The organism is Aeromonas sp. sif0611 (genome assembly GCF_019218845.1).
Lineage (GTDB): Bacteria > Pseudomonadota > Gammaproteobacteria > Enterobacterales > Aeromonadaceae > Aeromonas > Aeromonas media.
Genome location: NZ_JAHUWU010000003.1, coordinates 228,071 through 285,078, shown reverse-complemented (window position 1 = coordinate 285,078; position 57,008 = coordinate 228,071). Strand labels below are relative to the sequence as shown.

56 protein-coding genes and 1 pseudogene (2 of these 57 running past the window's edge) are annotated in these 57,008 nt (G+C 59.5%); 24 read left to right on the top strand and 33 right to left on the bottom strand.

Features of this window, described 5'->3' with window-relative positions; translation table 11 throughout:
• On the top strand, positions 1-307 hold the 3' portion of the coding sequence (locus tag KW824_RS10540) for a DUF3461 family protein (protein WP_005330793.1). Its footprint begins 77 nt before the window's first position; the window shows 307 of its 384 coding nt (coding positions 78-384); its start codon lies off the left edge, out of view; the stop codon is at positions 305-307.
• A 181-nt stretch (positions 308-488) separates the two neighbouring features.
• Here the strand turns inward: KW824_RS10540 and ptsG are convergent, their stop codons facing one another.
• From ptsG to KW824_RS10510, 6 genes are all read right to left on the bottom strand, one after another.
• Entirely contained in the window at positions 489-1,919 is a 1,431-nt protein-coding gene (gene ptsG, locus KW824_RS10535; protein WP_042649531.1) for a PTS glucose transporter subunit IIBC, read from the bottom strand.
• Positions 1,920-2,348: 429 nt separating this feature from the next.
• On the bottom strand, positions 2,349-3,323 hold the full coding sequence (locus tag KW824_RS10530; RefSeq protein ID WP_043130958.1) for a MalM family protein: 975 nt from the start codon (positions 3,321-3,323) through the stop codon (positions 2,349-2,351).
• A gap of 90 nt (positions 3,324-3,413) precedes the next feature.
• The gene (locus KW824_RS10525; RefSeq protein WP_305730016.1) at positions 3,414-4,736 is read right to left on the bottom strand and encodes a maltoporin; all 1,323 of its coding nucleotides are present in this window, start codon (positions 4,734-4,736) and stop codon (positions 3,414-3,416) included.
• A 520-nt stretch (positions 4,737-5,256) separates the two neighbouring features.
• Positions 5,257-5,697, bottom strand: a complete 441-nt coding sequence (locus KW824_RS10520) for a flavodoxin (RefSeq protein WP_218409745.1) — start codon at positions 5,695-5,697, stop codon at positions 5,257-5,259.
• A 185-nt stretch (positions 5,698-5,882) separates the two neighbouring features.
• Positions 5,883-6,629, bottom strand: a complete 747-nt coding sequence (gene truC, locus KW824_RS10515; protein ID WP_041206262.1) for a tRNA pseudouridine(65) synthase TruC — start codon at positions 6,627-6,629, stop codon at positions 5,883-5,885.
• A gap of 70 nt (positions 6,630-6,699) precedes the next feature.
• Complete coding sequence (locus KW824_RS10510; protein WP_139436577.1) at positions 6,700-7,035, bottom strand: YqcC family protein; 336 nt, start codon at positions 7,033-7,035, stop codon at positions 6,700-6,702.
• A gap of 211 nt (positions 7,036-7,246) precedes the next feature.
• Here KW824_RS10510 and KW824_RS10505 point away from each other — a divergent pair, with 211 nt between their 5' ends.
• The 5 genes from KW824_RS10505 (at position 7,247) to KW824_RS10485 (ending at position 10,228) form a co-directional block, all read left to right on the top strand.
• Positions 7,247-8,275 carry a DUF3549 family protein gene (locus KW824_RS10505; RefSeq protein ID WP_218409744.1) on the top strand — a complete coding sequence of 343 codons (1,029 nt, stop codon included), beginning with the start codon at positions 7,247-7,249 and terminating at the stop codon, positions 8,273-8,275.
• Between the two features lie 71 nt (positions 8,276-8,346).
• Positions 8,347-8,643 (top strand): DUF3301 domain-containing protein, encoded by a 297-nt coding sequence (locus KW824_RS10500; RefSeq protein WP_041206263.1) that lies wholly within the window; start codon positions 8,347-8,349, stop codon positions 8,641-8,643.
• A 65-nt stretch (positions 8,644-8,708) separates the two neighbouring features.
• Entirely contained in the window at positions 8,709-8,945 is a 237-nt protein-coding gene (locus KW824_RS10495; protein ID WP_218409743.1) for a DUF2789 domain-containing protein, read from the top strand.
• A gap of 191 nt (positions 8,946-9,136) precedes the next feature.
• Entirely contained in the window at positions 9,137-9,433 is a 297-nt protein-coding gene (locus KW824_RS10490; protein ID WP_218409742.1) for a hypothetical protein, read from the top strand.
• A 9-nt stretch (positions 9,434-9,442) separates the two neighbouring features.
• Complete coding sequence (locus KW824_RS10485; protein WP_218409741.1) at positions 9,443-10,228, top strand: Zn-ribbon-containing protein; 786 nt, start codon at positions 9,443-9,445, stop codon at positions 10,226-10,228.
• 91 nt (positions 10,229-10,319) lie between these two features.
• Here the strand turns inward: KW824_RS10485 and syd are convergent, their stop codons facing one another.
• On the bottom strand, positions 10,320-10,868 hold the full coding sequence (gene syd, locus KW824_RS10480) for a SecY-interacting protein (RefSeq protein WP_218409740.1): 549 nt from the start codon (positions 10,866-10,868) through the stop codon (positions 10,320-10,322).
• 105 nt (positions 10,869-10,973) lie between these two features.
• Here syd and queF point away from each other — a divergent pair, with 105 nt between their 5' ends.
• The 7 genes from queF (at position 10,974) to KW824_RS10445 (ending at position 20,057) form a co-directional block, all read left to right on the top strand.
• Positions 10,974-11,822: an NADPH-dependent 7-cyano-7-deazaguanine reductase QueF gene (queF, locus tag KW824_RS10475; protein WP_218409739.1), complete on the top strand. Its 849-nt coding sequence runs from the start codon at positions 10,974-10,976 to the stop codon at positions 11,820-11,822.
• 114 nt (positions 11,823-11,936) lie between these two features.
• Complete coding sequence (locus tag KW824_RS10470) at positions 11,937-14,207, top strand: hypothetical protein (protein ID WP_043130939.1); 2,271 nt, start codon at positions 11,937-11,939, stop codon at positions 14,205-14,207.
• Between the two features lie 85 nt (positions 14,208-14,292).
• A complete protein-coding gene (locus tag KW824_RS10465) occupies positions 14,293-15,888 on the top strand; it encodes a diguanylate cyclase (protein ID WP_005330743.1) in 1,596 nt (531 codons plus the stop codon).
• Between the two features lie 158 nt (positions 15,889-16,046).
• Positions 16,047-17,402, top strand: coding sequence for a nucleotide 5'-monophosphate nucleosidase PpnN (gene ppnN / locus KW824_RS10460; protein WP_041206266.1), 1,356 nt, complete (start codon positions 16,047-16,049; stop codon positions 17,400-17,402).
• 132 nt (positions 17,403-17,534) lie between these two features.
• Positions 17,535-18,344: a flap endonuclease Xni gene (xni, locus tag KW824_RS10455; RefSeq protein ID WP_218409738.1), complete on the top strand. Its 810-nt coding sequence runs from the start codon at positions 17,535-17,537 to the stop codon at positions 18,342-18,344.
• A 142-nt stretch (positions 18,345-18,486) separates the two neighbouring features.
• The gene (locus KW824_RS10450; RefSeq protein WP_005330735.1) at positions 18,487-19,494 is read left to right on the top strand and encodes an isocitrate dehydrogenase; all 1,008 of its coding nucleotides are present in this window, start codon (positions 18,487-18,489) and stop codon (positions 19,492-19,494) included.
• Between the two features lie 119 nt (positions 19,495-19,613).
• On the top strand, positions 19,614-20,057 hold the full coding sequence (locus KW824_RS10445) for a hypothetical protein (RefSeq protein ID WP_043130933.1): 444 nt from the start codon (positions 19,614-19,616) through the stop codon (positions 20,055-20,057).
• Between the two features lie 81 nt (positions 20,058-20,138).
• On the opposite strand, the gene rlmM is transcribed toward KW824_RS10445, so the two are convergent.
• The 6 genes from rlmM to dinB all read right to left on the bottom strand — a co-directional run bounded on the left by rlmM (position 20,139) and on the right by dinB (position 26,747).
• Complete coding sequence (gene rlmM, locus KW824_RS10440) at positions 20,139-21,233, bottom strand: 23S rRNA (cytidine(2498)-2'-O)-methyltransferase RlmM (RefSeq protein WP_025327941.1); 1,095 nt, start codon at positions 21,231-21,233, stop codon at positions 20,139-20,141.
• Entirely contained in the window at positions 21,226-21,612 is a 387-nt protein-coding gene (locus KW824_RS10435) for a DUF423 domain-containing protein (RefSeq protein ID WP_218409737.1), read from the bottom strand. The genes rlmM and KW824_RS10435 overlap by 8 nt, the downstream gene beginning before the upstream one ends.
• A 34-nt stretch (positions 21,613-21,646) precedes the next feature.
• On the bottom strand, positions 21,647-22,285 hold the full coding sequence (locus KW824_RS10430) for an alpha/beta family hydrolase (RefSeq protein WP_371316615.1): 639 nt from the start codon (positions 22,283-22,285) through the stop codon (positions 21,647-21,649).
• A 4-nt stretch (positions 22,286-22,289) separates the two neighbouring features.
• Positions 22,290-23,210, bottom strand: coding sequence for a transcriptional regulator GcvA (locus KW824_RS10425; RefSeq protein WP_042649544.1), 921 nt, complete (start codon positions 23,208-23,210; stop codon positions 22,290-22,292).
• A 282-nt stretch (positions 23,211-23,492) separates the two neighbouring features.
• The gene (locus KW824_RS10420; RefSeq protein ID WP_218409735.1) at positions 23,493-25,628 is read right to left on the bottom strand and encodes a methyl-accepting chemotaxis protein; all 2,136 of its coding nucleotides are present in this window, start codon (positions 25,626-25,628) and stop codon (positions 23,493-23,495) included.
• 66 nt (positions 25,629-25,694) lie between these two features.
• Positions 25,695-26,747, bottom strand: coding sequence for a DNA polymerase IV (dinB, locus tag KW824_RS10415; RefSeq protein ID WP_043130924.1), 1,053 nt, complete (start codon positions 26,745-26,747; stop codon positions 25,695-25,697).
• A gap of 287 nt (positions 26,748-27,034) precedes the next feature.
• Between dinB and KW824_RS10410 the strand changes: the two genes are divergently transcribed.
• A complete protein-coding gene (locus tag KW824_RS10410; protein WP_042649547.1) occupies positions 27,035-27,244 on the top strand; it encodes a hypothetical protein in 210 nt (69 codons plus the stop codon).
• Between the two features lie 73 nt (positions 27,245-27,317).
• On the opposite strand, the gene nqrM is transcribed toward KW824_RS10410, so the two are convergent.
• The 9 genes from nqrM to KW824_RS10365 all read right to left on the bottom strand — a co-directional run bounded on the left by nqrM (position 27,318) and on the right by KW824_RS10365 (position 35,259).
• Positions 27,318-27,542 carry a (Na+)-NQR maturation NqrM gene (gene nqrM / locus KW824_RS10405; protein WP_005330718.1) on the bottom strand — a complete coding sequence of 75 codons (225 nt, stop codon included), beginning with the start codon at positions 27,540-27,542 and terminating at the stop codon, positions 27,318-27,320.
• 101 nt (positions 27,543-27,643) lie between these two features.
• Positions 27,644-28,687 (bottom strand): FAD:protein FMN transferase, encoded by a 1,044-nt coding sequence (locus tag KW824_RS10400; protein WP_042649548.1) that lies wholly within the window; start codon positions 28,685-28,687, stop codon positions 27,644-27,646.
• Between the two features lie 3 nt (positions 28,688-28,690).
• Positions 28,691-29,914: an NADH:ubiquinone reductase (Na(+)-transporting) subunit F gene (nqrF, locus tag KW824_RS10395; protein ID WP_005330715.1), complete on the bottom strand. Its 1,224-nt coding sequence runs from the start codon at positions 29,912-29,914 to the stop codon at positions 28,691-28,693.
• Positions 29,915-29,931: 17 nt separating this feature from the next.
• Positions 29,932-30,528 (bottom strand): NADH:ubiquinone reductase (Na(+)-transporting) subunit E, encoded by a 597-nt coding sequence (gene nqrE / locus KW824_RS10390; protein ID WP_005330713.1) that lies wholly within the window; start codon positions 30,526-30,528, stop codon positions 29,932-29,934.
• A 3-nt stretch (positions 30,529-30,531) separates the two neighbouring features.
• Positions 30,532-31,164 (bottom strand): NADH:ubiquinone reductase (Na(+)-transporting) subunit D, encoded by a 633-nt coding sequence (locus tag KW824_RS10385; RefSeq protein WP_005330711.1) that lies wholly within the window; start codon positions 31,162-31,164, stop codon positions 30,532-30,534.
• Positions 31,157-31,945: a Na(+)-translocating NADH-quinone reductase subunit C gene (locus tag KW824_RS10380; RefSeq protein WP_025327949.1), complete on the bottom strand. Its 789-nt coding sequence runs from the start codon at positions 31,943-31,945 to the stop codon at positions 31,157-31,159. Before KW824_RS10380 ends, KW824_RS10385 begins: the two co-directional genes overlap by 8 nt.
• The gene (locus KW824_RS10375; RefSeq protein ID WP_042649549.1) at positions 31,935-33,164 is read right to left on the bottom strand and encodes an NADH:ubiquinone reductase (Na(+)-transporting) subunit B; all 1,230 of its coding nucleotides are present in this window, start codon (positions 33,162-33,164) and stop codon (positions 31,935-31,937) included. Before KW824_RS10375 ends, KW824_RS10380 begins: the two co-directional genes overlap by 11 nt.
• Positions 33,165-33,167: 3 nt before the next feature.
• Positions 33,168-34,511, bottom strand: a complete 1,344-nt coding sequence (locus tag KW824_RS10370; protein WP_218409734.1) for a Na(+)-translocating NADH-quinone reductase subunit A — start codon at positions 34,509-34,511, stop codon at positions 33,168-33,170.
• Positions 34,512-34,950: 439 nt separating this feature from the next.
• Positions 34,951-35,259 (bottom strand): BolA family transcriptional regulator, encoded by a 309-nt coding sequence (locus KW824_RS10365; protein ID WP_041204526.1) that lies wholly within the window; start codon positions 35,257-35,259, stop codon positions 34,951-34,953.
• A 219-nt stretch (positions 35,260-35,478) separates the two neighbouring features.
• Here KW824_RS10365 and KW824_RS10360 point away from each other — a divergent pair, with 219 nt between their 5' ends.
• From KW824_RS10360 to KW824_RS10335, 6 genes are all read left to right on the top strand, one after another.
• Entirely contained in the window at positions 35,479-36,612 is a 1,134-nt protein-coding gene (locus tag KW824_RS10360) for a methyltransferase (protein WP_218409733.1), read from the top strand.
• Between the two features lie 28 nt (positions 36,613-36,640).
• Complete coding sequence (locus KW824_RS10355) at positions 36,641-37,213, top strand: YajG family lipoprotein (protein WP_041206274.1); 573 nt, start codon at positions 36,641-36,643, stop codon at positions 37,211-37,213.
• Positions 37,214-37,228: 15 nt separating this feature from the next.
• Positions 37,229-37,780: a peptidylprolyl isomerase gene (locus KW824_RS10350; RefSeq protein ID WP_005330697.1), complete on the top strand. Its 552-nt coding sequence runs from the start codon at positions 37,229-37,231 to the stop codon at positions 37,778-37,780.
• A 115-nt stretch (positions 37,781-37,895) separates the two neighbouring features.
• Positions 37,896-38,225 (top strand): hypothetical protein, encoded by a 330-nt coding sequence (locus tag KW824_RS10345; protein ID WP_218409732.1) that lies wholly within the window; start codon positions 37,896-37,898, stop codon positions 38,223-38,225.
• A 187-nt stretch (positions 38,226-38,412) separates the two neighbouring features.
• Entirely contained in the window at positions 38,413-39,714 is a 1,302-nt protein-coding gene (locus KW824_RS10340; protein WP_043131200.1) for an MFS transporter, read from the top strand.
• A gap of 156 nt (positions 39,715-39,870) precedes the next feature.
• Positions 39,871-40,713, top strand: coding sequence for an outer membrane protein OmpK (locus KW824_RS10335; protein WP_139751339.1), 843 nt, complete (start codon positions 39,871-39,873; stop codon positions 40,711-40,713).
• A 101-nt stretch (positions 40,714-40,814) separates the two neighbouring features.
• Here the strand turns inward: KW824_RS10335 and KW824_RS10330 are convergent, their stop codons facing one another.
• Entirely contained in the window at positions 40,815-41,297 is a 483-nt protein-coding gene (locus KW824_RS10330; RefSeq protein WP_041206278.1) for a YajQ family cyclic di-GMP-binding protein, read from the bottom strand.
• Between the two features lie 214 nt (positions 41,298-41,511).
• On the opposite strand from KW824_RS10330, the gene KW824_RS10325 reads away from it, so the two are divergent.
• Positions 41,512-42,459, top strand: coding sequence for a ketopantoate reductase family protein (locus KW824_RS10325; protein ID WP_218409731.1), 948 nt, complete (start codon positions 41,512-41,514; stop codon positions 42,457-42,459).
• A 36-nt stretch (positions 42,460-42,495) separates the two neighbouring features.
• Positions 42,496-43,056, top strand: a complete 561-nt coding sequence (locus KW824_RS10320; RefSeq protein ID WP_218409730.1) for a DJ-1 family glyoxalase III — start codon at positions 42,496-42,498, stop codon at positions 43,054-43,056.
• 227 nt (positions 43,057-43,283) lie between these two features.
• On the opposite strand, the gene KW824_RS10315 is transcribed toward KW824_RS10320, so the two are convergent.
• The 7 genes and pseudogenes from KW824_RS10315 to KW824_RS10290 form a co-directional block, all read right to left on the bottom strand.
• Positions 43,284-43,982, bottom strand: coding sequence for a DUF2931 family protein (locus KW824_RS10315; RefSeq protein WP_218409729.1), 699 nt, complete (start codon positions 43,980-43,982; stop codon positions 43,284-43,286).
• The gene (locus KW824_RS10310) at positions 43,979-45,985 is read right to left on the bottom strand and encodes a DUF2235 domain-containing protein (protein ID WP_218409728.1); all 2,007 of its coding nucleotides are present in this window, start codon (positions 45,983-45,985) and stop codon (positions 43,979-43,981) included. The genes KW824_RS10315 and KW824_RS10310 overlap by 4 nt, the downstream gene beginning before the upstream one ends.
• Complete coding sequence (locus KW824_RS10305; RefSeq protein WP_042649292.1) at positions 45,985-46,785, bottom strand: DUF4123 domain-containing protein; 801 nt, start codon at positions 46,783-46,785, stop codon at positions 45,985-45,987. Before KW824_RS10305 ends, KW824_RS10310 begins: the two co-directional genes overlap by 1 nt.
• Positions 46,782-47,459, bottom strand: coding sequence for an ADP-ribosyltransferase (locus KW824_RS21110; RefSeq protein ID WP_305730017.1), 678 nt, complete (start codon positions 47,457-47,459; stop codon positions 46,782-46,784). The genes KW824_RS10305 and KW824_RS21110 overlap by 4 nt, the downstream gene beginning before the upstream one ends.
• 102 nt (positions 47,460-47,561) lie before the next feature.
• Positions 47,562-49,568, bottom strand: a pseudogene (locus tag KW824_RS10300) (type VI secretion system tip protein VgrG); the annotation flags it as partial.
• Between the two features lie 465 nt (positions 49,569-50,033).
• Positions 50,034-50,552, bottom strand: coding sequence for a type VI secretion system effector Hcp1 (gene hcp1, locus KW824_RS10295; protein WP_010634822.1), 519 nt, complete (start codon positions 50,550-50,552; stop codon positions 50,034-50,036).
• Positions 50,553-50,783: 231 nt separating this feature from the next.
• The gene (locus tag KW824_RS10290) at positions 50,784-51,551 is read right to left on the bottom strand and encodes a LuxR family transcriptional regulator (RefSeq protein ID WP_218409726.1); all 768 of its coding nucleotides are present in this window, start codon (positions 51,549-51,551) and stop codon (positions 50,784-50,786) included.
• Positions 51,552-52,126: 575 nt separating this feature from the next.
• Here KW824_RS10290 and KW824_RS10285 point away from each other — a divergent pair.
• Both KW824_RS10285 and KW824_RS21010 read left to right on the top strand, forming a co-directional pair.
• Positions 52,127-53,617 (top strand): SulP family inorganic anion transporter, encoded by a 1,491-nt coding sequence (locus KW824_RS10285; protein ID WP_218409725.1) that lies wholly within the window; start codon positions 52,127-52,129, stop codon positions 53,615-53,617.
• A 105-nt stretch (positions 53,618-53,722) separates the two neighbouring features.
• Positions 53,723-53,962: a hypothetical protein gene (locus tag KW824_RS21010; RefSeq protein WP_256351342.1), complete on the top strand. Its 240-nt coding sequence runs from the start codon at positions 53,723-53,725 to the stop codon at positions 53,960-53,962.
• A gap of 271 nt (positions 53,963-54,233) precedes the next feature.
• On the opposite strand, the gene KW824_RS10275 is transcribed toward KW824_RS21010, so the two are convergent.
• The 3 genes from KW824_RS10275 to KW824_RS10265 all read right to left on the bottom strand — a co-directional run.
• On the bottom strand, positions 54,234-54,467 hold the full coding sequence (locus KW824_RS10275) for a thioredoxin family protein (RefSeq protein ID WP_005332560.1): 234 nt from the start codon (positions 54,465-54,467) through the stop codon (positions 54,234-54,236).
• A 13-nt stretch (positions 54,468-54,480) separates the two neighbouring features.
• Complete coding sequence (locus KW824_RS10270) at positions 54,481-55,482, bottom strand: permease (RefSeq protein ID WP_042648703.1); 1,002 nt, start codon at positions 55,480-55,482, stop codon at positions 54,481-54,483.
• Between the two features lie 114 nt (positions 55,483-55,596).
• Positions 55,597-57,008: the 3' portion of a glutathione synthase gene (locus KW824_RS10265; RefSeq protein ID WP_218409724.1), read on the bottom strand. The gene runs 25 nt beyond the window's last position; 1,412 of the gene's 1,437 nt are visible here — the last part of the coding sequence; the start codon falls outside the window, past its right edge; its stop codon occupies positions 55,597-55,599.

Genomic DNA, 57,008 nt, shown 5'->3' with positions numbered 1-57,008 from the left:
CCACGACATCCTCAAGATCTATTTCAAGAAGCAGAAGGGAGAATTTTTCGCCAAGAGCGTCAAGTTCAAGTATCCCCGCCAGCGCAAGACCATGCTGATCGATTCGGGCACCCATGAGTACAAGGATGTCACCGAGATCAACGCCAACCTCAAGTACGTGGTGGATGAGCTGGATAACCTGACCCAGGGCGTGCACGTCGAGATCGATCAGGACATCAAGCAGAAAATCCTGCGTGACCTGCGCCATCTGGAAAAGGTGGTGCAGAACAAGATCAGCGAAATAGAGCGAGATCTGGAAAAACTCTAGGCAGCCCCTCACCCTGCACAAGGCGCCATCAGGCGCCTTTTTTAATACCTGTGCACAGGGCGGCTGCCAGCGCCCTCACCCCGGATCTGCTCGGCCCCTCGCCCAGCTGGCTGACAAGCGCCCAGCAAAAAGGGAGGCTTGCGCCTCCCTCTTCAAGAACTCTGATATGCAGGCAACAGGATTAGTTGCTCTTCATCCAGATATCCATGTCGGTTTTCAGGTTGTCGGACTTGGTACCGAAGATGGCTTGTACACCTGAGCCAGCAACCACCACACCGGCGGCGCCCAGCTTCTTCAGACCAGCCTGGTCAACCTTGGCCACGTCCTTCACGCCGACACGCAGACGGGTGATGCAGGCATCCAGGGAGGCGATGTTCTCTTTACCACCGAAGGCAGACACCAGGGCAGCAGACATCTCGTCTTTGCTTTGACCAACGGTCTCTTCGGCAGCTTCGTCTTCGCGACCCGGGGTTTTCAAGTTCATGGCACGGATCACCACGGTAAAGACCACGTAGTAGATGACGGCGTAGACCAGACCCAGACCGACCAGCAGCAGCATGTTGTCGGCACGGGGTGATTGCACCACGAAGTCGATGAAGCCGTTGGAGAAGGTGTGACCATGAACGACACCCAGCATGTTGGTCAGGACATAGGCCAGACCGGCCAGCAGCGCGTGAATCGCATACAGCACAGGCGCCACGAACAGGAAGGAGAATTCGATAGGCTCGGTGATACCGGTCAGGAAGGAGGTCAGGGCAGCGGAGGCCATGATACCAACAATCTTGGCGCGGTTTTCCGGCTTGGCAGCGTGAGCGATGGCAAACGCAGCAGCAGGCAGACCGAACATCTTGAACAGGTAACCACCGGCCAGTTGACCGAAGCCGTTACCGGCAGCACGGGAAGCGTCATCAGCAGTCAGGAAGCAGGTCATGATGCCGTGTACGGTTTCGCCAGCGGCGTTGACACAGGTACCCGCCTGATAGAAGAAGGGGACGTTCCAGATATGGTGCAGACCGAACGGGATCAGGGAGCGCTCAACCACGCCGTAGATACCGAAGGCCAGTACCGGGTTCTGGTTGGCAGCCCAGTCGGAGAAAGCACCGATGGCACCACCGATCGGCGGCCAGATGAAGGAGAGTACAACACCCAGGCCGATGGAGACGAAGCCGGTGATGATGGGCACGGCACGTTTACCGGCGAAGAAGCCAAGGTACTCGGGCAGCTGGATCTTGTAGAAGCGGTTGAACGCCCAGGCAGCGACACCACCGGCGAGGATACCCCCCAGCACACCGGTATCGATGCTCTCGACCCCCATCACAGGTGCCATGACCTTCAGGGTCGCGACCATGATGCCGTAGCCGACGATGGCAGACAGACCGGATACACCGTCGTTATTGGTAAAGCCGAGTGCCACGCCGACGGCGAACAGCAGCGCCATCTGGCCAAACACTGAACCACCGGCCTGCTCCATCAGCTGGGAGACAATTTCCGGCAACCAGCTGAAGTGAGCGGCGCCCACCCCCAGCAGAATACCTGCAACGGGCAAGACCGATACGGGCAGCATCAGCGCCTTACCGACCTTTTGCAGATTAGAGAAAGCATTTTTTAACATGTGTGCGCTCCTGAATGGATTTTTTTCCGACAACGACTCAGTGCAGTTTATTGATGACGGTGTACTTCATCCATGGCTGCATCGAATGCGTTTTCCGGGGTGTTTATTTTGACCTACAGAATATAACCCAGTAGGGTCGGAAATACCTCCATCGAGGCCAAGGGAATAATAAATTTGGAGGAGAGATCACAAGATAATAAATAAGCAGGAAGGGGGCTATCTTGAATATTATTTCGTATTGTTATAGCTTTGCCGCAAAAAGAAAAAAAACACTTCACGATAATTCAAAAGGAAACCAATAAATACCCAAGGAAACCAATTGTAACGATATGTAACTCATTGCAGCTTTATATTATCCAGTCTACCGATTAAAAAGGCCTCCAACAAGGGAGGCCTGCAATAAATATTACGTTGAATAAATCCGCTTATTCAGTTCTTTTGTGAACGTTTAATCGCATCAATAAAGACGGATTTCGCCTTGGTTGAACCTGCACGCTCGGCTTCATTCACCAGCTGCATCGCCTTGTCGATATCCCCGGCCTTGACCGCCTTCTCGATCTGGCTGCTGTAGAAGGTCTCTGTTTCGCTCAACATCGCGGGGGCAGGTGTACTGGGGGTTGCAGCCACCGCAGCAGTGGTCGCTGCTGTCGCCGCCACGGCCGTCGTAGCCGGTTTGGCCTGACTCATCGCCACCTTGTCCGAATATTCGGGCTTGAACACGGCTTCCAGGCCTTGTCCCTTGGCCATGTCAACGACCTTTATTTGCAGCAGACCCCAAGGAGAATGAGGGATCACGGGATCCTTGATATCCGGCTCAACCGTTCCATTGGCACGGGCGAACGCCTTGGCAGGATGCAGTATGGTGGTGCTGCCGGACAGCTCGTCGGCCGGGGCGTAGACCACCATGTAAGTTTCGGTCGCCGGGTTGCCCGGCATGCTGCGATCCACGAACACCTTGCCTTCAATCCTGTCATTGTCGAGCAGGTGGGCGGGTTGATACGTGAAGACAGATTCACCCAGCACACGAGTTACCTTGAACTGGGCATCCAGCATGACTACCTTGGGCACGAGCACCGTCTTGCTCACCTGAGAGGCCAGGGTGATGGCCAGGTTGCCGGTATTGACCGGCAGGCGATAGGCCGCGAGATAGCTCATCCCCTCGTCAAATTGATAACTGGGCTGCTTGCCATCGATGGTCAGCAGCGTCTCACCTTCCGGCAAGGAAACATAATTGAATTCGTTGAACCCTGCGCAGCAACTGGTGGCCTGGGAGAGCGCCTGCTTGGCCTGGTCGGCATTACTCAGGATGGAGGCGTGTTCCTGTACGGGCACCACCATGCTACCGGAACAACCGGCCAACAGCGCGGTAACCACGGCCGCGATAGACATCTTTACCAGTTTCATTCTTCTTATCTCCATAACCCGGTTGCCAAATCCTGCTAAACAAAACTGCCCCCATAAGGGGGCAGTGACTAACTTAACTGAAGATATTGCTTACCACCAGGCTTCTGCTTGTACGCCAACCTGATAGGTGTCTTTGGAGGTGCCACCTTCGAAGCTGTTCTTGCTGCCGGAAGCATCGGCTTCGGTATCAGCCAGATAGGAAGCGAAGACGCGGATTTCCGGACGGGCCCAGAAGCTGGAGCCGGCAGACCAGGCCTGAGCCAGGGTCAGCTTGTAACCACCATCCTTGTCGCTGCCACCGTTGTTGTAGCTGGTCTTGTCCTTGAACACACCACCTTCGAAGATGGTCTTGTTGAAGTCATCCCACTTGTACATCGGGCGGATAACGGCAGACAGGGTTTCGGTCTTGTCGTGGCCATCCCACATCTCGTTGCCTACCCCGTAGACCAGCTGGTGACCCATCTCCCAGGAGCTACCCATCGGGATGACGCCCCAGTTGATGAAGCGGTAACCATCGGCACCGTCTTTGGCCTCGGCACCGTACCAGGAGCCATCACCGTAGTAGGCCATGGTCTTGGAGTAACCTTCGGTACCGTACTGCAGCACGGTCTTGTTGAAGCCGCCCATCACACCCTGGGTCAGTTCGGCGGTCAACATGAGACCGTTCTTCATGTTGTCGTTTTTCAGATCTTTCTGAGCTTCGGTCTCGTTGACCAGGGCATACATGGCGCCCACTTCCAGGGAGCCGTCTTGCCACAGCGGGATACCGGCATAACGCGCGTCCAGGGTGTTGACGTTCAGATCTTCGTTCTTCTGGAAGACGCCAGGGCTGGTCTCGGTGTACTGACCGAACACATCGGCCGCGCTGCGGTCGTTGCGGATCCAGGCGAGGGATACCTTGCCAGGACCAGCCTGGATACCTTCGATACCGGCACCGGCACCGGAGATGTTCCAGTAGTAGAAGTCAGAGATGTGGATGTCATGACGTTGGTAGAAACGCTTACCGGCCCAGAGGGTGGCTTCCGGCGCGAAGCCCAACAGACCCTTGGCTTGCACGTTGAACTGACGCAGCGCGAAGTCAGAATCGCCGCTGCACTGTTTGGCGTCGAAGTTGCAGACGGTACCGGTGCTTTCCCAGTCATTGGAACCGTTGGAGGTCATGGCAAACATGGAGTCTACGTAGAAAGTCTTGCCATCTTTGTTGAAGACTTCCTGACCCAGTTGCACTTCACCGTAGGTATCATTTTCGTTACCCAGACGGCCAACCTTGTTGACGTTGTATTTAACCATGTCCCCGTCACCGGAAACACCAACACCTGAACGGAAGTAGCCGTGGAAATCAACGGCGAAGGCGGCTTGGGAAGCCAGGGCAGCGGTTACTGCTGCTGCAATCGGGAGCCACTTTGCTTTCATTTTCATTTTCCTTATTCCCGCTGGGAGTGTGATCCTGATATTCAAGTTCTTATCACTGAAAAACGTTTCAGCGATAACCGGGGTCGATTATATGTAGCCAATTTCGCGACAAACATGAGCTGATTCACAAAACGGTGACAAATCGCGCGCCCCCATCATGGAGGACGAACACCGACATCAAAAAGGCACAACCAAGCAATAAAAAACCCAAAAAACACAAAAAAAAGCAAAACAACACCAAAGAAAGCGCTTTCAAATATTAATTTGCGATGAAGATTAAGTGTTTTATCGATCGAATAGTGACGAAAACATGATTGAAATCGCTTTCAGTGCGGAACTTTTAATTTTCTGACGTGTCGCCGTTCTGATGAATATGGGGATGAGAAATCCGATCTGGCGAGGGAAAAATAACCTGACAAAGTGCGGGATATATTTCAAAGAAGGTTAAGTGAGTCCCAAAATAACACGCCCCCGTCAGCAAGCTCACGGGGGCGAAATTTAAAATACGCTGACAATCCGGTTACAGCTTATTTTCCCAGGTTTTCAACCAGGCCAGCGCCGCGACTTCCGGTTCATCCTCCACCGTTGCGTCTATCTCCAGGCGCGGCACCAGCGCGTCGGCAGCCAACTCCTGCAACAGTTCATCGAGCCTGCGCCCAGCCCCGCAGAAATGTTCATAACTTCTATCCCCCATGGCAATGAGGGCATAACGCCATCCCTTCATATAAGGAGCGCGATCGGCCAGGGCCGTGGCGAAGGGTTGCAGATTGGGAGGAATATCCCCCTGCCCCGTGGTAGCGCTGACGATCAGCAAGAAGCGGGACGCATCTATGTCAGTCAACTCTGCTTCGTCGAAGAGCTGGCAGACATGCCCCTGGGCTTGCAGGTGATCCCGCAGTGTCTCGGCCACCAGCATGGCCGAGCCATAGACGGTACCGACCAGGATATCGATGTCGGCCATCAGCGACTCCTCGAACGAAGGATAAGGCCCGGCTCTGGCACCCTGTCCGGAGTCTTGGCCCCGGACAGGGTCTGGGTACGCGGGGTTGCTAGCGGGGTATCTCGTTGAGCCATAAGTGGTTCCTCTGACGAACGTGGCCTACAGCATGCCACAGCCCGGTCAGAGGCCACAAATGATGACGGGTATCAGGCGCCGTAGTCGCTCTCGCTGGCGGGCCACCCCAGCCTGGCGAACAGGCCCAGTACCTCTGGACCAAGTGGCGCCTGGATCCGCATCGGCACCTTGAGCACAGGGTGCTCGAAGCTCAAGCGGTGGGCGACCAGCAGCAGCCGCTCGCAACCATAGTGCTCGCGAAAGAAGCGATTATGCCGGCCATCACCATGGGTGGTGTCACCGACGATGGGGTGGAACAGGTGATCCAGATGACGACGCAGCTGATGCTTGCGACCCGTCTTTGGGAAGAGCCGAACCAGGCTATAGCGACTGGTGGGATGCTTCTTGGAGACGGCGTGGGGCAGTTCGACCTGGTGCAGGCGACGAAACGCCGTCACCGCCTCCTGGGCGGGGCGATCGGGGTCGCTCATGGCGTCGGCTATCTTGTCCAGCTGCTCCTTGAGGGGATAGTCGATCAGTCCCTGTTCAGGGGCCCAGCCCCGCACCAAGGCCAGGTACTCCTTGTGCACCCGACGGGCGGCAAACGCCTCGGTCAGAGTCCGGGCCACCGCGGGATCCAGCGCAAACAGCAACACCCCGGAGGTGGGCCTGTCGAGCCGGTGCACAGGGTAGACATGACGCCCACCGATGAGATCCCGGGTCATCTGCATGGCGAAACGGGTCTCGGCCTTGTCAAGCCAGCTGCGATGCACCAGCAGGCCCGACGGCTTGTTGACCGCCACCAGCCAGTCATCCTGATAGAGCAGGGTCAGCTTCATGCCGCCACCCGGGTATCGTCAATGCAGCGCGCCGCGGCCAGGGGCCGTGGCTGGGCAGGCAGGGTATTGATCATTGATCCACCACTTTTCCGGTCAGCAGCAGATCGAAACGACCGATGAGGCGCAGCAACCCGGCCACTTCGGCCAGTTCGTCCTTGTAGGCTTCGCTCGCCATGGGATAGAGGGATACGCTGGTGGGCAGCGGCGCCTGCAGCAGCACTAGCTGCTCCATGCGCGGTATCAACACGAACTGCAACCATTGATCGAAGCTCAGGGTATCGACGCAAAACGGCAGCTCGCTCGCCAGCGCCTCGGCCCCCGGATGCTCAGCTTGCCAGCGTTCGAGGCGTTGCAACTCGGCGGTGAGTTCACCCAGCAGACCGGCGACCAGCAAATATTGATTCATCTCGTCCTCTTCCTCGTCTCGACGTCCATCCCGCTGCCAGAGGCAGGGAGGCCGCCTTCTTCAAACACGCGTGCCAAAAAGGGGCGTTACTATACACCGCCCCCGGGGTGGCTGCCATGCCGCCATCACTTTCATGGCCCGCACCTGAGCCTCTGGCTATCTGATGCAGCCTCCTTATAATCGCCCGCATCACATTTAGCCGGATGCCCACATGTCTGCCATCAATACCCTGACCGAATTTCTGACCCAGGCCGAGACCCAGTTCCAGCTGTTCGACATGGGCCGCCAGGTGCGCCCGCTGGCGAGCGATCTCTTCGCTCGCATCGAGCAGCAGCAGGAGCCCTACCCCTGGCCACTGCAACAGCATGCCTGGCTCGGCGTGCACTTCTTCCAGCCAGCGGAATCCAGGCACTACCTCTGGTTCCTCAAGTTTGCCCTCGACGAGCATGGCCTGCTCATCGCCAGCGGCCCCAAGCACTTCATGGATCAGGTGGTCGAGACCCTGGGCTACAAGCTCACCGGCGATCTGGACGAGGAGAAGGCGCAGCGACTGGCCGACAACCCCTACACCTTCCGACCGGCCGAGGCCAAGATGGCCAGCCTGCATGCCAAGCTGGCCCGTCAGCTGGAGCAGGCCCCTTCCGCCTACTACGAGGCCCTCTGCCACTACCTGGCGGCACCAGGAGAAGAGGGGTGGCAGGCCCTGGGGTTGCAAGGCTTCGCCGATCTGGCGGAGCGACTGCAGGATGAACGCAATCTGGCCCTGGTGTGCAAGGCGCTGCCCAGGCTGCCTCTGGAGCCGCTCTACGCCTTGTGCCAGAGCCTGGAAAACGCCCCCCTGCCCCCGGCGCTACAAGGTGCCCTGCTCGAGCGCATCGGCAAGGAGCAGGAGTGCGCCGACCCCAATGCCGAGACCCTGGCCTACCTGTGCCGGACGCTGGCCTCCTGCTCCGGCAATGCGTTGCGCAGCAACAAGCTGCTGACCCTGTTGCACACCCGGCCGAGCCCGGCTCTGCTGCTCGCCATTGCAGGCCGCCTGTGGCCCGATCTGAAAAACCCCGAGCTGCTCGGACTGTTTCTGGAGCAGCTCGCCCTGCAGCCCACCCAGTTCTTCAATCAGGTCTTTGCCGAGCTGGTGACACTGCCCGCCCTGCGCAATGATATGCTGGCAAGACTGCGTGACCCCGAGCGCAGCGAGGCCCTCGGCCAGGCCATAGGCCGACTGTTCGCCTCGGTATAACCACTCTCGGTGCGGCCGTGCCTTCCTCGGGAGGCACGGCCCAGGCCATACATCACAGAAGGAACCCGCTGATGGGAGAAATGCTTGGAATCTTGCTGCTTGGCGTCGTCGGCTGGGCCTTCTGGCAGCAACGCCGCCAGGCGGAGCTGGCCTGGCAATATATGCGGCGCTACTGCCAGCACCACGATCTGCAACTGCTGTCGCTGGCCCGCACCCATCGGGCCCTGGGGCACAAGCCCCTGCGCCTGCTGACCTATTACCAGTTCGAGTTCTCCAGCGACGGGGAGAGCCATTACCAGGGCCAGCTCTGCATGCAGGGCCTGCATGTCGCCGGGGTCGAGCTGCCGCCCCATCGCCTCCCCTCCTAGCCCATGGGGCAAGGCCGTGGCGGCTGGCTATAATTCTCGACAATCGCCCTTCAAGGAGACTCGAGATGGAATTGCTGACCCATGACATGCCCGCCCTCTTCGCCCAGTTGGGCCTGGCCAATGACGAGATAAGCCTGCACCGCTTCATCCGCGAGCACCCTCTGGACAACCAGACCCTGCTGCCGGAGGCCAGCTTCTGGAGCCCCTCCCAGGCCGCGTTCCTGCGTGACGCGCTCTGGAACGACTCCGACTGGTCCGAAGCCATCGATCAACTGGACGTGATGCTGCGCCAGGCAAGCTGAGCCGGCCCGCGTCCCCGCGTTCCCGAGGGCCGGGGTGTGAGCTCTGTGCCCCCAATCACGTCTCCCCCCCCTGGCTTCCCCACCTCAACAAACTAAGCCTCCCCCCTTAGCACCGCTTTCCTGATGGGCAGGCTTTGATTAAGCTCTGTGCCACCATCCGCAAGCAGCAAGAGCGCCGCGCAGGAGCCAAGATGTCAGCCCAAGAGATCATCCAGATAGCCAACGAACTGAGTGCCAGGGGGATCACCCCCTCCACCGCCATGGTCAAAGCCCGCCTCAGTCACCCCGTGCCCATGGCCGAGCTGCTCAAGGTGTTGAGCCAGTGGAAGCAACAACCCCAGTCGGCAGACCCGGTCCCGGCCAGCGCCCCCGCCGTTGCCGCCCCGGCACAGGCCATCGATTTGCAACAACTGGGCGAGCAGCTCAATCGCCTCGAGCAGAAGGTCGATCGCCTGACCGCCCTGCTGCTCAAACAGCAGCAGGATTGATGCCTCCCCATGTATATCCTCGAACTCAATTTTGAATGCTACCGTGACACCTCCCTCGGCGAGGCCGAGCCGGCCATCGTCAACTACCTCGACATGCTGCGCTACCAGGGGCAGATCCTGGGGAGAGAGTTTCCCACCAGCATGCAGGATGGCGGCTTTGTCACTCGGGTGGTCTGCCCGGAGCAGGACAGCCTGCACCCGGACAACCAGAGCGAGCAGGTCGCGCTGGCCGAACAGGGCCTGCACCAGGCGGGGCTGCTGGCTCCCAAGCCCCAGCTGCTCGGCATGGATCTGCTCTCCGACAGCACGGATCCTTGCGGCCAGGAGGGCGAGCGGCCGAGCTGGATGCTGCTCTACACCAGCTTTGTGCACACGTGCTCTCCCTTGCGCTGCGGCGATCATTTCGCCCCCATTCCGCTCTACCGCCTGCCCGCCATCGCCAACGGTGACAACAAGCAGATCATCAAGTGGCAGGAGGATTGGGAGGCCTGCGATCAGTTGCAGATGAACGGCTCCATCGCCGAGCACGCGGTGCTGCACGAGATCGGCGAGGTGGGCAGCCGCCTGCAGCGCCGGGGCAGCGATCTGGCCAGACGGCTGGAGGGGCTCTGCGGGATCCCGACTTACTACTATCTCTATCGGGTCGGCGGCCTGAGCGCGGCCGAGGAGAAGGCCCGCCCTTGTCCGAGCTGCGGCGGCGAGTGGGCACTGGCAGCGCCATTGCACGAGATCTTCGACTTCAAGTGCGATCCCTGCCGGCTGGTTTCCAACCTCTCCTGGGACTTCAAGGACTAGCTCCGCCTGCGCCGTTTCCCCCATGAAAGAAGGGCCTTGCCATCTGGCAAGGCCCTTCTCTTTAATACTGGGCGAGCGAAAACGGGTCCGCTTACTGCGGCAAGGTTTCCAGCCGTGCGAGGAAGGCCGGCAGGGAGGGGGCCAGCACCAGACGGCGACCAGAATCCAGCCACTCCAGCCACACCTGGCCGCTTTCGTTATCGAGCGACACCAGTGTCATCTCGTTGCGGGTGGTGGCGATGAAGAGCGACGGCGTGCGTTTGAGTTTGCGCAGCATCAGCAGGTGGCCGATGAGGTTCTCCTTGAGCAGATCCAGATCGGCCTCGTTCCACGGCAGTATGAACTCGATGCGCAGCCCCTTGTAGGAGCAGGGTAGCGGGCGGCTGAACCAGTGGCCAAACAGGGCAAGGGCGCTCGGGTGCAGGGTCAGCTCGAGGGCATCGGCCATGGCCGCAAAGTCGGCAGGCACAGGGCGACGGTACGGACGCCAGGCCACCCGCCCCTCTCTGGGCTCATCCAGCTCGCAAGGGGATCGCCAGTCGGCCTCCCACTCGCACAGAGGCAGCCCTCGCCTCGCCTCGCCATCGCGCTGCCAGCGTAAAAAGAACTGCTCCAGGGCAGACAGGACTTGATCCGACATCGATATTCCCCACAATAGCGGCCTCTGATCGCCGCAAGAACCTGACCGAAAAATCCGGGCATTGCACCATCAAACCCTTTATCAGACAAGCGTGAGCAAACAAGCATGAGCAAACAAGAGAGATACGCAGGCGCCAGCGCGTTGCAGGGCCTGAGCCTGGGGCAGCAGTCTGCCTACATCAGCCAGTACACCCCGTCCCTGCTGCAACCCGTGCCACGCAGTCTGAACCGCGACGATCTCGGCCTTGGCGAGACGCTGCCCTTTCAGGGTTGCGACGTCTGGACCCTGTACGAACTCTCCTGGCTCAATGCCAAGGGCAAGCCCGTGGTTGCGCTCGGTGAAGTGGCCGTGCCCGCCACCAGCCCGAACCTCATCGAATCCAAGTCGTTCAAGCTCTACCTCAACTCCTTCAACCAGACCCGTTGCGACTCCCTGGAAGCGGTGCAGGCACTGCTGGCCAAAGACCTGAGCGCCTGCGCCGGAGCTGAGGTGAGCGTCACTCTGTTCCCCCTCGATCAGGCCCCTCACCAGATAGCGCTGCTGCCGGGCGAGTGCATCGACGAGCAGGACATCGAGATCGACAGCTACGAGTTTGACCAGACCCTGCTGCAAGGGGCCGCAGAGGCGGACATAGTGGAGGAGACACTGCACAGCCATCTGCTCAAGTCCAACTGCCTGGTCACCAGCCAGCCGGATTGGGGATCCCTGGTGATCCACTACCGCGGCCCGCGCCTCAATCGGGAGAAGCTGCTGCGCTATCTCATCTCCTTCCGTCAGCACAACGAGTTCCACGAGCAGTGCATAGAGCGCATCTTCATCGACCTCAAGCACTTCTGCGCCCCGCAGCAGCTGACCGTCTATGCCCGCTATACTCGCCGCGGGGGGCTGGACATCAACCCCTTCCGCAGCGACTGGGAACCCGTGCCCGCCAACCTGCGCCTCATCCGCCAGTAAACCCGGCGCCACAAGCCGGGGGATCAGGCCCATCACCCATGTCAGCAATGAACTCTGGACGGGCGGGGGTGGGCTTGGATAACATGCCTGCACCTCCGTGCCGTTCTTAATCCAATGAATCAACTGTTTTTTCTGGCAATGATGATGTCCTCCCTGTCGGCTCCGGATCTGGATCTGGCCAAGGAGCAGTTGTCTATCGATCTGCAGCAGGCACAGACCCTGGTGCTGAGCGATCCCGCCAGATGTGTCCAGATTGCCACCTCCTTCCTCGAACGCACGGCCAATAACCCCAAGCAGATCATCAGCAACCGTCAGGAGTACGGCTATCGGGAGCCGATCCTGAGCTATGGCACTGCGACCCAGACCACGGGGGCCTACCTGCTTCAGGGTGAGTGCCTGCAGCAGCTGGGACAGCGCCAGCCGGCCCAGGACGCCTTCGACAAGGGCATCGCCATGGCCGAGAAGGAGCAGCAGTTCGAGCTGCAGGCCCATGGTCTCTACCTCAAGATCCGCAGCAGGGAGATGCAGGAGCATGCCCCTGGCGCCAGCACGATGGCGCTCGAACAGCTTGACAAACTGCTGACCAACCCCGGCCTCAAAGAGAGCCAGCTGCAGGTCTACAGCCGCCTGTTGCACGTCAACGCCAGCATGGAGGAGCGGCAGTTCGATCTGGCCAAGCGCCAGCTGACCGAGGCGCGTCAATGGGCGGAGCAGGCCAAGAATCCCCTGGCCAGGGCCTGGGTCAGCGCCGTGGGAGGGGACCTCTATCAGGCGCTCGGGCAGCCCCAACTCGCCCTCGGGGAGTATATCGATGCCCAGCAGCAGGCCAAGAATCTGCAGGATCCCCTGTTCCTCGGTCTGCTGTCGAACCAGATGATCAGCCTCTATCAGGCGGAGCAGGAGCCGCAAAAGGCGCTGCAGTATGCCAACGAGGCGGCCAACTACTTCCATGCCCTCGGCAACCCCTCCCTGCTGAGCGACGCCCTGATCGTGCTCGCCCGCCTCAACCGGGATCAGAGGGAGATGAACATGGCGCTGGTCTACTTCTTCAATGCCCTGGATCTGCTGGACGAGGGCAACAACCGCACCCGCATCGCCCACCTCAAGTTCGAGATAGGCAAGACCTATCTGCAGACCGGCAACCTGACCCTGGCCCGCAACTACCTCAATGCGGCGCGCCAGTCCCACGAGCTGGGGGACGACAAGGAGTCGCTGATCGATACCCTGTTGCTGCTGGGGGAACTGCACCTCAAGCAGCAGGAGGCGGGCATCGCCATCCTGCAGCTGGAGAATGCCCTGACCCTGGCCAACCGGATTGGCGACATCCGCCGCCAGTTTGAAATCTTCCGGCTGCTCGCCATCGCCTACGAGCAGAAGGGCTATCTCCAGCAGGCCCTCGAGAGCTACAAGAATTATCACCAGCGCAGCGAGCTGGTCCGCCAGCAGCAGCTCGATCTGGAGCAGGAGGCGGTCCGCGACAACTACGCCCAGGTGGAACGCGCCCAGCAGGTCAAGGAGCTGGAGCAGCGCCTCGACCAGAGCCGGCATCAGCAGGAGCGCTATCTCTGGACCAGCGTCAGCACTGGCCTGCTGCTGGTTCTGTTCATCTACCTGTTCTTCACCCTCTGGCTCAAGCTGCGGGTCGCCCGCCTCAATGCCAGACAGCTGGGCGAGGCCCTGCTCATCGAGCCGCGCAGCGGCCTGGCCAACTGGCAGCGGCTGATGAGCCGCTGGCCTCGCGAGATGGCCAAGCGTCAGCAAAAATCCGATCGCTGGTACCTGAGCGAGCGGCCCACCAGCGAGTTTGACGACAAGCTCCACTACCTGCTGTTCCGGGTCCCCTTCCTGGTCAACAACCTGGAGCAGCATGGATATCAGGTCAGCCGCGAGATTGAGCAGGCCTTCGGCCACTACATCAATCAGCTGACCCCCCAGGATGGCCGCATCTACGATCTGCGCGAGGGACACTTGCTCTATGTGGTGCCCCAGCGCCACGTGGCCCAGCTGCACCAGCTGGCGCAGGAGCTGCTGGACACCCTGGCCGCCTTCCCCTGCGAATACCCGCTGGACAGGCACATCAGCCTCGGCATCGTCAGCCATCCCTTCCTGCCCAAGGCGGCGATGGCCCTCGACCATCACGGCCTGTTCGACCTCTGTTATCTGGCGCTTTCGGGGGCCATGCAACTCAGTGAAAAATACCAGCAGAGCGTCTGGTTGGAGCTGGCGGCCATCGATTGCCAACAGGCCGCATTTTTTAATGGCGATGTGTGGCAATGCTGCTTGATGGCAATTGACAAGGGACTGGTAAAAGTAAATTCTTCTCATGAAAAGCAATGGGTTAATTGGCTTCTGCTTTCACGGACGAAAGCGCCGGATAAGCCATGACAACAAGGTACTCAACGGGGTCTTTCATTGGCTTACTGTTGCTGGACAAAACAAAAACGATAATGACAACAGGGCGACCTGAACAATGAATGATATCGCTGCCGTAACAGGACAACTGGCAAGACTCAGGGAATCCCTTCAGCAAAAACAGCAGGAGCTCGATGGCATGGCCACGTTCTCCGATGCCGAACGCACCCGCAGCATCCAGTTTATCGGCAAGCTGATGCAGGCCTGCCGTGGTCACGATCGTGAATTGGACAACCGACTCGCCAAGCTCAAGCAGAAGCTCGATGGCAATCCCCCGCTGTCATCGCTCGACGCCGACCTCGCGGTCATCGAGAAGCTGTTACAGCAACATGGTCACGCCATGGAGGAGTCCATCAGTCTGACCCGGGCCGCCATCGAACTGGGCAGCAAGCAGCTCAAGTCCTTGAAGGGCTTTCCGGAAGAGACCCGTCGCTCCCTCAAGGAGTTTCTCGCCAGCCCCGAGGGCTATGGCATCGGCGATCACCAGAAGAAGGTGATTCGCTTGCTGGAGTTCTACCAGCAGGCCATCAAGATCCAGCTGCTGCCACGCCAGCCGCTGCTCGCCCCCGAGATGGCCACCGAGCTCTCCAACCCGGCGCCCACCGACTCCTTCGATATCAAGGCCCACGCCCAGATCTCCGATGAGCTGCAGCGGCTCATCACCGAGCTCGACTTTGCCGGCTCCGTGGGGGAGAGCCTGGCGGACATCCGCCGCCAGCTGCTGGGAGGGATCACGCCGCCCCTGCTGGCGGAGATCTGCCTGCAGATCATCGAGCTCATCATTGAAGGGACCCGGGAGGAGCGTAAATCCTCCCAGGCCTTCCTCAGCTCCCTCAACGAGAGCCTCTCTGCGGTACATTTCAACTTTACCGAGTCCCTGGACGAGGGGCGGGCGCTGCAAAATGCCGCCCACCTCAGCGGCCAGGCGCTGGAGCGGGAACTCGCCGCCATCGATCGCACCATGGCGACCCATGACTCCCCGTTGTCCCTCAAGGGAGCCATCTCCAGCCACCTGGATACCATCCGTCGCCTGCAGCAGGAGCGGGAGGCCATGGCCAGCCGCGAGCGTCACCTGCTCACCCACCTCTCCAACATGGAAGCCAAGCTGCGACTGATGAAGGAGGAGACGGCCGAGTACAAGAAGCGGCTCACCATCCAGAAGCATAAGCTGTTTCTCGACAGCCTGACCCAGGTGCACAACCGGGCGGCCCTCGACGAGCGGCTCGAGCTCGAATACAAGCGCTGGCTGCGTTACGGCACCCCGCTGTGTCTGGCCATCATCGATATCGATCACTTCAAGAACATCAATGACAACTACGGTCACATGGCCGGAGACAAGGCATTGAAAGTGGTCGCCAAAGCCTTGCAGAACGCCTTGCGCGACACCGACTTCATCGCCCGTTTCGGGGGGGAAGAGTTCGTGGTGTTGCTGCCGAACATCAATCCGGACAAGTTCCAGAAACCCCTGGAGAACCTGCGCCAGACGGTCAAGAGCATTCCGTTCCGCTTCCGGGATGCCAGGGTCGAGATCACCATCTCCATCGGCGCCACCCTGTTCCGCGAAGGGGACCATACTACGGACGCATTCGAGCGCGCCGACAAGGCACTCTACAGCTCCAAAAACTTGGGCCGGGATCAGGTCAATCTGGCCTGAATCCGGATTGAATGACGGCTAAAAAACAGGCAAACGCACTTTTCCCCTATTCCCCTGCCCCACCCCTTGCCTCTACTATCGAAATCGAGGGATGCCATGGCATCCCGTTTTCTCCCCAGGGAAAGCACAACGATAACAAGCGAGTGAAAGGGGAAATTATGATTACACACATCAATCCCGTGGGCAGCATGGACCTGCTGTCCCAACTTGAGGTGGATCGCCTCAAGCAGACCGCCTCCAGCGATATCTATCAACTGTTTCGCAACTGCTCGCTGGCGGTGCTCAACTCCGGCAGCCACACCGACAGCTCCAAAGAGATACTGGAGCGCTTCAAGTCCTTCGACATTCATGTGATCCGGCGCGAGCGCGGGGTCAAACTCGAGCTGTTCAACGCCCCCGAGCACGCCTTCGTCGACGGCGAGATCATTCGCGGCATCCAGGAGCACCTGTTCTCCGTGCTGCGCGACATCCTCTATGTCTCGACCCAGCTGGAATCCAACCGCCTGGTCAACCTGACCAACTCCACCCACATCTCCAATGTGGTGTTCGCCATCCTGCGCAACGCCAAGGCGATCCTGCCGGGGGCTGACCCCAACCTGGTGGTCTGCTGGGGCGGTCACTCCATCAACGAGGTAGAGTACCAGTACACTCGCGCCGTGGGCAGCGAGCTGGGCCTGCGAGAGCTCAACATCTGCACCGGCTGCGGGCCTGGAGCCATGGAAGGGCCCATGAAGGGGGCCGCCGTCGGCCACGCCAAGCAGCGGGTGCGCAATGGCCGCTACATCGGCCTCACCGAACCCTCCATCATCGCCGCCGAACCGCCGAACCCCATCGTCAACGAGCTGGTGATACTGCCGGACATCGAGAAGCGACTGGAGGCCTTCGTGCGTCTGGGACACGGCATCATCATCTTCCCGGGCGGGGTCGGCACTGCCGAGGAGCTGCTCTATCTGCTCGGCATCATGATGCACCCGGCCAACGAGCGGCAGCCCATGCCCATCATACTGACCGGGCCGAAGGAGAGCGCCGACTACTTCCGCGCCATCGACGACTTCGTCAAGGCCACCCTGGGTGAACCGGCCACCAGCCTCTACCGCATCATCGTCGGGGATGCCCCGGAAGTGGCGCGCGTGATGAAGGAGGCGATGCCGAAGATCCGCGAATACCGCAAATCGGTGGGGGATGCCTACTCCTTCAACTGGTCCTTGCGCATAGAGCCGGAATTCCAGCTGCCGTTCGAGCCGGATCACGCCAGCATGGCAAGCCTGGATCTGCACCGCAACCAGCCGCCCCAACTGCTGGCGGCCAACCTGAGGCGCGCCTTCTCCGGCATCGTCGCCGGCAACGTCAAGGAGGGAGGCATTCGCGCCATCGAGAAGAAGGGCCCCTTCAAGCTGCACGGCGACAAGGAGCTGATGCACCTGATGGACAGGCTGCTGGAGAGCTTCGTCAGGCAGCAGCGCATGAAGCTGCCTGGCAGCCAGTACATCCCCTGCTACGAAATCGTGAAATAAGGGCGCAGCGCCCGTGATGACAGGAGGGGCCCAGTGCCCCTCCTTCACTTCCCGGCCCTGGCGTCCGGGGTTAGCATGACGCCCATCCCTTGTTACAATGGGCCGTCCCGACCGCCAAGAGTGCTCCCTGCCATGCAACACCTCAGGCCACACCTGCTCATCATCGATGCCCTCAACCTCATCCGCCGTCTGCACGCGGTGCAGGCCCAGCAGGCACTGACCCCGGCCCAGGCCCTGATCGCCACCCGCGCCAACCTCATCAATACCTGCAAGAAACTGCTGACCGGCAGCGAGCCGACCCATGTCATCGCCGTGTTTGACGGCGAGGTGCACAGCTGGCGCAAGGAGATCTATCCGGCCTACAAGGAGGGGCGCACTCCCATGCCACAGGAGCTGAGGGAGGGGCTGGCCGACTTGCAGGACGCCTTCTGGGAGTGCGGTGTGGATGCCCTGCTCTCCCAGACCGACGAGGCGGACGATCTCATCGCCACCCTGGCCAGCGGCATTGCCCAGCACGGTGCCAGGGCCACCATCATCTCCACCGACAAGGGCTTCTGCCAGCTCATCTGCCCGCAGATCCGGGTGCGAGATTACTTCAACAAGCGCTGGCTGGATGAGGCCTTCGTCCGGCAGCAATATGGCGTCGCCCCTGCGCAGCTGGTGGACTTCTGGGCCCTGACCGGCATTGGCGGTTCCAATATCAAGGGCGTGCCGGGCATAGGGCCAAAGACGGCGACCCAGCTGTTGCAGCAATATGGCGATCTGGCCGCCATGCTGGACGCCTGCCAGCAAGAAGACGCGGGCAAGCCTCTGCTCAAATTGCGCCAGAACCGGGAAGAGGCTCTGCTTGCCCAGCGGCTGGTGCGGCTGCAGCAGGACATTCCCCTCGGTTTCAATCTGCGGGAGATCCGCTATCCACCCGAGCCCGATTCGGAGGCGTGATCCCCGGCACACAATTCCCCGAAACAGGCCGTGCCTGTTGACATAAATGGGAAAAATGTAAAGAAACATGGAGGAAGTGGTGCAAAAATGGTATAAAACCGCCGAATCCTCCCCCTCTGTTCCCTAGAAGTGGATACGTCTCATGTCAAAAAGAAAAATTACCGTCATTCCGGGCGACGGCATAGGCCCCAGCATCATCGAATCCGCCATCCAGATCCTGACCCACGCCGGCTGTGATTTTGACTATGACTATGCCGATGCCGGTCTGGTCGCGCTGGAGAAGCACGGCGAGCTGCTGCCCCAGGCCACGCTCGATTTGATTGAGAAGAACAAGGTCAGCCTGAAGGGCCCGCTCACCACGCCGGTCGGCGGCGGCTTCACCTCCATCAACGTCTCCCTGCGCAAGAAGTTCAACCTCTACGCCAACGTGCGTCCGGTGATCTCCTTCAAGGGCACCAGGAGCCGTTACGACAACATCGACATCATCACGGTGCGTGAAAACACAGAGGGTATGTACTCGGGCGCCGGCCAGAAGCGCAGCGATGACAACCAGAGCGCCGAGGCGATGAGCATCATCACCCGCGACGGGGCTGAACGCATCGTCACCTTCGCCTTCGAGCTGGCGCGCCAGGAAGGGCGCAAGAAGGTCACCATCATCCACAAGGCCAACATCCTCAAGTCCACCTCCGGTCTGTTCCTGGAAGTGGCGCGCGAGGTGGCTGCCCGCTATCCGGATATCCAGAACGAAGAGATGATCGTCGACGCCGCCTGCATGAACCTGGTGATGTACCCGGAGCGGTTCGATGTGATGGTCACCACCAACCTGTTCGGCGACATCCTCTCGGATCTCTGCGCTGGTCTGGTGGGGGGCTTAGGCATGGCTCCAGGAGCCAACATCGGTGAGGGCGCCGCCATCTTCGAAGCGGTACACGGCTCGGCGCCGGACATCGCCGGCAAGAACATCGCCAACCCGACCTCGGTGATCCTCGCCTCCATCCAGATGCTGGAATACCTCGGCATGCAGGACAAGGCCGAACGCATCCGCGAGGCAGTACGGGCGACCATCGAATCCGGTGATCGGGTGACCCGGGATCTGGGGGGCACGGCCTCCACCAGCGAATTCACCCAGGCCATCATAGACCGTCTATAAATCATATCTAACTGATTGATTTAAAAAGGGAGCTTCGGCTCCCTTCGTTTTATGCAGGATCCCCCTACCTCCCTCGTCAGATGAATACTATGTTCATATGAGGGATAAGGAGATCCACTATGCGTGCTACCTTCATCTTGCTGATCTTCAGCAGCAGTACCATGGCATTAGACAGGCCCATCGACAACGCCTGGTTGACACCGCCCCCTCAGTTCGAGCAACCGGCCAAGCAGACCTGGCGGTCCACCATAGATACCAACGACCTGCTCAAGAGCCCCAAGCCGCTCTCCCTCGGCGTGGACATCATGACCGACAGCAACGGCACCCAGCGGATCACGGCCTACCAGAAACTCAATCTGACGGCCGAGAAGAGCGTGAGCCTCTCCTTCGAAAAGCACAAACCCAGGATCAAGTTCAATGCCGGCGGTATCAACACGGCGGTCAAACTCCGGGGTGACGGCGTCAAGATGCAGTTCAACCCCACCGACAAGACCATTCCGCTTCAGGTCGAGCTCAAGATCACCAATGACGAGTCCATGATGCGTTTCGACTACCGCTTCTGAGGGCGCCAGAAAGCAAAAACCGGACGGGGCTACCCCCGTCCGGTTTTTTTGGCGTCACCCCAGGTGACGCGGGTGCCCGAATCAGGACTTGGGTTCGAGCTTGGAGACCCAGAACTTGTTGTAGACGTGCACCGTGATCTCTTCGCGATCGTGGTAGAGCTGCTTGGCCTGGATCACGAACGCATTGTCGATCTCCTTGAGCATCTCCCGCAGCACCTCGATATTGTGCACCGCCTCGGCATAGCGCTTCTTCATCGGCAGCTTGAGGTTGAACATGGCCTCCTGGCAGTCGTTCTCCCTGAACCAGTCGGCGATCATGTGAACCACCCGCGCCGGCTTGTCCACCATGTCACACACCAGCCAGTAGGTGTTCTTCTTGCCTGGCCGCCAGACGAAGCCGTCATCGCGAATGTGCTTGACCTGGCCGGTATCCATCAGAGACTGGGCCATGGAGCCGTTGTCCACCGCGGTCACCATCATGCCACGGCGCACCAGCTGATAGGTCCAGCCGCCCGGGCAGGCGCCCAGATCGACGGCCTTCATGCCGGAGGTGAGACGCAGCTCCCACTCTTCCCGCGGCACGAACACATAGAAGGCCTCTTCCAGCTTGAGGCTGGAGCGGCTCGGGGCGTCCGGCGGGCAGCGCAGGCGCGGAATGCCCATGTGGAATTCGGAGTTGTTGAAGGAGTAGGAGTACCCCAGCAACAGGTGATCATTGGCCATGAAGAAGGCGTGGAACACCGGACGGTGCGGCGTCTCCTTCTTGGTCAGGATCTCGTTGCCGCGCAGCGCCTGGCGCAGCGGCACGGTGAACTTGCGGCAGAAGGCAGAGAGCTCCTTCGCCTCGTTGGTATCGGCCGTTTCCACCCGCAGATCGCCACAGATGGCATAGTCACGGGTCGCCTCTATGATGGGGGAAACCCGATCGGAGAGGTCCAGATCCTTCAGCTCATGGGTCACCACCAGCATCTGGCGGATGAAGATGAGTTCACGGAACGGCAGCTTGCGGGCCAGCAGATCCGCCTGCTCCTCGTCATACAGCTCAAAAATCACGTAACCGCTGTCGTCCTTGACCCGGGCGAAGCCGTAGCACTGCATGTTGCTGGCTCGTTCGGTGATCTCTGCCGCCGCCTCTTTCTCAAAACCCGGGCGGCAATAAAGCAGCAGATTATTCATTTTTTCCTCCAAGACGACAGCCGGCCCATATCAGAGCCGCCCATCCCAACATAAAACAGAGGCCACCGGCCGGGGTGATGAACCCCAGCCCCTTGCTGCCAAGCAGCACCATGGCGTAAATACTGCCGGAGAATCCCAGGATCCCCAGCACAAAGGTCGTGCCTGCAAAGGTAATCACCTTGCTACGCACACCGCACCACCCCAGCACCAGCAGGGCCAGGGCGTGAAAAAACTGATACTGCACCGCGGTGTTGAACGCAGCCAGCAGTGAAGGGGCTATGCCGGTCGCCGCCAGCCCGTGAGCCCCATAGGCTCCCAGCATGGTGGCCGTCAGGCCGAAACAACCCGCCAGCACCAGCCAATGTCGATGGACTTGCATCCTCTATCCTCGTTCTCTGCGCGCGGCCATCCCTTCAGACGCACCGGGACGGGGTCGCCGCGATAAACTCCTTGATCCGCTCCGCAGCCTCGCGCAGGTTCTCCTGCTCGCTCACGCCGCTGGCCTTCCTCGGCTTGAAGCCATGATCCCCATCGGTCAGCCAGTGGACCGATACGGCGGAGGAGAAGGGGAAATCGGCCAGCTCGGCGCGAGAGCCAAAGGTGTCGCGCTCCCCCTGCAGCAGCAGGGTCGGCGTCGTGATCTGCTTGAGCACCTCACCCCGCCAGCGGTCGGGGCTGGCCGGGGGGTGGAAAGGATACCCGAGAATGAGCAATCCTGCAGCATTCATCTCGTCGCCCCCTTCGTGATAGAGCTCGACCGCCATCCGCCCCCCCATGGACTTGCCCGCCAGAAACAACCTGGGGTGGGCAAACGCACGCACCATCTCGCGCCAGTGGGCGAGCAGCACGGGCTGCCGGTCCGGCGGCCTGCGCTTGCCGTCCAGGGCCCGCTTGCTCATGTAGGGAAAGTTGAAGCGCACCACCTCGATATCCGGCCCCGCCAGCAGGCGCGACAGCTCGGCGAGAAAGGCATGATCCATGCCGGCGCCCGCACCGTGGGCCAGCAGAATGCGAACGGGGGCGTCGCTCGCCCCCTCTCTTGTCACATCCATCCCCTCAGGCATCGGCGAGACGGGCCCGGCGACGGGCCTCCTCCTGCTCCACCAGCTCCAGCATCCAGTCGCGGAAGGCCACTATCTTGCCCTGATCGGACTGCTGTTCCTGGCACACCAGGTAGAAGGCATTCTTGCTCACCAGCACCTGCTCGAACGGGCAGATGAGGCGGCCCGCTTCGATCTCGGGCTGGGCCAGCACGCTGTGACCGAGCGCCACCCCCTGACCGTGGATCGCCGCCTGGATCACCATGGTGGAGTGGCTGAAGATGGGCCCCTGGTTGACGTTCGGGGCGTCGATGTCGAGCTGACGGAACCAGGCCTTCCAGTCGCGTCGGGAGGTGTCGTGCAGCAGGGTGTGCCTGGTCAGATCCTCCGGGGTGCGCAGGGGCTTGGGGCCGGTCAGCAGCAGCGGTGAACAGACCGGGATCAGGTACTCGGTATGCAACTTGTCAGAGCGCAGTCCGGGCCAGTTGCCACGGCCGTAGTAGATGGCCACGTCCACGTCGTCGGTCAGGGATCCCTCGTCCATGTCCACCGCTTTGATCCGCACATCGATGTCGGGGTGACGCTCGCTGAACTTCACCAGCCTAGGCACCAGCCACTGGATGGCGAAACTCGGCTGCAGGGAGACGGTGAGCGCCCCCTTGGCGCTGCGGGCCAGCAGCTTGTCGGTGGCCTCGGAGATGGAGGCGAAGATGTCCTTGATGTCGAGGAAGTAGCTCTGCCCCTCCTCGGTCAGCAGCAGGGAGCGGTTCTTGCGACGGAACAGCTTGATGCCGAGGTACTCCTCCAGCGCCTTGATCTGGTGACTGATGGCGGCCTGAGTCACAAACAACTCTTCTGCTGCGCGGGTAAAGCTTAAGTGGCGAGCCGCTGCTTCGAATGCCTTCAGGGCATTGAGCGGGGGTAAACGACGAGACATGACACCAGCCGACGATGAGTTTTTCTAATGGGGCGCATTATAAATTGTCGGTTGCGGGTCGACCAGTGAATAAACATAATTCGCCACGCAATCCGTTGCCATATGGCTCACACCTTCTCTTCCATGTTGGTTTACATGTGGTTTTTGTGAGTGGGCCGACAACGGTTGTGGTGTTGTGTTTCTTCCTCTGCGGGAAGAAGGGCTAAATCGATGCGATTTAACCCAGTCTGTCATCTGAATGTGTTTGGCGCCTCCGGTTGGATGGCGCCTTTTTTCTTATCTCTATACCCTGAACTGCCCCACCAGTTGCTGCTGTTTATCCGCCAGTTGCGACAACTCGCGTCCGTTGTCGGCAGAGCTCGCCGCCTCGGCCCGGATGGTGTGGCTCACATCGCGAATATTGCTGACGTTGCGATTGATCTCGTCCGCCACTCCGCTCTGCTCTTGGGCCGCCCTGGCTATCTGCTCGTTCATCTGATGGATGGTGCCGACCGCCTGGATGATCTGCTCCAGCACGCTGACCGACAGCTCCACCTTGCCAAGCGTCACATCCGCCTGGCTGTGGCCCGTCATGATCGCCTTGACCACCGCCTCGGTGCCCGACTGCAGCTCGGTGATCAGCGTCTGGATCTCGATGATGGCATTCTGGGTGCGACCGGCCAGGTTGCGCACCTCGTCGGCCACCACCGCAAAGCCGCGACCCTGTTCACCGGCCCGCGCCGCCTCGATGGCGGCATTGAGCGCCAGCAGGTTGGTCTGCTCGGCTATTCCCTGAATGACGACGAGGATATCGTTGATGTTGTCGCTGTTGGCGGCCAGCCGCTCCACCACGGGCTTGGCATCGCTGATCACCGCCATCAGCCTGGACATCGCCTGCTGGGTATCGGCGACCACGGATTTGCCCTCCTGGGCCGCCATGTCCGCCTGGTTGGCCGCGCTCACTGCCGAGCTGGCATTGCCCGCGACCTGCAGGGCGGTGGCGCTCAGCTCCTCGAACGCCGTCGCCACCAGATCCACCTCCTGATACTGGGCTTGCATGCCGGCACTGGTACGAGCGGCCCCTTGCGCCGCCAGCGCCGCGCTGGCCCGGGTACCGGCCACGGTATCGATCACCTGGCTGATGGTGGACTGCAGCTTGTCCAGGAAGTTGTTGAACCACTTCGCCAGCTCGCCGATCTCATCATCGCGACGCAGGTCGATGCGCTGGGTCAGATCACCCTCGCCGCTGGCGATGTCCTTGAGGCGGGCCACCACGGTGCGGATGGGAGCGACGATGCGCTGGGCCATCAGCCAGATGCAGAGCAGGGCAAGGGCTGAGATGGCCCCGCCGATCAGCAGCTGGGTGGCGACGCTGCGCTGGGACTGGGTCTCCAGCTCATCCTGCAGTTGCAGGGCGGAGGCGAGCACCACGGCCCGGGGCAGTTCGATGTAGATGCCCCACTGACGATCCGTCCCGCGCATGCTGACCGGCACGAAGGTCTGCAACAGTGCGCCATCCGGGCTCCAGCGCGTGACTACCTCCCCCTTGGCGAGCCAGCTGTTGAGATCCGCCGCCAACCCCTGCTGCGCCAAGGTATCCCCAAGGGCGACCTTGAACCCTTCGACCCCGGCCACCCGCCCCTCGTGACTGAGCAGCAGCACCTTGCCCTGCCCGTCATAGAGCGTCTTGTCCATCTCCTCCACCAGGCTTTGCAAGGTGGCCAGCGAGATGTCGACCCCGACCATGCCGAGCAGATTGCCCTGCTCCAGCAAGGGGGCCGTCACCGAGGTCATCAGCACCTGCCGGGAGCCCACCTCGTCCACATAGGGATCGAGCAGACAGAGAGCCTTACTGCGAATGCTGCAGCTGTACCAGTCATTCTCCAGGCCGCCGTGCCCGGACGGCTTGTCGTTGGCCAGCAGCGCCTCGTCCATCACCTCCAGGGTCACCTTGCCATCGACTCTGGCCCAGTAGCTGGAGAAGCGTCCCTTGTCGTTGGCTCCGAGCGCCGTCGAGCCCTGATAGTTGTCATCTTCCCCATCGAGCTGGTTGGGTTCGAATACCGCATAGACCCCGAGCAGATTGGCCGACGACTCCGCCGCGTCCTGCAACTGCTGGTTCACGGCACTGCGCAGCGCCTCGGAGTGAACGAAGTTGTCCGCCGCGTTCTTGCGCTGGAACAGGATGCCCTCCGCCAGCAGGGTGGCCCTGAAATAGGCCTCGTCGAGGTAGCTGGTCACTCTGGCCGCCTGGGTGGCCCCCATGGCCTTCATCCAGTTTTCTGCCGCGTGCTGCCCCTCCAGGGTGGTGGAGGTGAGCACTTGTTCCTGCATGCGCGCCGCGTTGAAGAGGGAAGAGGCGACCAGTGCGGCGGCACTGGCCAACAGGCAACAACCGGCGATCAGGGTGATCCGCCCCTGAACAGAAAGAGAACTCATGCCACATTTCCTGACGTCTAAAGATGTAAGTACTGTATCGGTTTTGGAAACAAAAACTTAACCAAATCAACTGAGATCCAGGCTGAGTTGATTGATTTCCCCGGCCCCGGGCAGTCCCACCACCAGCCCGAGCAGACGAATGGGTTTTCCTTGAGACCGTTGCAGCCCCTCGTGCAGCAGATCGTGGAAACGGGTCGCCTGGTAGCTCCCCTTGCGATAGACGGTAGTCTGGTGGAAATCGGCAAACTTCAGCTTGATCCCCTGCCCCATCAACGCCTCCGCAGGGCAAGCCCTGGCAAAGCGCAGCTCCAGCTCGGGAATGAGCCGGCCGAGCACGGCCCGGCAGGCGGCTTCATCCAGCACGTCGCTGGCGAGCGTCGTCTCCACCCCTATGCTCTTGCGTATCCGCCGGGCCTGCACCGGCTGATCGTCATGCCCCCAGATGCGACCGGCGAGCATCTCCCCGAGCTTGCCGAAACGGCTCACCAGCTCCTCGTTGCCGAGCTGGCGGGCATCCTCGCAAGAGTAGAGCCCGAGGGACTCCAGCCGTTCCGCTGTCTTGCGGCCGATGCCGGGCAGTTTGCCAAGGGGCAGCTGGCGCACGAACTCGTCCACCTCCTCTGGCCTTATCACGAACAGGCCATCCGGCTTGCGCTGCTCGGAGGCGAGCTTGGCCAGGAACTTGTTCGGCGCCACCCCGGCCGAGGCAGTCAGCCCCAGTTCGAGGGCGATGGCGGCGCGGATCTCGGCCGCCATCAGGGTGGCGCTGCCGCCGCAGTGGGGGCTGTCAGTGACATCGAGGTAGGCTTCATCGAGGGAGAGCGGCTCCACCTGCTCTGTGTAGCGCAGGAAGATGGCTTGCAACTGGCGGGAGGTCTCCTTGTAGACGGTCATCCGCCCGGGGATCAGCACCAGCGGCGGACAGAGCTTCCTGGCCAGGGCGCTCGGCATGGCGGAGCGCACCCCGAAGCGGCGCGCCACATAGTTGCAGGTGGATATGACGCCGCGCCTGTCGGCCGAGCCGCCGATGGCGAGCGGTACTTCCCGTAGGGCCGGATTGTCCCGCATCTCCACCGCGGCGAAGAAGCAGTCCATGTCGATGTGAATGATCTTGCGCATGTCAGAGTCTGTTGAGCTGTCGGCACCTGCCGCACGGTTGCGACACATGGTGCAGGTTGAGGCAGGGCTCATCCCGGTGAGCCGGAGGTCACGTCTCGCAGGGTCGCCACCAAGAGCCTGGTTGCGTGCCCCCCGTCACAGCCATGATGAGACGTCAAACACCACTGTATGAATAACCAGTTAGCATCCCATGCTACCCCAGCCCTGTCATTTCTGCCAGCGCACGGGAGGAGGCGGGCGGATAGACTCTCAAGGCATCATCCACATGGAACTCAAGGAGGAGAGAGATGAGAGCAATCTGGCCGGGACTCTGCCTGCTGCTGCCACTGACGGGCATGACCAAGGACCATCCGACCGCCGAGTGCAGTTGGCTGTTTGAACGTATCGAGATACTGGAGAAGGCCATCAAGCAGGGGGACGAGCTGGGCACGAGGGAGGAGTTGGCAAAGCGGAAGGTGGAGTTTCGCAACAAGGCCTGCAGCCAATACGATTACTGAACGCCATGAAAACGCGAGCCGACCCGGGGTCGGCTCGCGTGCACTCGATGCCCCCACAAGCGGGCGTTCGCCCTCAGAGGATGCGGTTATCCACCAGCATCTTGCGACGGGCCTCTTCCTTGGCCATCTTCTTCTTGCGATTGTCGCAGGGCTCCGGGCAGTCACACTCCTTCTCGATCCCTATGGTGCCGAGACCGCCACAGGAGCCGGAGATGGTCTTCTTCTGGAAGATGTAGCCGATGGCCATGGCCACCACCACCACCAGAAACACCCCGAAGGTGATCAGAAAGATCTGCATGGTATTACCCCTTACTGTTCAACCAGATACAGCTCAACGGCATCCGGCTACAAGATTCTTCGATACCGCCATCCCGGTGAGTGATGGCTGCCTCTTGACGATTAACCGGGCTGCTTGGCCAGGTAGGGCTTGAAGGCATCCGAGTAAGCCTCCTCGAAGCCATCGTCCGTCTTGGTGATCACGAAGATGGCCAGACCCCGCTCCTTGGCATAGGCCAAGCTCTTCTGAGTCCCCATGACGGTCAGCGCCGTGGCCAGCCCGTCTGCGGTCATGCAGGAAGGGTGGATCACGGTGACCGAGACCATCCGATGGGTGATGGGCTTGCCCGTCAGCGGATCTATGGTGTGGGAGAAGCGCTTGCCATCCAGCTCGTAGTAGTTGCGATAATCCCCCGAGGTGGCGACGCCGTTGTCCCCGGGCACTATCACCTCCTGCACCGAGCCGGCATTGGCGGTCGGCTTCTCGATGGCGACGCGCCAGGGGTGACCCTTGCCGTTGACGCCATTGATCCGCAGCTCGCCGCCGATCTCCACCAGGTAGTTGCGCGCCCCCAGGGATTCCAGGTACTCGGCCACCTTGTCCACCCCAAAGCCCTTGGCGATGGCGGAGAGATCCACGTAGAGGTCCGGGATATCCTTTTGCAGGGTGTCAGCGTCGACCGAGGTTACCACATGCAGATTGCCGAGGCCCGTCTTCTGCCGGGTCTGGGTAATAAGCTCGTCGGATGGCACCTTGGTCGGTTTGGCATCCGGCCCAAAGCCCCACAGATTGACCAGGGGGCCCACGGTGACGTCCAGCGCCCCGCGGCTCTCGCGACCAATGTGAATGGCCTCGGTCACCACCCGAGCGGTGTCACGGGAGACCACCAGCGGGGTACTACCCTTGTGCTGGTTGAAGCGCGACAACTCGGAATCCGGGCGATAGGTGGACATCTGATCGTTGACCCGCTCCAGCAGGACATCGACCTCGGCTTGCAGCTTGGCGGCATCCGTGACGGCGGCATCCGCCACCTTGATGGAGTAGTAGGTGCCCATGGTGCTGCCGGTGATGTGGATCTCCGGCTTGGATTGGACCGATTCCTGACCGCACCCCGTCAAGAAAAAGGCTAGCCCGAAGGCTAGCCAGGTCTTTACAACACTGTGCATGGATTAACCACCAAAGTCATCCAGGAGGATGTTCTCGTCTTCAACGCCGAGGTTTTTCAGCATGTTGATGACGGCAGCGTTCATCACGGGAGGTCCACACATGTAGAACTCGCAATCTTCCGGCGCCTCGTGGTTCTTGAGGTAGTTCTCGAACAAGACGTTGTGGATGAAGCCGGTGTAGCCATCCCAGTTGTCTTCCGGTTGCGGATCCGACAGGGCGACGTGCCACTGGAAGTTGTCGTTCTCGGCGGCCAGCATGTCGAAGTCTTCGACATAGAACATCTCGCGCTTGGAACGGGCACCGTACCAGAAGCTCATCTTGCGCTTGGTCTTGAGCCGGCGCAGCTGATCGAAGATGTGGGAGCGCATCGGCGCCATACCCGCACCACCACCGATGAACACCATCTCGGCGTCGGTGTCCTTGGCAAAGAACTCGCCGAACGGACCTGAGATGGTCACCTTGTCCCCAGCTTTCAGGCTGAAGATGTAGGAGGACATCTGGCCGGGAGGCGCAGTCCAGTTGCTGGGCGGTGGAGTCGCGATCCGCACGTTCAGCATGATGATGCCGAACTCTTCCGGATAGTTCGCCATGGAGTAGGCACGAATGATCGGCTCGTTGACCTTGGACTCCAGCTCGAAGATCTTGAAGCGATCCCAGTCCCCGCGATACTCCTCGGGGATGTCGAAGTTCTTGTACTGCACGTGGTGGGCAGGGGCTTCGATCTGGATATAACCACCGGCGCGGAACGGTACGCTCTCGCCATCGGGGATCTGCAGCTTGAGTTCCTTGATGAAGGTGGCCTTGTTGTCATTGGAGATGACGGTACAGTCCCACTTCTTCACGCCGAAGATCTCTTCCGGCAGCTCGATGTCCATGTCGGAACGGACGGTGACCTGACAGGCCAGACGCTCGCCATGACGGGCTTCGCCCTTGCTGATGTGATCCAGCTCGGTCGGCAGAATGTCGCCGCCGCCGGCCTTGACCCGCACCTTGCACTGACCGCAGGAGCCGCCGCCGCCACAGGCGGAGGATACGAAGATACCGCTGCCGGCGAGCACGCCGAGCAGCTTGCCACCCGCCGGGCTGGTGACAGCCTTGGCCGGGTCGCCGTTGATGCTGATTGTCACGTCACCCGCGGTCACCAGCTTGGACTTGGCGAACAGAATGACTGCCACCAAGGCCAGCAGGATCACGGTGAACATGACCACACCCAGAATAATTTCCATCTATATTTCCTTTCCGATTACAGGGAAATACCAGAGAAGGACATGAAGCCCAGCGCCATCAGACCCGCGGTGATGAAGGTGATGCCAAGGCCGCGCAGGCCTTCCGGAACATCGGAGTACTTCATCTTCTCGCGGATCCCCGCCATCGCGACAATGGCCAGCATCCAGCCTGCACCCGACCCCACGCCATAGACTACGGACTCCACGAAGTTGTAGTCACGCTGCACCATGAAGGAGACACCACCGAAGATGGCGCAGTTCACCGTGATGAGCGGCAGGAAGATGCCGAGGGCGTTGTAGAGCGCCGGGAAGTATTTGTCCAGCGCCATCTCCAGGATCTGCACCAGGGCCGCAATCACCCCGATGAAGGTGATGAAGCTCAGGAAGCTGAGATCCAGGCCGGAGACCAGGGCACCGTCTTTGAGCACGTAGTTGTAGATCAGGTTGTTGGCCGGAACGGCAACGGTCTGCACCACGATAACGGCAATGCCGAGGCCCATGGCGGTCTTGACCTTCTTGGACACCGCCAGGAAGGTACACATCCCCAGGAAGAAGGAGAGCGCCAGGTTTTCGATGAAAATCGAACGAATCAACAGACTCAGATAGTGTTCCATACCTTAATCCTTTGCCTCCACCTGCTTGGGATCCTTGGTGCGCACGCCCCAGATGATCAGACCAATGATGAAGAATGCACTCGGCGGCAGCAGCAGCAGGCCGTTAGGCACATACCAGCCACCATTGTTCACCAGCGGCAGCAGCTCGATGCCGAACCAGGTGCCGGAGCCCAGGATTTCACGCACCGTGGCCACGACCAGCAGCACGGCGCCATAACCCAGGCCGTTGCCGATGCCGTCCAGGAAGGAGGGCAGCGGGGCGCTCTTCATGGCATAGGCTTCGGCACGACCCATCACGATGCAGTTGGTGATGATGAGGCCGACGAACACCGACAGTTGCTTGGAGATGTCATAGGCATAGGCCTTGAGCACCTGGTCAACCACGATAACCAGCGAAGCAATCACCGCCATCTGGGCGATGATCCGCACGCTGTTCGGGATCTGGTTGCGGATCAGGGAGATGAACAGGTTGGAGAAGGCGGTGACCGCGGTAACGGCCAGCGTCATCACGAACGCCGTCTTCATCTGGCTGGTAACGGCCAGCGCGGAACAGACACCCAGCACCTGCAGTGCGATGGGGTTGTTGCCGAGCACAGGCGTCAACAGCAATTTTTTCATTTCGCTCTTGTCAGCCATTGTTGATTTCTCCTGCACGTACCTTGGCCAAGAAGGGACCGAAGCCCTTGGGGCCCATCCAGAAGTCGAAGGTGTGCTGTACGCCATTACCGGTCAGGGTTGCGCCAGACAGGCCGTCGATTTCATGCTCGGAACCAGCCGGAGCATGGCCCTTGATCACCCGCAGCGCAGGCTGACCGTCCTGATCGAACAACTTCTTGCCGACGAACAGCTCGCGCCAGGCCGGGTTCTCGATCTCGCCGCCCAGACCCGGGGTTTCACCGTGGTCATAGTAGGTGATGCCCTTGATGGTCTGGCCATCGGCCGCTACCGCCACGAAGGCATACATGGTGGACCACAGACCCTGGCCGTAGATCGGCAGGATGATGTTGTCGACCTTGCCCTCGGCATCCTTCGCGAAGAACACCGGGATCAGCTTGGAGATCTGACGCAGACCGGCCTTGTCGTCGGCAGGCGCCAGGCGAACACTCTTGGCCGGATCTTTGGCCGCCAGCTTGGTGTCGAAGTTGTCGGCATCGCCGTCAACAAATTCACCGGTGGCCAGATCCACCAGACGCGCTTCAATCTTGTCGCCATACAGCTGGGCCAGGTCACGCTTGGCTACCGAGCTGACATCGACACCGGCAACGGACAAGATGTTGCTTTGCTTGTCCAGCGCCTTGTTTTCCAGCTGGGCCGGACGCAGACCCACGGCGGCCACGGAGACCACGATGGAGCAGACCAGACACAGACCGGTCACTACGGCGAGAGTGCCGGTAGTAGAGTCTTTATTAAACGCCACGTGCGATCCTCCGCTTGATGTTCGCCTGCGCCACGAAATGGTCAAACAAGGGGGCAAACAGGTTGGCAAACAGAATGGCCAGCATCATGCCTTCCGGGAACGCGGGGTTCACGACACGGATCAGCACGACCATGACGCCGATGAGGGCGCCGTACCACCACTTGCCCTTGTTGGTAAAGGCGGCGGAAACAGGATCGGTTGCCATGAAGGCCATGCCGAAGGCGAAGCCGCCCAGCACCAGATGCCAATGCCACGGCATGCTGAACATGGGGTTGGTATCGGAGCCGATGACGTTGAACAGCAGGGAGGTCGCCACCATGCCGATCATCACACCGGCGATGATGCGCCAGGAGGCGATCCGCATGTAGACGATCATGGCCGCACCGATGAGGATCATCAGGGTGGAGACTTCACCGATGGAACCTGGCAGGTTGCCGAGGAAGGCATCCATCCAGCTGATGGCTTCGCCGGTGGCACCGTTGATCAGCGCCATCTGGCCGCCCTGGGCCCACTGGCTCAGTGCAGTCGCGCCCGAATAGCCGTCAACGGCCACCCAGACGGCATCGCCGGAGATTTGACCCGGGTAGGCGAAGAACAGGAACGCACGACCCGCCAGGGCCGGGTTCAGGAAGTTCTTGCCGGTACCGCCGAACACTTCCTTGGCCAGCACCACGCCGAAGGTAATGCCGAGCGCGGCTTGCCACAAGGGCAGCTCGGGCGGCACTATCAGGGCGAACAGGATGGAGGTCACGAAGAAGCCTTCGTTGATCTCGTGCTTGCGCACCATGGCGAACAGCACTTCCCAGAAGCCACCGACCAGGAACACGGTCAGGTAGATGGGCAGGAAGTGCGCCGCACCGATCAGCATCTTGCTGCCGATGCCGGCCACGGCCGGATCCAGCGAGGCACCCAGCAGGGTCGCTATGGTGTATTGCCAGGTATCGGCACCGGCCGCGCTGCCCAGATGGGCGATGGCGGCGATGGACTGATTGCCGACGTTGTACATGCCCCAGAACATGGCCGGGAACACGGCCAGCCACACCATGATCATCATGCGCTTCAGATCGATCGCATCACGGACGTGGGCGGCATTGCGGGTCACGGACCCGGGGGTATAAAACAGGGTATACGCCGCCTCGAACAGGGCATAGTACTTGGCGTACTTGCCACCCGGCTCGAAGTGATGTTCCATATTTTCAAGAAGTTGCTTGAAACTCATCGCTTAACCTTCCAGTTCTATCTTGGTCAGGCACTCACGCAAGACTGGGCCGTACTCTGTCTTGCCGGGGCAGACAAAGGTACAGAGCGCCAGATCTTCCTCATCCAGCTCCAGGCAACCGAGCGCTTGTGCGCTGTCGGTGTCGCCGGAGACCAGATCCCGCAGCAGCAGGGTCGGCAGGATGTCGAGCGGCATCACGCGCTCATAGTTGCCGATAGGCACCATGGAGCGATCACTACCGTTGGTGGTGGTAGTGAAGTTGATGAGTTTGCCCTTCATCAGATGAGAGAGGGTGGTACGGGTGATGGAGAACTTGTCGGCACTGGGTTTGACCCAGCCCAGGAACTCTTTCTCACGACCTTCACCCAGTACGCTCACCTGATTGTGGTAACGACCCAGGTAGTCATGAACCCCTTCGGCCTTGGCACCGCTGAGCAGGGAACCGGAGATGATGCGATTCTCGTCCGCACGCAGCTCGTTGTTGGTCAGCTGGCTGATGCAGGCGCCCAGACGGGTGCGCAGCAGACGCGGCTTGATCACGTTCGGGCCGGCCAGGGCGATCACCTTGTCGGTGAAGATCTGACCAGTGGTGAACAGCTTGCCGTAGGCGATCACATCCTGATAGTTGATGTGCCACTGCACTTTCTTGGCACCGACTGGGTCCAGGAAGTGGATGTGGGTACCGGGCAGGCCGGCAGGGTGCGGGCCGACGAACACGGCTTCCTTGACCTGGGCCAGGGAGGCGTGCGGCAGGCTCGCCTCGCCCTTGCAGACATGGACGGTGCCATCGGTCAGGCGGCTCAGCACGCTCAGACCGTCGAGGAAGGCCTGGGCCTGTTCCTTGATGATGATCTCGGCGTTGGCGGCCAGCGGGTTGGTGTCCATCGCGGTGACGAAGATGGCACGCGGGGCAGAGCCCACTGCCGGCACCTTGCTGAATGGACGGGTACGCAATGCGGTCCATTGGCCTGATGCGACCAGGATCTCCTGCACCTTGCTGCGCTCGAGCTGTGCCAGCTCGGCAGACGCAAAGTGTTCAAAGGTCACCTGCTCGTCAGAACCATCGATGTCGATGACAACGGATTGCAGAACACGCTTGGCACCACGGTTGATCTCAGTAACCACACCGGTGGCAGGGGCCGTGAATTTAACGCCGGGATTCTTCTTATCTTCGAAGAGCTCCTGACCTTTAATGACGCGATCACCTACTTTGACGAACATAGTAGGACGCATCCCCACGAACTCTTCGCCGAGTGTAGCAACACGGGTGATGGCCGGGCCATCGTAGATTACTTGCTCCGGAGCACCCAGCACGGGGATGTCCAGTCCTCTTTTAATTGTAATCATACTCACTTGCACTACCGTTAAGGGAAGACAGGTTGGTTAGCGCCGAGAAATACATCACGACGAGTTGTTGAATGAGCCCGTCAACATCACGGAAAACTGTCGAAGAAACAAACAAATCAGCAACATACAGGATCATTCAAAAGCGCCTGAGTTTACCACCTTAGACAAGTCAGTCGCCACGCCAAATGGGGAAAATCCCCGTCCTATCACAAAATTAACCTCTACTGAATATTTCCCTTCCATCCCTGCAAGCCGTGGTTTTAAAGGATTTTTTGTTTTAATACCCATATAGAGGTAATTTTATCCATCCCTGGAGTTGATTAGAAAAAGTAATCATTACCCTGATCCAATGCACTCAGGTGCCGGCGGCTGGTGCGACGGCCCCATCATGACAATTTTGTTGATTAATCGACAATTGGGTAATGAAAAGGTCAAAGGCTCAGGCAAAGGGGGACTTGCTGACACAGCCCGGGGTCTTGGGGGCCTGCTCACGGGCCTGCCACTCCGCCTCGGTATAGGTATGCAGCGCCAACGCATGGATGGCCCCTGCCAGCTCCTCTGCCAGCACGCCGTTGACCTGACGATGGCGCCCCAGCAGGCGCTGCCCCTCAAAAGCCTGGCTCACCACTATGACCTTGAAGTGGCTCTCGGATCCCGGCTCCACCCTGTGCATGTAGCTCTCGTTGATCACTTCCAGATGACTGGGGGACAAGGCGGCGGCCAGTTTGGCCTCTATCTGTTGTTGCATGCTCACGGGCAAGACTCCCTCGTTGGATATCCGGCCATTGTAGCCAGGGTTGCATGCCGGATGCATCAGGCCCGCTTTAAATAGAAGGAGGCCGGGCGCCTACTCTCTGCGGGCTGGTGAAATTCTCCGTCGCCGCTAGAATAGCGCCACTTTCCCTGCCTGCCGGGCAACACGGTGCGGGCGGGCGTCATCTATCAGCAACACGTTGGACTCTTTCTTATGCAAACCCTGCTCGACACTGCCCATTGTCGTCTGACCCTGTATCGCTACCCACGGCAGAGCCAGGATCCCCTGCAGGCCTGGGATGCGGCGGACGAGTACCTGATCAACACATTGGCGGAGTCCCCTCTTGAACAGGCCGGCCCTGTCATCATCATGAACGACGGCTTCGGCGCCCTGGCCGCCTATCTGCACGGCCATGGCCCGGTCTGCGTGAGCGACTCCCATATCAGCGAACGGGCCACCCTGGCCAATCTGGCGGAGAACGGGCTGGATCCCGCACAAATCATCCTGCAGGACGCCCTGGCCCCGCTGCCCGCTGCCCCTGCGCTGGTGGTGATCAAGGTTTCCAAGTATCAGGCGCTGCTGGAGCAGCAACTGCTGGCCCTGCGCGAGGTGGTCACCCCGGCCACTCGCATCCTGGCCGCCGGCAAGGCCAAGGACATCCACAGCTCCACCCTCAAGCTGTTCGAGAAGTATCTGGGGGAGACCCGCACCTCGCTCGCCTGGAAGAAGGCGCGCCTCATTCACTGCGAGCCGCAGGCCGAGCGCCCTGCCCTGACCAACCCCTTCCCGACCGTCTGGCCGCTGGAGGGCACCAACATGCTCATCCACAACCATGCCAACGTGTTTTCGCGCACCAGCCTGGATATAGGCGCCCGCTTCATGCTGGACAATTTGCCGATCCACAGCGCGCGCAAGGTGATAGATCTTGGCTGCGGCAACGGGGTGCTGGGTCTCTCGCTGCTGGCAAAAGACAGCGAGGTGGAGGTGACCTTCATCGACGAATCCCACATGGCGGTCGCCTCGGCACGCCTCAACGTCGAGCACAACCTGCCGGCTGCCCTGCCGCGTGCCCACTTCATGGTCAACAACTGTCTCGACGATGTAGCAGTCGGAGCGGCGGACAGGATCCTCTGCAATCCCCCCTTCCATCAGTTGCAGGCGATCACCGATCACATCGCCTGGCAGATGTTCACCGACGCACACCGGGTGTTGCCTCAGGGGGGTGAACTCTGGATAGTAGGCAACCGTCATCTGGACTATCACAACAAACTCAAGCGCTTGTTTGCCAACGCACAAGTCGTTGCGTCGAACAGCAAATTCGTTATTTTGAAAGCCATCAAACGCTGAAAGACATAAACGCCAAAGGAAAACCATGATGAAAAAGTCACTCTTGCTGCTGGCCGCCCTGATACTGGGTGGTTGTGCCACCCACTGGCCGGAGACGGCGCTGCTCAATCCGCAAGTCATCCCCTCCAACCAGCAGTACTACTCTGGCAACCGCATCACCATGGAAGGGGTGGACAAGCGCGAGGCCGCCTATGTCTTCTCCATCAAGAAGAAAGAGAAGGCCCCCGTGCTGGTCAACAGCAGTCAGCCCCTCAACAACCTGCTGGCGGAAAAACTGGCGGAAGGGCTGCGCAGCCAGGGTCTCGAAGTGGGCAACAGCGGCACCACCAACCTGACCCTGGCCATCTCCACTGCCGCCGTCACCGTGGAAGAGAAGACCTTCACCTATGTCACCAAGTCCAAGGTCAGCCTGCAGGTGATCGCCGACTTCCAGGGCAACAGACTGACCAAGCAGTTCAACATGTCTTCCAGCAAGGAAGAGCCGGGTGAGCCGACCATGGCCGACCTGGAGTCCATCCTGAACCAGCAACTGGGCAGCGTGCTGCAACAAATCATGGCCGACGAGGCGCTGCGCGGTTATCTCAAAGGCCAGCCGAGCTGAGCAAGGAGCATATAAATGAAGACTCTCTGGTTACTGGCCACCCTGATCGCCCCCCTGGCGTTCGCCGGACAAAAAGTCCAGATGGAGACCAACCACGGCAACATAGTGGTGGAGCTGGCCCCCAAGCAGGCGCCGCAGACGGTGAAAAACTTCCTGCGCTACGTGGCGGATGGCAGCTATGACGGCAGCCTGTTCCACCGGGTGATCCAGAACTTCGTGGTGCAGGGCGGGGGCTACAATCAGCAGTTCCAGCCACTGCCGACCTTCGACCCCGTGGTCAACGAGTCCAGGGGTGGCCTGCCCAACAAGCGTGGCAGCATCGCCATGGCCCGCACCCAGGCGGTCGACAGCGCCACCCGCCAGTTCTACTTCAACCTGGTGGACAACGACAACCTCAACGCCAATGCCGGCGCCGGTTACACGGTGTTCGGCCAGGTGGTGCAGGGCATGGAGGTGCTGGACAAGCTGGCTCAGGTGCAGACCGGCTACAGCTCCATCCTGCGCGCAAATGACGTACCGACCAGTCCCATCATCCTGAAAAAAGTGGTGCTGCTGGCGGACAAATAACGCGGGGCGGCTCACATTCCGCCACGACCTGACCCGGGTCACCGGCGCCCCTTTTCTATACTCTGGCCTTGTCCTGTGTGTGCGGGACATGACCAGGCAGAGAGAGGAGGTTCCGGTGACTTGTCACGATTACATTGCCCAACATGCCATTGTGCTGGCCCAGGCGGTTCGTCACTTTTTGGCACGGGAAATTCCTTATCAACAGCTCGAGGATCTGAGCTGGCAACTCCTCTCCCACTGGCAGGCGCTGCCCGCCATCCCGATTGACAAAGAGCCCGCCAGCGAGCAGGAGGGGGTGTTCTGGCACCTGCTCCACAGCCTGCACCTGTGGGACGAGCATCAGCTCGTCACCGACACCTGGCTGCGGCAGCAACTGATGGCCTGCGCCACCTTTCTCGTGGCCGGGGGGACCTGTCCACGCCACTGCATCGGCTCACGCCCCTGAATCCCGGGCCGCCCCGTTCGGCTTGCCTTGGCTATCCCCCTCGAACCTGACAAAATGACCCCCTTTTCTCTGAGGAGTCAGGCAGTTGAACAATCTCCGCCCGCCCAGCCATACCCCGGACCGTGCCACAAGCTGGCGAGACGCCCTCGCCGTCTATCTGGAGGCGCGGGTACTCACTCTGTTTGCCATGGGCTTCTCCTCCGGCCTGCCCTTGCTGCTGGTGTTCGGCACCCTCTCCTTCTGGCTGCGCGAAGCCGATGTCAGCCTGACCGACATCGGCTACATGAGCTGGGTGGCGCTGGCCTATGGCTTCAAGTGGCTGTGGTCTCCCCTGGTGGATCGACTGCCGCTGCCGCTGCTCTCCCGGCTGCTGGGACGGCGACGCAGCTGGATGCTGCTCTCCCAGGTGCTGATCGCCCTCTCTCTGGTGGGCATGGCCTATTGCGATCCCAAGACCCAGCTCGCCCAGCTCGCCCTGTTCGCCCTGCTGGTGGCGTTTTGCTCCGCGACACAGGATATCGTCATCGATGCCTACCGCATCGAGTCGGCACCCGAGCGTCTACAAGCGGCCATGGCAGCCTCCTACATGACGGGTTACCGGCTCGCGATGATAATGGCGGGGGCGGGGGCGCTGGCGCTGGCGGCCTGGCTTGGCAGCAACGACAGCTACGACTACCGCGGCTGGCAGCTCACCTACCTGCTGATGGCGGGACTCATGTCCCTCGGCGTCATCACCACACTGCTCAGCCACGAGCCGGATATCGACCTTCATCGCCAGAACGAGCAACAGATGGAGCGCAAGGCGCTGCTGCTCGAGCGGGGTTGGCCCAAGACCCTGGCCGGGCTGGGCGCCTGGACCTATGAAGCCATCTGGTGCCCCTTTGCCGATTTCTTCCGTCGCTACGGCGGCTCGGCCCTGCTGATCCTGGGGCTCATCGCCTGTTATCGCATCTCGGATGTGGTGATGGGGGTGATGTCCAACAGCTTCTATGTGGATCTGCAGTTCAGCAAGACGGAGGTGGCCACCATCACCAAGGTGTACGGCGTCATCATGACGCTGGTGGGGGCGGCCCTGGGGGGCGTGTTGGTAATGCGCTTCGGCACCCTGCGCATCCTGTTTCTCGGCGCCGTGCTCACCGCCAGCACCAATCTGCTGTTCGCCCTGCTCAACGAAGTGGGTCACGATCTGGAGCTGCTGACCCTGATCATCTCCCTGGACAACCTCAGCGCCGGCATTGCGACGGCGGCCTTCGTGACCTATCTGTCGAGCCTGACCAACGTCGCCTTCTCGGCGACCCAGTACGCCCTGTTCAGCTCCATCATGTTGCTGATGCCCAAGCTGCTGGCGGGTTTTTCCGGTCAGGTGGTCGAACAGATCGGCTACAGCAGCTTCTTCGTCGGCACCAGTCTGCTCGGCATTCCGGTCATGATATTGATCATCATGGTTGCCAAACGAGGCGATGCTTTGTTACCACAAGCGGACAAATAGCAAGCGTTTGCGCCATTTTGGGGGTGATTAGATTCACAAAACCGGACAAAGTTCCCTGGCTCTTGTTTATCCGATGAATTTATTTGGCTAGAATCCCTTCCGCTCCTTGTGGGCAGGCTACGGAAAACCTCAACTAACGCACAAGAGACCAATAAAATGGCCAAATTTACCAAGACTCTGATCGCTGCCGGTCTGCTGGCTGCATCCGCCACTCCGGCCCTTGCTGCCGATTACAGCGGCGACATCCACAAGAACGACTACAAGTGGATGCAGTTCAACGTGATGCACACCATCGACCAACGTCCTTTCACCACTGGTGCTGAAGATTACAACGACACCTACTTCGAAATGGAATTTGGTGGTCGCTCCGGTCTGTTCGACCTGTACGGATACGTCGATGTGTTCGATATATTCGACTCCCGTCACAGCGACAAGCACAAAGGTCAGAACCTGTTCATGAAGTTTGCGCCGCGTATGTCTCTGGATGCGCTGACTGGTAAAGATCTCTCCTTTGGCCCGGTGCAAGAGGTTTATATCGCCTCCCTGAACAACATCGGCGACAACCAGATGGAGAACATGATCGGTCTGGGTGCTGATGTCCAAGTGCCCTGGTTCGGCAAAGTTGGCATGAACCTGTATGCTCGTCATGCCACTGAAAACCAGTTCTTCACCGAAGAAGAAGGTGACTGGAACGGTTACTGGTTCGCCATGAACTGGTTCAAGCCTTTCTACACCTTCGGCAACGGCAGCTTCGTCTCCTACCAGGGTTACCTGGATTACGCCTTCGACCTGGATACCCACAACCGTGCTGACCGTACCAGCGACAACCTGGCTACCTTCCACGGTATCTACTGGCATTCCGACCGTTACGCTGTGGGTTACGGCCTGAAGTACTTCATGGATGCCTACGGCACCAAAGATGGCTCTACCGCCTACGACGGTACCCCCTGGAAGAGCTCTGGCTTCAGCCACTACTTCTCCGTGACCTACAAGTTCTAATCGAACTCGTCACACGGACACAAAAAACCGGAGCAGCTGCTCCGGTTTTTTTATGGCGCTTTCTTGATGGAGGGAGTGGCCAAGGCCCTCCCCCTTCATCATCAATCGCGGAAGTTCTGGAACTGCATCGGCTGACCCAGCTCGGCGCCACGCACCAGTGCCATGGCTTCCTGCAGGTCATCGCGCTTCTTGCCGGTGACACGCACTTCGTCGCCCTGAATGGCGGCCTGCACCTTGATCTTGGAATCCTTGATAAGCTTCACCACCTTCTTGGCGGTCTCTTTCTCGATCCCCTGCTTGAACTTCACCGTCAGGTGGAAACGCTTGCCGGAGTGAACGCTGTCACCCACGTCCATCGAGCTGTTCTCGATGTTGCGCTTGAGCAGGGCTGCGCGCAGGATCTCGACCATCTGCTTGAGCTGGAAATCCGCATCGGCTTCCAGCTTGACCTCTTCCTTGTTCAATTCGAAGCTGGCTTCTACACCACGAAAATCGAAACGGGTCGCCAGTTCACGATTGGCGTTATCGACGGCGTTCAACACCTCGTTCATTTTGACTTCAGAGACAATATCGAATGACGGCATAGCCGGGCTCCTCATGCTGTACTTCAGGTTGTGCTGACAAAGGGGCAAATCTACCAGAAAATGGGCAAATTTGCTGATTTCGATGGGATTGCTCTGCTAGAATCCCCAGCGCACAGGAATGGCGAGACCCGTTAGTGTCCGCCTAGCGACATCTTCACTTATCCCCGGTAGCGGGTTGTTCGGAATGCAGCCACTACCCTGATTGAGCCTCTCCATGCCAAGCGGATTACGCGACAACAACCTGAAAAACAGCCGACACCCCTCCTCCCCCCGATGGTCCTTGCTGGGCTGTGGTGCCCTGGGCGGCGTCTTCGCCTCCTTGCTGACCCAAAGTGGCCAGCCGACCCGTGTCCTGCTGAGCGAGCGGCACCGCGCCACCCTGCACCCCGGCATCGATTTCACCTCCCTCGAGGGCCACACCCAGTTGCTCGCCATCGAGCGGGGCTTCATCGACAAGCCCGGCGCCATCCAGCGACTGTTGGTGATGACCAAGGCGGGTCAGGTAGTGTCGGCCCTGACGCCCCTGGCAGGCAAGCTGGCGGCAGGGGTTCCCATAGTGCTGCTGCACAATGGCATGGGCATAGCCGAACAGGTGGTGCAGCTGTTTCCGCATAACCCCGTCATTGCCGGTGTCACCAGCCACGGCGCCATGCGCTGCGGTCACTTCGTGTTCCGCCACACCGGCAAGGGCGAAACCTGGCTGGGCCCGGTCAACGATGCGGCCATAGCCTATTCTCATCTGGCCGACGAACTTGCCCTGGCTCTCGGCCAGGCCGGCTGGGATGAGCAGATCCTGACTCGCCAGTGGCAGAAACTCGCCATCAACTGCGCCATCAATCCGCTCACGGCGCTTTACAAGCTCAAGAATGGCGAACTGGCCGGCCCCCGTTTTGCCGATGTGCTGCAACAGATCTGTGTGGAAGTCGCCGACGTGATGCAGGCCGAAGGCCAGCCTACCGGCAGCGACGAGCTGCTGCGCCGGGTGATGATGGTGGTGGAACTCACCGCCGACAATTACTCTTCCATGTATCAGGACATGGAGCAGGGGCGTGAGACCGAGATCGAGGCCATTACCGGTTTCCTGCTCGGCAAGGCCGCCGCCCACGGCATCGCGGTGCCAGTCAATCAGGGCCTCTATCAGGCCGTCAAAGAGAAGCGCTGAGCCCGGGATCGCGGGCGGCAGACTAAGGAGTGCAAGATGACCGCATTGGTTTTGGTAGCCCCGGGGTCGGAAGAGATAGAGACGGTCGCCATCGTCGACACCCTGGTGCGCGGCGGCATAGAGGTGGTGCTGGCCTCTTGCTGCCCCACTGGAGCGCGTCAGATCCGCGCCTCCCGCGGGGTACAGATCGTGGCTGATTGCCACCTCGACGAACTGACGACCCGCGACTTCGAACTCATCGTCGTGCCAGGTGGCCTGCCCGGCAGCGAGGTGATCCGCGACACCCCGCTTGCCATCGACCTGCTGAGAGAACAGGCAGCGCTGGGCCGCTGGCGCGCGGCCATCTGCGCCGCCCCCGCCGTGGTGCTGCACCATCACGGCTTGCTGGGGGATGCCAATGCCACCTGCCATCCCGGCTTTCAGGCCCGCCTGCCCGCCGCGCAACTGAGCACAGCCCGGGTGGTGCGGGATGATGCCCATCGTCTCATCACCAGTCAGGGCCCTGGCACCGCCATCGAGTTCGCCCTCGAGCTGGTGCGGGTGCTGCGTGGCGATGAAACCGCCCATGCGGTAGCCGAGCCCATGGTGTTGCCATAGGCTCAGGTTGTAGGGCGGCCGATTATCTTTCAGCCGCTCTTGTACCACCCCAAGAAAGATCCGCCCATCGACGCCATCTCGATGGGGGGGTTATCAAACGACAACCTGCATCTTAAGATCTGCTCTTCCGCTAATACTTCGCTATTGAACTATTCATTTCGCGACAAGAGCGTTGCAATCCAAAAGGATATGCTCGTTATCCATCCTGTCGGCAAATCGTGCCTGCGCTAGTCAACCGGCACCACATCTGTCTTGGGCTGTTTGGCGCGGTAGGCATCCATGATGGGAGCCCAATCCATCCCGCTAGGAACTGGGAATTGCTTGAATAGCTCACCATATTTCTTGTCGAAATCATCCATACCATATTGGCGCGCTATCGGTACTCTCTGGTCATACCAATCATCGGTCACCTCTTCGGCAATACCACGAGCAAGCAGAATATCTGGCTTAACATTTAGCCTATTTCCCTTAAGTAACACCTCAAAATAGCCGCCTGGCGCTAGGCCAAAATAGAGCCAGCTACGGCGGTCATAACGACCCTCAACAGAGTAGACCTGGCGCATCTGCTGCTCCAGATTGGCAGGCAAGTCCACCTTTATGCGGTAGCGCTTGCGATCATGGAAGGAAACCATCTCAATCACCGCTTTATCGGGGATGGGAACACCGTCGGTAGGCAGGCCACCACCACCCGCCCAATAGTAACGCTGTCCCTTGATTCTGTCGGCAAGTAGACCTCCAGCTCCGCCACCTGCCAAACGGTCGGCATAAACTTGTTTCCCTCCAAGATAGAACTCTGTCTTGGTGTTCTTAGTAAGATCTATATTGCTGCCTGTACCATAATCCCAAGCAAATTTAGGCAGAGATTGGGGTGCCGCACAGGCCATCAATGACAGGCAAAACCCCAACAATGCGACAATATATTTCATCTTTGTGTTTCCTTGTTCCCTATCAGCTTACGTCTCTCCTTGCTGATGCTGGACTCATATTTATTAGTATTGGCCGGATTGGCGATGCCCTGGTTGCTGGCACTGTGGTGCAGATAGTCACGACGCAAGGCACGATAAATGTCGGGCGATAATTGATGGGTCAAGTTCTTGGCAACCTTCTGTTCGATAGCGGATAGCGCCCAAAGTTTATCCAATGCCTTCAAGTCAGCCTCTGGCCGTTTAATAGAGAGCGGTTCAAGTTGCAATGCCCTATCATCCGGCATCCATGGTTTAAACGGCACCCCCACGGCACGGCCCGCCTCAACCATCATATGCAGCGGAATGCGGGAGTATTCCCCCTCAACTACCCTGCTCATCAGCACCTCCACATAGACCGATTTTTTGCCGGGGCCTGTGCCATTTTTCCCCTCGGGACGCCGGAAGGAGTAAGGTTTCAGGCTGATCGCCCCCAGCGGCGGCACAGTGCCACGAGGCAGGTTGGGGTTGATACGAGTGACCCAGCCCAACGTTCGTTTCTCCTCGGCATACGCCTTGGCTTTTTGATAGGCACTGCTCTCGGCATCTGGTGTTGTAACAGTTTCCACACTCATAAAACGCTCCAACTCAATGCACTCGATCAGGGCTGGATCGCTGTTGGGATTACTCAAGCTCCAGCGGCTATAGTAACCACCACCTATGTCAGAGTGAGCCCCCGGTAGCGCCAGCTCAGTAAAGTGAGCAGGAGGACTGGTGCCTGCAGCATCTTCTGTAATGCGTGATAGCGGGAAGTATTTGCGAACTTCATCCAACGCGGTGAGATGTACCACCCGCTCTGCACAATCCGCTTTGAGTTGAATATTGACACTGCGGTTGTAAGAGGAAACAACGGTATCGAACAGCCCCACAAAGGTGAAGCGCACATCGTCGCGGCTAGCCCAGTCAAAACCTGCCTTTAGGGGAATATTCGGGCTATTCGCCATAGCTTGCACCAAGGGGTGATCAGCTTTTTGGTCTATCACATTTACAAAGTGGCGGGCAGCAGCAGCACCTCTGCTAAACCCAAACACATCAAACTCGATACGATGGATACAATCCACATCAACTAAAATCTCGCCCAAATCCCGATTGATCGAGCGAACTATGCTCTGCTGACATGCTACTTCTACCTTTCCGATAATAGAGGTGCTCTCCCCACCAAAATCGAGATCAAATCCCTGGGTCAGGGTGTCATCCGAACGATATTCAAGGCCATTTTCTCCTGCGATCGGGTCGCGAGTCCCAATGCCACTGATATAGCTGTGAGCCACCAACGGGCCTGCTGCGATGTCATATTGCTCAAACAACTTGCCCACATTGGTCACATCATTGGCGGAGCTACCTTCAACCGGGCTTTGCCCCATCTGGCAGCCCTGTAGCTCTTTCTCCCGCTGCGCCGGATCTGAGCAGGTTTCCAGAAGCCACTGCTCTACTTTTTGCAACCCAGCCTGGGCGTTGTGGGTGTTGTTACCCGTGCCGTCAAAAAACACCCCAATCCGCAAGATATTGATCTGATAGCCTTTCACTTCAATCACATAGGAGTGCTTGGTGAAAAAGCGAGGAGGCTGAGCCTGTCCTGCCTGATGTCCTTTCGGTAGCGGCTGTTCTGGCTCGGTGAGACAAAGGTCGCCGGTGGTCACCTTGATATGCTCTCGTTTGACGTCGCAGTGCCCGAAGAGTTTGTCGGTATAAGCGGGTACCTGTGTGGCCTCACCCTCCTTGAGGACCTCACGGGACTGCGCCGCCTTGAGCCAGGCTGGCGTCTCGATTTTTACTGTCACCGGGCCAACTGCAAAACCTCGCACCAAGGTGGGCCCATCCTTAAGGGTGACCGTCTCTGACTTGCCTGTTTCGTCAGTCAAAGTCGCCTTGAGCCCCTTGAACGAGCAATTGTGCTCATCACGAACATCGATCTCTATCCAGTTTTCGTAACGCTCGCAAGGGATACAGTGGGGATCTGCCGCCATCAGAATACTCCTGTCAATTCGTGATGTTTGTTCAGCCAGTTGGCTACCTGAACCAGTTCATCGTCGGTCAGCATCAATGGCCCCCGTATCTCTTCAAGAACCAGATTGGCCTGCAAGGCCAAGGCGCCAGCCACCACACCATCGCGCACATCCTCTTGCAGCCCATCCTGATTGGCCTGTTTGAGTGTGGTTAAAATGGTCCCGGCCGGGTCAGGATGGCGCTCCATCATAGCCGTCATGGTCTGCCATAACCGCCGCCGCAAGATGTAGGCATGACGGTTCTCGTCGTAAAGTCCAACCAGATGATGAGACCGGATATGAAACCAGGGGGTTTGCAATGCGGGTTGGAACCGGGCATGAGGTGTGCGAGAGAAGGCCTTGCCATGGATCCAAAGCCCGGAACAGGGCCCCAGCACACTATCGCGTTCATCAGGGGTCATGGCGCTGAGCATAGGCAGAAAAACACGCGGGTCAGAGAAACGAAGCCAGACTGCTTCTCCCTCGCGTATCGCTTCTATCAGGCTCTGCCAATGACGACGAATCAGCTCCACTGATTGGTCACTGATCAGGTAGAAGCCGTTCAGGACAGGATTAGCAGTCATGAACTCAGTGGAAGGTGCAGGTAACAACCAGGGCCCCAACGCAGACTGCTCATCGAAAGCGGTGCCGGCAAAAAGTGGATTTGCATTCTCTCCATCATAGGTATAGAAATCTGCCACGGCTGACGCTGCTAGCGCTCCATCGATGACGGCATATATTTCACCCGCTTTCTTGCCAGCGAGCCAATCAGATAACGTCATAGTACGGATACCTCGATCAGTCGCTTGATCCTGCTGCGGTTATCCGATGCATTGTCAGAGGTTGGAATTGTATTGAGCAAGGTATCGAAATCGCCGCTCATGGAGGAAACCACCCGATCGACCCTTAGCCTAGTCTGCGTCGGAAACAGCATCTCAGCTTCCCCCTTGAAGTGAGCAGCGTCTCCCAGCAGACGGCCACCATGACCGGCAGGCAGGCGGATCCTCAACAAGGTATCGTTGACCCAGGCCTTTTCCGGTGAGGTACTCATGAATCCTGGCTCAACAACGATATTGCCCACCCCGGTGAACTGCTCTTTCAGGGCTGCAAGCTCCGGCTTGTCCAGCGCCAACCCCCGGTAGACGAAAGACAAACCGGGTGAGGCCGGCAATTTCGCCAGACCAGCCTCCACATCGGCAACATAGGCCTTCATTGCCTGGTCAAACTCACTCGCGGATGTCGGCTCATCATTCAAATAGCTGCGACTAAGCAGGGTATCGATGGCCTCTCGCTGCTTGTAGGGGCGATCACGCAAATAGTTATTGAGCAATGTGTACCCCTGCGCCGAATAGTATCTGAGCGCTTCATCCGCTTTGGATATCTCTACCGTCGCCCACTTCCTTGCCGGCTTTTTGCCCTCCCCTTTGGCCGCAACAGGTGGTGGTGGCGGTGGCATCGATGGCCCTCCGGCAAGCTGGGGTGGTGCGGGTGGTGGCACTGGTGGCCCCCCGGCAAACTGGGATGGGGCGGGTGGTGGTGGCGCGAGCGGACAAAACTTGGCCAGCGGAGCCATGGACTCCATGCTCTTGTGAATGGCCGGGACTGGCAAAGTTGCCGGTGGTGGTGCTGGCACCTCAACATTGCCTGGCAGAATGGGGGTCTTGCCCCCCCAACCAGAGCCTGACCCCGGGCTGCCACCTGAGTTCATCTTGATGGAGCCGCCGGAAAGCGTGACTCCGCCGGCATCCAGCTTCACAAAGCTGCCGCCCACTTTGAGCGTCAGCTCGGCCCCCGCCTCCATCACGATTTTCATACCCGCCTTGTGGTGCACCTCGCTACCTGCATCAACCAGCAGGGACTGGCCCAGCTTCTGGTGCAGGCTGGCATCCACGCTGAGCGAGTAGTCCCCCTTGATCTGGTCGCGCTTCTCGCCTTCCACCGTCAGGTGGTCATTGGCCTTGATACGGGTGACTCGCTCGTTGTCGATATCGGCGTGCTGGTCATGCTTGATATGCCAGGCCGCATCATTTTCGATGAGTATGTTAAGGTCCTTCTGACCGTGGATGTAGATCTCTTCCTTGCCAGCCTGGTCTTCGAAACGCAGCTCGTTGAAGCCCTCACCCTGATGGGTTTCGGTGCGCAGCACGGTGCGGGTCTTGTTGGCCGGCAACTCGTAGGGCGGTCGGTTGGTGGCATGGTAGGTGCGACCCGTGACGATGGGCTGGTCCGGGTCCCCTTCCAGAAAGCTCACGATGACCTCGTGACCGATACGCGGGATGGCCATCATGCCGTATTGACCGCCCGCCCAGCCTTGAGATACCCGCACCCAACAGGAGCTCTGGTCGTTGGAGCTGCCATATCTATCCCACGGGAACTGCAGTTTCACCCGGCCGTGTTCGTCGCAGTAAATCTCCTCCCCCTCCGGGCCCACCACCACGGCGATTTGCGGGCCATCCACCATGGGCTTGTGAGGCGCCTGTGGGCTGCCGATACACGCCCGCCAGCTGGTGCTGGCTTTGACCACCCCAAATTCGTTGTGGTAGACGGTGGGACCGCTACCCCCCTCCTCCTCCAGCGCCTGTGGCTGCAAGCCGGTGTGCTGGATGCGCACGATTTGCCAGTCGGTGTTGAGGCTGCCGTTGGGGTGCTCGGTCAGCGAGAAGGTCTGACCCGGCAGCAGGGCCGCGCAGTTGGACTTGCCACTGCCAGCCACCGCGTCGTTGCGCAGCGCATCGAGTCGGTGCTGGGCAAAGGCCTTGCCGCTCGGGTCCAGCTTGTAGCGGCCCGGGTAGTCGAAGTGCTGGTAGCTATCCCGCTGATGGGAGAGCTCCGCTCCCACCTTCTTGTGGGAGAGGCCGTAGGCCGGCGTCTTGAAGCTGTAGTCTTTGAGTTCGACATCGCTTGGCCGCACCGCTTCCCGGTAGTGGAACTGCCGCACATAGGGGCCCTGCTCAAGAGAGCGGTTACCCAGGTTGAAGAAGAGCGCGGGGCCGGCGGTCAGGGCGGCTGCATCGTCGGCAAACACGATGCGGTGCTTGCCCGCTTCAAACTCGTGGAAGTAGAACATGCCCTCTTCGGCGGCGAGGCGGTTCACGAAATCGAGGTCGGTCTCCCGGTACTGGACGCAGTATTCCCGCTTGGCGTGCTCGTTCTTGAGGGCAAAGGCGTAATCAGTGATGCCGTGTTCTTGCAAAAGAATGGAGAGGATTTCATCAGGCTTCTGCGCCTGGAAGATGCGGGCGTTCTGGCGAAGGGATAGCCGCCACAGCGCCGGTTTCACCTCCAGGGTGTAGCGGGTGCGGCGAAAGCCGCTGTCACCTTGGGCAAACTCACTCACCACACCGCACACCCGGCGCTGCAGCTCGCCGTTGTACCACACCAGCAGCTCGCACGGCTGGTCCAGCACGGCGCCAAAGTCGATGTCAGGCTGGCTGCTCGCCAGCTCCAGGCGCAGGTTGAATGGTTGGTTCAACCCCTCGTCCAGGGCAAACTCGGCCACCACCAAGGTGCTCTCGGGCAGAGTCCCCACCTTGACGGTAAATTGTAATCCTGTGCTGTCTGCCATCAGTGACTCCTTATCCTGCCTGTCCGCTGCTTGCAACTATCACCACACCGCCGATGACGGATCCACGACTGGCAACCCGGTATCAAAAAACTCAGGACCAATACCTCCTCCCGAGAGGCTGCACGGACGGGGGATTGTCGTGGAGGCCAGCGAATCCCCCGGCCAGGCCACTGGCTTGCCATCCAGGAATAGATCCGGACTGGCGGCAACTATCAGGGAGGGATGAAAATCCTCGTACTCGGTGCCGATGCCACCGAGCAACCCAATAGTGGGACACATCACGGCTGGCCTCTGTTGTGTTTTGCCATAAAGCCGCCTTGTGGCCATATGGCAAAGCACAAAAGCTCCGACCACATCCGGTTGAACGGGTCGGAGAAAGCTTGCACGGGTCTGGCGACCGCTGACACTGACGACGCCAGAACCCTGGGGCACTACAAAGGAATAACGTTGATAAAAAATCGGGGCTTATGCCTCGATGGGGGCACGCCAGTCATCGGCGCCAGAGGTGCCGGCCACTGTGTGTTCCCAGTCAATCTTGCGATAGGCCAGGGAGACCTGGATCAGCTGGGTGAAGTCAGACTTCGCCGGATCCTGGCAGTGTGGCATCTGGCAGTCGATGTCGACGATGGTGGCATCGGTCAGCACGGTAGAGAAGAAGTGCTCCTGCTTGCCCTCCACCGAGGTGCGGTACCACTTCAGGGTCACTTTCGGCAGCATCTCGCCGGAAGCCAGGGAGTTGTACATCAGCGGTACGGCCTTGTTCAGGGCCACGGTGAACTTGAACGGCTTGTGGACACGCTGACCGGCGGGCTGGCCGGATTGCGGATCGGTCGGCACTGTAACGACGTGCTGGAACTCTTGGACCAGCATCTCGTCTTCGTGACCCTGCACGAAGATGTTGCCGACGGAGTCGGAGGTGAAGGCACCAGCGGTGATGTTGCCCTGGGTTTTACCTTCGATGCTGATATAACATGGAGTTGGCATGAGTTTGCTCCTGATGGGTTGAACGGTAATGACACTCGACCGAAACCATTAGCAGTGACCATGCCATTCTTTTTAATTGAGCAATTTCAATAAGTTAATATCTCATCACGACAATGCCGTAGCATGTACGGCGCAACAACTTGTGATTTTCAACGTTTTCATCCACCAATAATTGCCTTACCAGTTCAATATTCCGTTTTTTGAGCAACACATTGCGCCATGCGGACGAGATCACTGCTGTTCATCCACATTGGCAACGGATGCCAGCTCCACATTCAAGCGGACGACTCCCTGCTTGAGTGCCCAGGAGATGGCCTGGCACTTGCTGCTCGCCCCCAGCTTGCTCACCACATTGTTCAGATGAAATGTCACCGTACGGGGGGTGATCCCCAGGATCTGGGCAATATCGCTCACCTGCTTGCCCTCCGCAGCCCAACGGCATACTTCCAGTTCACGCAGGCTCAGGGCATCGTGAGGTGACGACCCCACCAGACAGATCCGTACCACAGCCTCGAAGATATGCATGGAGAGCCAGGTCAGCGAGGGTACAACCGCCAACCACTCCTGCTCGGTGCGGGGTTCACGAGTGATCAGGGAGAGCAGACCCACATGCCCGTTGGCGCCATGCCAGGGGAAGGTGATGCCGTCACGCAACCCTGCCTCCTGTGCCAGCGTCATGACTGTCAGACTCTGCTCATCACATGTCCCCTGCGCCATGATCTCCGCCCACAGGATAGGAGTGCTCTGCACCATGGCACGCTGCACGACGGGATCGATGGCAAAGAAATTTGCCTGGGTATAGGCATCGACCCAGTCTTGGGGGCAACCGTTGAAAATGATGACATCCGGGCGCTGTATGGAACTTGGAAACAGCAGAGCCAGCCGGAAATAGTCAAAGCCTGCCTGTGCCGACAGCTGGCGCAACAACGCCACTATGGTGCGTTCATCGCTGGCCTGCTCAAACCGGGAGAGGAGGTCTAATGCGTAGGTTGTATTCATGTAATCAGGTTGCTTATAAACGGTGACGATATTGTTCGACATCAACCCCAATAGGGGCTGAATAACATGCAAACAAGTGGAAACAACACAGAGGCCTGATGTTTGAGCCATCCGGATGAGGCGGCTGAATGGCAGGCCCCTTTAGAACAGGGATCGCCAATAGAGAAACATGCTACCAATGAAACAAAGGTAGAATTTAACTACTTAAATACAATGTATTACATAGTGGACATATGACGATTGCACTTAAAACAAGCATTTCTCGCTTAAAAAAGAGAGCGTGATCACCAGCGTGCCTGAACCTCCCGGGCAATCTTTCTGCAATAAAGCCCCGGGCTTTCATGCCGCCACCCAGGCTGTTAACATGCGCTCCCTATGCCTGTTTTACGCTCTGGCGTGACCGTCACGCCGCCCTGACTCACCCTCTGTGCCGTCTGATTCCGGTTGCCCCAACTGGAGCGTTTTTGTTCACCCCTCACATACCAATACAACAATGCGATCCTGCCAGAATGCCACCTGACCCCAGAACTATGGCAACGAGTGGTCATGGATCCTCAACGAGCGAGAAAATCCCCATGCTGGAACGTGCAAGACAAGAGTGGTTCTCCAACATACGGGGCGATCTGCTGTCGGGTATCGTCGTCGCCCTGGCGCTGATCCCGGAGGCCATCGCCTTCTCCATCATCGCCGGAGTCGACCCCAAGGTCGGCCTCTATGCCTCCTTCTGTATCGCCGTGGTCATCGCTTTTGTCGGGGGTCGCCCCGGCATGATCTCCGCCGCGACCGGCGCCATGGCGCTCCTGATGGTGACCCTGGTCAAGGAGCATGGCCTGCAATATTTGCTGGCGGCGACCCTGCTCACCGGCCTCTTCCAGATAGCGGCGGGTTACCTCAGGCTCGGCAGCCTGATGCGGTTCGTCTCCCGCTCCGTGGTCACCGGCTTCGTCAACGCACTGGCCATCCTGATCTTCATGGCCCAGTTGCCGGAACTCACCAACGTCACCTGGCAGGTCTATGCCATGACCGCAGCAGGCCTTGGCATCATCTATCTGTTCCCACTAATCCCCGTGGTGGGCAAGCTGGTGCCCTCCCCGCTACTGTGCATCGTCATCCTGACGACGGTAGCCATCACCATGGACATCGATATTCGTACCGTGGGTGATATGGGGGAGCTGCCCGATACCCTGCCCATCTTCCTGTGGCCCGAGGTGCCTCTCAATCTGGAAACCCTGGCCATCATTTTCCCCTACTCTGCGGGTCTGGCCGTGGTGGGCCTGCTCGAATCCATGATGACGGCGGCCATCGTCGATGATCTGACCGACACCCCAAGCGATCGCAACCGCGAGTGCAAGGGCCAGGGGATCGCCAACATAGGCGCCGGCCTGATGGGGGGCATGGCGGGGTGCGCCATGATTGGCCAGTCCATCATCAACATCAAATCCGGCGGCCGCGGTCGCCTCTCCACCTTTGTGGCGGGCACCCTGCTCATCCTGATGGTGGTCTTCATGGATGAGTGGATCCGCCAGATCCCCATGGCGGCACTGGTGGCCGTGATGATCATGGTCTCTATCGGAACATTTTCCTGGGAGTCGGTGCGCAACCTGAAAACCCACCCCCTCTCCACCAGTATCGTGATGGTGGCCACCGTCGCCGTGGTGGTCGCTACCCATAACCTGGCGCTCGGGGTCTTTGTCGGAGTACTGCTCGCCTCCCTCTTCTTCGCCAACAAGGTTGCCTGCTTCATGTTGGTCAAGAGCGACAGCGAGCGCAACGGCGCGGTGCGCACCTATCAGGTTCGGGGCCAGGTATTCTTCGCCAGTGCCGAACAATTCTTTGCCGGCTTCGACTTCAAGGAGATGGTGGAGAAGGTGGTGATCGATCTCACCCATGCCCATTTCTGGGACATCACCGCCGTCACTGCGCTGGACAAGGTGGTCACCAAGTTCCGCCGCGAGGGGACTGAGGTGGAGATCCTCGGCCTGAACGAGGCCAGTGCCACCATAGTCGATCGCTTCGGGGTGCACGACAAACCGGAAAAAGTGGAAAAACTGCTGGCTGGCCACTGATCACGAAAACGAATCCATCCTGACAAACATTGCTGCCTGTATCGATGGCTCCCCGTCATAACGGCGGTGTGCGATGCCGTCGCATGAGCCTCTGCCGACACGGAGTTGCCCATCTCCCTGCTACACATAGTGGAGAAAAATGCGTTTGAGGGACCAACCGCTCTCTCCCGCAGCACAGGTCTTGGCAACCGCGAGCACCTGCTCAAAGTGCTCGCCGAGCTGGATCATCAGCGCAGCCGTCTCGCCCAGATGCAGGGTCGCTTGCTACTCAAGAGCGCCCAAGGCGAGCAGTCCTCGGCTCAAGGGGTTGCTGTGAGATCTGGCGATGGTCGGTACGCAGAGTGATGAGCACGAACGCCAGCTAGCGCAGGTCAACCAGGTGCTGAAGAGTGCAGCGTTCGAGGTCGATACCCGGTTGCGCGAGGAGATGTCGCCGCCGTGCTCAGCCGGCATGCCATCGAGGAAGGGAACAATCTTATCGTGATGGGGCTTATGACCATTCAGGTATCAGACAATTTATCGTGGGCAGCAGCACCACGGGGATACTGAAAACCACCAATACTGCGGTGCTCTTGCTGAGATAGGCAATCGGGGGCGGGTCAACCCGCCCCTGTATTCATCCGAACCAGCTTAGCACCGCCTCTCTGGACGGGATCCCTCCGGCGTGGACCACCTTGTCATCGATGACGACTGCCGGCGTCGACATCACCTTGTACTTCATGATCTCGGGCAATGACTCCACCTTCTCAAGCTGGATAGAGATCCCTAGCTCATCCACGACCTGCTGAATGAGTTGCACCGTGTTCTTGCAGTTGGCACACCCCATGCCCAGCACTTTGACCTGTTTCATCTCACACTCCTCATCAAGACATTAACGGCGACACGACATTCAAAACCCACCCAACCAGCGTGAAGGAAACCAGCAGCACCAGCAGCAGGGTGCCCAGCAGCTGCCACTTCATCACTTGTTTAAGCAAAATAAACTCGGGAAAACTGGCGGCCACCGTGCTCATGCAAAACGCCAGTGTCGTGCCAATGGGCAGGCCGCTCACGATCAGACTCTCCATCACCGGGATTACCCCGGTGGCATTGGAGTAGAGGGGGATGCCGATTAAAACCGCCGCAGGCACTGACCACCATTGGCCTGCACCAAGGTGTGAGGCAATCCAGCCCTCGGGAACAAAGCCATGGAGTGCGGCGCCGAGCCCCACCCCGACAATGACCCAGAGCCAGACACGCTTGAAGATGGTGAGGGTTTCTGCCTTGGCGAAGGCATGACGCTCCAACAGCGATAGGGGCGGCACCATCGTATCTGGCTGGGTCACCTTATTGTGGTCATGCCGCCCCTGCTTGAGAGCCTCTGCGGCAAAATCGGCCAGCCAGCGCTCGGCCTTGATCTTGTCCAGAAAGGCACCTCCCAACATGCCAACCACCATGCCGACCACCACGTAAATCAGGGTGAACTTCCAGCCAAGCAGGCTGACCAGCAACAGGACGGCCACTTCGTTGATAAGCGGTGAGGTGATGAGGAAGGCCATGGTGATCCCGAGCGGGATACCGGCCGAGGTAAAGCCCAGGAACACCGGGATACTCGAACAGGAGCAGAAGGGGGTAATGGCACCAAAGCCGGAGCCCAGTAAATAACCCAACCCCCTGTGCTTGCCCGCCAGATAGTCCCTCACCCGTTCGACCTTCAGGGAGGCCCGCAGCATGGCCACGATGTAGATCATGACCAGCAGCAGCGCAAAGATCTTGCTCACGTCCTCCACGAAGAAATGCAGTGCATCCCCCAGTCTGGTTTGCGGGCTCAGGCCAAGCTGCTGGTAGACCAGCCAACTGGCGAGGTCGGTGAAAATCTGGAACATAATGGCTCCATCAACATCGGTGATATCCAGAAGACGTTGCATGTCACCAAAGGATGCTTATATTTTTCGTTTTTCTTGCTAGCGCCGCGATCTCATGGTTTTCGCCCCCCTCCATCAATCACTGAATACCAGCGAGTCAAGGACACCTTGCCCGCTATGAACGCCCCCTTCTGTCGATTCGGCCGATTTGCTACGGATCAGATATCCAGCAAAGCTCTGCTCCGCACTGGCTGGATTACCATCGATCTGAACGGTGAACATCCCCAGTTCGCTGATCAAATCCGTCACCCGATGCAGCTCCCCTTTGCGCACTACCCAGGCTGGCATCGCTCTGGGGACAGGATGCAAGCGGCGCATCAACGACCAGGCCTGATATTGCCGGGGATCCAGTGTTGCCAGTTTTACTTGGATGTCCGCCCCAAACAGACAATGCCCACCCCCTTCTCCCTGGTTTTTAAGTACCCAGCTATCGGAGGGCACCGCTTTTACAACCTGGATGTTATCAGGGGTCACAGGGTGCATCTCACCCAGCCGGTGTCTCACGGTGTCGGCTTCTTGCGGGGTCAAGCCAAATGCGACCAATCCATCTTCTTCCAGGCAGGACAACAGCATTTGTACTCGCTTGCTGGTCGCCAACTGCTGGGCGACAGTGGCATTGACGGCGACTCTGTGTCGTTCAATCAACACACGGGTCGCCATCAACGCCTGGCAGCATCTCTGCTCGTTGAGGTCGGCAGCCTCATAATCAGAATACTGGTATCCGGCACGCAGGTAGACGGTATCGAGTGGACCGATCCCATTGAGGATCAGCCTGTCGTTGGCGCCCGTGCTCAGTTGATTATGCAGTTCGCGAAAGGTTCTGCGCTGTGTCTCTATCCCTCTCTGCTGGAGAGCAAGCTCAAGCAGATGTTGATCAAATACATTGTTTTCATGTTCCTGCACAATCATCAAAAACCTGGCCGGGCCGGGGTCGCCAAACTCGCGCTTAATCTTGAACGTGGCCTCGGCAATCCCTGCTGACAACCCTTCAATGGCGTGATTGCAGACAAGCTCACCCACTGTCTGATGCGACTCCTGGATAGAGATGGCAGGCCATTGCCGTCGTAGATAGCGGTGCAGCTCATGGATCCGCTGGCCAAATGGTCCCATGCCAGCGGCAATGCCATTGAACTCGACCAGCTGGTGGCCATTGCGCCTATCGTCCATAAAATCGCTGCGCATGATGAGCAAGGGCAGCCTGGGCGCGCTGCCGGGTGATGAATGTATGTGTTGATGCATGCTAAGCAGGGCTGAGAAGAAGGGATCTCCCGCCGCGATGGGATGAATGGCGTCGTATAAAAAACCATGATCCTCAGAGACGGCATAGATCAGCTTGCTCAAGGTCTGCGCCACGTCTTTCAAATGCTGGTAGTCTCCCCGGCTGATCGGTGTCGGCGTCAGGGTAAACGGGGTATGCACGGCAGAATACAGCGATTCCTTGAAGGCCACGCCGTGAGTCAATGCCCACTCTATCGCATCATCTCTGA

Coding starts and splice junctions, on each gene's coding strand:
- ptsG (WP_042649531.1), bottom strand. CDS start 1,919: ATGTTAAAAAATGCTTTCTCTAATCTGCAAAAGGTCGGTAAGGCGCTG.
- KW824_RS10530 (WP_043130958.1), bottom strand. CDS start 3,323: ATGAAACTGGTAAAGATGTCTATCGCGGCCGTGGTTACCGCGCTGTTG.
- KW824_RS10525 (WP_305730016.1), bottom strand. CDS start 4,736: ATGAAAGCAAAGTGGCTCCCGATTGCAGCAGCAGTAACCGCTGCCCTG.
- KW824_RS10520 (WP_218409745.1), bottom strand. CDS start 5,697: ATGGCCGACATCGATATCCTGGTCGGTACCGTCTATGGCTCGGCCATG.
- truC (WP_041206262.1), bottom strand. CDS start 6,629: ATGAAGCTGACCCTGCTCTATCAGGATGACTGGCTGGTGGCGGTCAAC.
- KW824_RS10510 (WP_139436577.1), bottom strand. CDS start 7,035: ATGAATCAATATTTGCTGGTCGCCGGTCTGCTGGGTGAACTCACCGCC.
- KW824_RS10505 (WP_218409744.1), top strand. CDS start 7,247: ATGTCTGCCATCAATACCCTGACCGAATTTCTGACCCAGGCCGAGACC.
- KW824_RS10500 (WP_041206263.1), top strand. CDS start 8,347: ATGGGAGAAATGCTTGGAATCTTGCTGCTTGGCGTCGTCGGCTGGGCC.
- KW824_RS10495 (WP_218409743.1), top strand. CDS start 8,709: ATGGAATTGCTGACCCATGACATGCCCGCCCTCTTCGCCCAGTTGGGC.
- KW824_RS10490 (WP_218409742.1), top strand. CDS start 9,137: ATGTCAGCCCAAGAGATCATCCAGATAGCCAACGAACTGAGTGCCAGG.
- KW824_RS10485 (WP_218409741.1), top strand. CDS start 9,443: ATGTATATCCTCGAACTCAATTTTGAATGCTACCGTGACACCTCCCTC.
- syd (WP_218409740.1), bottom strand. CDS start 10,868: ATGTCGGATCAAGTCCTGTCTGCCCTGGAGCAGTTCTTTTTACGCTGG.
- queF (WP_218409739.1), top strand. CDS start 10,974: ATGAGCAAACAAGAGAGATACGCAGGCGCCAGCGCGTTGCAGGGCCTG.
- KW824_RS10470 (WP_043130939.1), top strand. CDS start 11,937: ATGAATCAACTGTTTTTTCTGGCAATGATGATGTCCTCCCTGTCGGCT.
- KW824_RS10465 (WP_005330743.1), top strand. CDS start 14,293: ATGAATGATATCGCTGCCGTAACAGGACAACTGGCAAGACTCAGGGAA.
- ppnN (WP_041206266.1), top strand. CDS start 16,047: ATGATTACACACATCAATCCCGTGGGCAGCATGGACCTGCTGTCCCAA.
- xni (WP_218409738.1), top strand. CDS start 17,535: ATGCAACACCTCAGGCCACACCTGCTCATCATCGATGCCCTCAACCTC.
- KW824_RS10450 (WP_005330735.1), top strand. CDS start 18,487: ATGTCAAAAAGAAAAATTACCGTCATTCCGGGCGACGGCATAGGCCCC.
- KW824_RS10445 (WP_043130933.1), top strand. CDS start 19,614: ATGCGTGCTACCTTCATCTTGCTGATCTTCAGCAGCAGTACCATGGCA.
- rlmM (WP_025327941.1), bottom strand. CDS start 21,233: ATGAATAATCTGCTGCTTTATTGCCGCCCGGGTTTTGAGAAAGAGGCG.
- KW824_RS10435 (WP_218409737.1), bottom strand. CDS start 21,612: ATGCAAGTCCATCGACATTGGCTGGTGCTGGCGGGTTGTTTCGGCCTG.
- KW824_RS10430 (WP_371316615.1), bottom strand. CDS start 22,285: ATGGATGTGACAAGAGAGGGGGCGAGCGACGCCCCCGTTCGCATTCTG.
- KW824_RS10425 (WP_042649544.1), bottom strand. CDS start 23,210: ATGTCTCGTCGTTTACCCCCGCTCAATGCCCTGAAGGCATTCGAAGCA.
- KW824_RS10420 (WP_218409735.1), bottom strand. CDS start 25,628: ATGAGTTCTCTTTCTGTTCAGGGGCGGATCACCCTGATCGCCGGTTGT.
- dinB (WP_043130924.1), bottom strand. CDS start 26,747: ATGCGCAAGATCATTCACATCGACATGGACTGCTTCTTCGCCGCGGTG.
- KW824_RS10410 (WP_042649547.1), top strand. CDS start 27,035: ATGAGAGCAATCTGGCCGGGACTCTGCCTGCTGCTGCCACTGACGGGC.
- nqrM (WP_005330718.1), bottom strand. CDS start 27,542: ATGCAGATCTTTCTGATCACCTTCGGGGTGTTTCTGGTGGTGGTGGTG.
- KW824_RS10400 (WP_042649548.1), bottom strand. CDS start 28,687: ATGCACAGTGTTGTAAAGACCTGGCTAGCCTTCGGGCTAGCCTTTTTC.
- nqrF (WP_005330715.1), bottom strand. CDS start 29,914: ATGGAAATTATTCTGGGTGTGGTCATGTTCACCGTGATCCTGCTGGCC.
- nqrE (WP_005330713.1), bottom strand. CDS start 30,528: ATGGAACACTATCTGAGTCTGTTGATTCGTTCGATTTTCATCGAAAAC.
- KW824_RS10385 (WP_005330711.1), bottom strand. CDS start 31,164: ATGGCTGACAAGAGCGAAATGAAAAAATTGCTGTTGACGCCTGTGCTC.
- KW824_RS10375 (WP_042649549.1), bottom strand. CDS start 33,164: ATGAGTTTCAAGCAACTTCTTGAAAATATGGAACATCACTTCGAGCCG.
- KW824_RS10370 (WP_218409734.1), bottom strand. CDS start 34,511: ATGATTACAATTAAAAGAGGACTGGACATCCCCGTGCTGGGTGCTCCG.
- KW824_RS10365 (WP_041204526.1), bottom strand. CDS start 35,259: ATGCAACAACAGATAGAGGCCAAACTGGCCGCCGCCTTGTCCCCCAGT.
- KW824_RS10360 (WP_218409733.1), top strand. CDS start 35,479: ATGCAAACCCTGCTCGACACTGCCCATTGTCGTCTGACCCTGTATCGC.
- KW824_RS10355 (WP_041206274.1), top strand. CDS start 36,641: ATGAAAAAGTCACTCTTGCTGCTGGCCGCCCTGATACTGGGTGGTTGT.
- KW824_RS10350 (WP_005330697.1), top strand. CDS start 37,229: ATGAAGACTCTCTGGTTACTGGCCACCCTGATCGCCCCCCTGGCGTTC.
- KW824_RS10340 (WP_043131200.1), top strand. CDS start 38,413: ATGGGCTTCTCCTCCGGCCTGCCCTTGCTGCTGGTGTTCGGCACCCTC.
- KW824_RS10335 (WP_139751339.1), top strand. CDS start 39,871: ATGGCCAAATTTACCAAGACTCTGATCGCTGCCGGTCTGCTGGCTGCA.
- KW824_RS10330 (WP_041206278.1), bottom strand. CDS start 41,297: ATGCCGTCATTCGATATTGTCTCTGAAGTCAAAATGAACGAGGTGTTG.
- KW824_RS10325 (WP_218409731.1), top strand. CDS start 41,512: ATGCCAAGCGGATTACGCGACAACAACCTGAAAAACAGCCGACACCCC.
- KW824_RS10320 (WP_218409730.1), top strand. CDS start 42,496: ATGACCGCATTGGTTTTGGTAGCCCCGGGGTCGGAAGAGATAGAGACG.
- KW824_RS10315 (WP_218409729.1), bottom strand. CDS start 43,982: ATGAAATATATTGTCGCATTGTTGGGGTTTTGCCTGTCATTGATGGCC.
- KW824_RS10310 (WP_218409728.1), bottom strand. CDS start 45,985: ATGGCGGCAGATCCCCACTGTATCCCTTGCGAGCGTTACGAAAACTGG.
- KW824_RS10305 (WP_042649292.1), bottom strand. CDS start 46,785: ATGACGTTATCTGATTGGCTCGCTGGCAAGAAAGCGGGTGAAATATAT.
- KW824_RS21110 (WP_305730017.1), bottom strand. CDS start 47,459: ATGCCACCGCCACCACCACCTGTTGCGGCCAAAGGGGAGGGCAAAAAG.
- hcp1 (WP_010634822.1), bottom strand. CDS start 50,552: ATGCCAACTCCATGTTATATCAGCATCGAAGGTAAAACCCAGGGCAAC.
- KW824_RS10290 (WP_218409726.1), bottom strand. CDS start 51,551: ATGAATACAACCTACGCATTAGACCTCCTCTCCCGGTTTGAGCAGGCC.
- KW824_RS10285 (WP_218409725.1), top strand. CDS start 52,127: ATGCTGGAACGTGCAAGACAAGAGTGGTTCTCCAACATACGGGGCGAT.
- KW824_RS10275 (WP_005332560.1), bottom strand. CDS start 54,467: ATGAAACAGGTCAAAGTGCTGGGCATGGGGTGTGCCAACTGCAAGAAC.
- KW824_RS10270 (WP_042648703.1), bottom strand. CDS start 55,482: ATGTTCCAGATTTTCACCGACCTCGCCAGTTGGCTGGTCTACCAGCAG.